The sequence below is a fragment of the Daejeonella sp. genome, from assembly GCF_046590655.1.
Classification (GTDB): Bacteria; Bacteroidota; Bacteroidia; order Sphingobacteriales; family Sphingobacteriaceae; genus Daejeonella.
The window spans coordinates 1-57,025 of the sequence record NZ_JBKJUM010000154.1; the positions used below are offsets into that span (position 1 = coordinate 1).

A 57,025-nucleotide genomic window follows, 5' to 3' on the forward strand; every position below is an offset into this window, starting at 1 on the left:
GAAATAAGTTTCATCACGGATTTTTTCATGCAATTGATAAAAAATATTTTCTGTGTATATTTATTTATAAGCTAAAACGATGATCTCACTTCAAAATCTTTCACTTTCACTGCTCACTATAATCTTCGCTGTGTTTATATGGGAATATAAGCCTGCTAGAGAAGCAAATCAGTATCAGAATTTTCAAGACACTGAAATTAAAGTTTATGGGCCTTATCGCGCTGTTAAACTTCCAATCAACAAAGGAGTTACAATTGGCAATCCAATTCAAATTGCCCTTGGTCCGAAAGGTCTGTTGTATGCAATGAATCAGACCGGTGAGGTCTACACTCTTCATGATTCAGACGCAGATGGATTAGAAGACAGTACAGCCTTATATTGCCATGTTGGCGACTTCGGTTTAAGATCTCCCGCAGGTTTTGCTCATCGTGGCGACATAGTTTACATTGGAACAGCCCAGGAGATCAGGGCGTTCAGGGATTTAAATAACGACGGAAAGGCCGATACCAGCTGGACTTTCTTTAATAAAATACCTAACAGCGAACACCCTTATGAATGGACCAGCGGATTACAATTCGGGCCCGATGGATGGCTATATGCAGCTATTGCTTCCGATTCGTGGAATGCCGGTGCAGCCCCCGATCCCCGGGGAATTCGTGGCAGCATAGTTCGAATCTCCCCGGATGGAAAAACATCTGAAATTGTGGCAAAGGGGATACGATCTGTTCCCGGTATGGACTTTAACACCTATGGTGATTTATTGTTTACCGACAATGAAGGCGGTGGAAATCCAACAGAAGAGTTGAACCGGCTGGAAGTGGGTTCATTTTATGGTCATAACAAGAAGAAATTTCCTTCTGATTCTGGGAGAGTTAAGAAGCCTGATTTTAATTTAATTTCTGAAGTTGCTCCGTCTTCGATCGAGTTTAATAAATCGAATAATGATTTTGGAGGCACTGGGGGTGATCTTTTTGTGTCCTATTACGGACCGGGAGAACGCTGGAATCGCGGAGCTCTTAGCAGAGTTATCGTAACTCGTAAGCCTGATAATACTTACCAATATGTGGAATATACAATAGCCGATATTCCGAAAATCTCTGACCTCGCTTTTGGGAAAAACGGTAGTCTTTATCTATCACTCCATGGTAAAGCAGACTATTGGTATAATGCAGTTTTTAAGGAGCAAGGTGGTTTCTATAAACTTATCTATGACCCTGAGAATAAATCAAAAGGCAATTACACCAGGCCAAAAGAGAGTAAAACGTTTTCCCAAAATACGCTTGAATTGGGAAAACAGCTTTTTGCTGAGTCAGCATGTTTAGGTTGCCATCAGGTAGACGGCAAGACCGAACTATTAGGACCCAATCTGAAAGATGTTTCCAAAAATTTCTCAGGCGCAGAAATTTTGGAGTCGATACAATACCCATCCCGACAAATAAAGCCAAGTATGGGCGGTGTACGTATTACTAAGAAAGACGGGTCTGTTTTGCTGGGCCGTGTCATAAATTCTCAAAACGACCAGTTGGCATTCATGGTAGTGGGCAATCAGATAATCAATGTCAAAAAAAGCGAGATAGAAAAAATGGAGAATGAATCCAAATCACTGATGTACGAGAATTTGCTGTCCGGGATGACTGCAGAAAAGCGAGATGCCTTACTCGATTATCTTATGAGTTTAAGTAAAGATTAGTAAGAGTCCTTCGACTCACTTCGGCACCACCACCCTCTTCAATTTTCCATATTGCGTCATCTGCATCTGTGTGGAATCACCCTGAACAGTAACCGTGAATATATAATTATAATCATCATCATTCAAAGCAGGGATCGGGCGTTTAATACCGAAGGCCTCCACAAGTTCCAGGACGGTATTCGAATGGCCGACGATTACTACGGATCCACCTTTATGCTGACGGAGCACTGTTGCCGCGAGGGCCGCAGGATCAGTCGCATCATAGGTTTGTACTTTGACACCGTGCCCGTAAGCTGTTGGTTCCGCAGTTTGCATGGTACGTTTGAAGGGGGTAGCATAAACGGCAAGTATCCGCTGCGGCAAAAGCAGACTGGCCAGATCTTTGGCCCGGTCCTGCCCGTCAAGTGAAAGCACGGGATCTTTATCCGAAGGGTTCTTTAGATCTTTCTCTGCGTGCCGCACGATCCACACAGTAGTCTGGGCTTGTGTGCTAAAGGCCATAAAAGCAGTCATCACCAACAGGGAAAACATGAAAGTTCGGAGCATTTTCATAGAGTGAGATTTTGATGCAAATTAGGAAAAAACCGGGGATCGGACAAATGGTAATATCCTGCCAGATTGATTGTTAACGGCCTTGCGAAGCGTATAAATAAACGCGGAGGCCGCAGAGGGTTCCGCAGTAGGCAGAGTTTATTTGCACAGCGTTTTGCGCTTGCCCGTAGGAATGTAAGTATTTCTCTGCGCTCTCCTCTGCACTTTCGTCTGCCGCCAGGCAGATATTTTTATATATCAGGAGATTTTACAACCTCCTGATATGACTAATCAATATTATTTATGATCAGGGTATCGTCATAGAATTGAACTTCACCCGTTGTGATATTATGTGTGCCACCAACAATGCCAATGGTACCCGCCTGGATCATTTCCTTCAAAATAGGGCTGCGTTCCATTATTGCGTGTACTGTTCTTTTTACGTTAATGACTGCAACTTTTTCTACAAAATCATCATTGCCTGAATTGCGGTTTTCCAATACTGACTTTTCATCATACACTGCGGGCTGTATTTTGCTCAGCAAAGCGGTGAGGTTACCCATTTCCACGTGGTCGCAGGCACCCTTCACAGCACCACATTTGGTATGGCCAAGCACCACTATAATTTTAGAACCGGCAACTTTGCAGCCAAACTCCATGCTGCCTAATATATCCTCGTTGATGATATTGCCGGCAATTCGCACACTGAAAACATCGCCCAGGCCCTGGTCAAAGATCAACTCGGCTGACGTACGGGAATCTATGCAGCTCAATATAACTGCAAAGGGATGCTGCCCGTCGGATGTTTCGTTGGCCTGCTGCAGCAGGTTACGGTTTGCTTTGAGGTTATTCATGAACCTTTTATTACCTTCTTTTAAAATATCCAGGGCCATTGAAGGTTGGATAGCAGCCTGCATTTCTTTAGTTAATGTCTTCATTTTTGTTGTTTTTTATTTTTGGAATTGATTATAAATAAACCGGTTCAATAAAATTGATTTTCTCCACGTTAATATTCTTTGTTTTGGCATTAATCTCGTAGCTTTTTATAAGTTCAATTACATCATTTGCAACTGATTTGGATTGGGAGAAATCAATAACCACTTTTGAATTGGCAGGGATTGCTTCTAAAGCCATCATAACGCTTGCCTTGTTAAAGAACGAAACTTCCTGTGCCATTTCAATGTGATGGACAGTTATACCATCTTCTGTAGTTACAACATCTTTCATATGATGAGAATTACGATAACTATGACGCAAGGTGTAAAAGATGCCGAAAAGTACACCGATGGTAATTCCCTTTAATAAATCGGTTGCCAATATGCCTGCAACTGTTGCTACAAATGGTACAAACTGCTCCCAGCCCAATTTGTACATCCGCCTAAAGAGCGCAGGCTGGGCTAATTTAAATCCAACTATAATCAATATTGCTGCTAAGCTGGCCAGGGGAATCATATTGAGCAATCCAGCAATAGTCATTGCACTTATCAGGAGGAAAACACCGTGTAATATGGCTGACAATTTTGTTTTGCCACCGAAAGTGATATTGGCCGTACTGCGTACGATAACCTGTGTTATGGGCAGGCCGCCTATTAAACCAGAAAGTATATTTCCCAATCCCTGGGCTTTCAATTCCCTGTTGGTGGGTGTTACTCTTCTATCCGGGTCAAGTTTGTCTGTTGCCTCTACGCATAATAGCGTTTCCAGGCTCGCCACAATGGCTAATACAACTGCCACCTCCCAAACTTTAAAATTTGTAATTGCCGAGAAGTCAGGAAAAGTAAAAAAGGTAAAAAACTCCGTTAAGCTATTCGCAACGGGAAGCCTTACTACCTGGTCTGCGGCCAGGCTGAAATTTAGAGCTCCCGATTGATACAAGTAATTCATCATAATACCCAAAGCAACAACCACAATAGGCCCCTGAATAATCTGAAATATTCTATGCTTTTTAATTAATACCTTATCCCAAAAAATTAATATAGCTATCGCTATAACAGAAATCAATACAGCACCAGTGGTGACCGAATTGAAAGCACTGGCGATTGAAGATAAAGTCGTACCTCCATCAGCCTGAAAATAAGACAAGTCTCCCTCCGGGTCCTGATCATAGCCTAGTGCATGGGGAATTTGCTTTAGGATAATAAGAAGGCCGATACCCGTCAACATTCCTTTAATTACTGCTGAGGGGAAGAAGTAGGCAATAAATCCAGCCTTGGCAAAACCCATAATTAGCTGGAAGATTCCGGCCAGGACAACAGCTAACAAAAAAGCAGGCCATGAACCAATAGCTGCAATGGACGTTAAAACTATAACAGCTAAGCCTGCTGCAGGGCCGCTAACTCCCAGGGGGGAGCCGCTGGCGATTCCCACTACAATGCCCCCGACAATGCCGGCGATAATTCCCGCGAACAAAGGGGCACCTGATGCCAGGGCAATTCCGAGGCAAAGTGGAACTGCCACAAAAAAGACAACTATACTTGCCGGTAGGTCGCTTTTTAATTCCTTAAACATATTTTTTTTATTCATATGCGATCTTTCTTTAATTTAATAAAGCTAAGATAGTACGTATATTGCTAATGATAGTATTACTATGTCATTAAATTGTAAAGCTTTATAGTTAGTATTGTAAAAATCTAACATTAAGATGTTTGTTTGTTGTAGCTAATAAATTAGTAGAAGTACATGGAAATAGAATTGCAGATAAAAATGAACGAGAAGTTATTTCTCAGAAATCCGGAACAAACAGAATTGGGTAAAAAAATTATACGAAACAGTATCCAGTTAATCAACAAAAGCGGGTTTGAATCTTTTACATTTAAAAAACTGGCGGAAGAAATTGGCAGCACAGAAGCAGGCGTTTACCGATACTTTGAAAACAAACACCGCTTGCTGATATACATTACAGCTTGGTACTGGAGCTGGCTTGAATATCGTATTGTTATAAATACCAGCAATATTCAGGATCCGGAAGTAAAACTTAAAAAGGCAATTCAGCTATTGGCCACTACAATCGAAGATGACATCAGAACAAGCTATGTGGATGAAAGTATTCTCCACCAGATAATCATAGCTGAAGGAACGAAAGCGTATTTAACTAAACACGTATCGGAAGACAACAAAGACCAATTATTTAAACCTTATAAAGACCTTTGTGCAAAAATTGGAGATATTATTCTGGAGTGTAATCCTAAATACGCGTATCCTAAATCTTTGTCAAGTACAATCATTGAGATGGCACACTTCCAAAATTTTTTTATGAATAATCTTCCCTCGCTCACTGATTTTGGCAAAACCAAAGATGAGTCAGCGATTGTTTCTTTCCTTGAGGATTTAGTATTTTGCGCGATAAAGAACGATTAGTATATCAAAATTTAAAACATGCCGGGGCTGAAATTCCCAATGACTCATTTTGATTAATAATTATTCAATGAAAACAAATCTCCTTTAATTCTTATTATAAAGGAAATACGAAGGCGTCAATCGTAGCGAGTCATGGTTACCATTGGCGCTAAGGAGCCCTTAACACTGTTTAACAAAGAATGATTTTATTAATTGGTAACATTTTCGGGGCTAGTCAAATACCTTATGAAGAAATAACAAACCTGGAGAAGAACTCGCCCCAGATTATTGTATATGCGATACCAGTTATGGCCTTTTTTACATTTCTTGAAATTGGCTATTCATGGTATGTGCAGAACAAAAATTACAAACTGAAAGAATCAATCGGTTCGGTCCTTGTCGGTTTCGGGAATTTGGGTGTTAATCTTCTTTTCAAAATTGTATTGGTTTATGGAGCGGTCTGGATATACAACCTGGTTCCATGGCGTATGTCTCTAAACTGGTGGACGATCATTCCCTGTTACATCCTTTTCGACTTCCTGAGTTACTGGTCACATCGTGTCTCGCATTTTAACCGCTTCTTCTGGACTACACATGTGATACATCACTCTGCGGAAAATTATAATCTGACAGTATCATTCAGATTGAGCTGGCTGCAAAACTTAAAGGTTATCTTCTTTTTGCCTGTTGCTATTATGGGCTTTCATCCAGTGATCTTTTTCGTTACCAGTCAGGTAGCCGTCCTGTTCCAGTTTTGGGTACACACAGAATATATCCACAAGCTACATCCCGTTATAGAATACATATTTGCAACGCCGTCAAACCACCGGGTTCATCATGGATCGCAGGAGAAATACCTGGACAAGAATTTTGCAGCCACGTTCATAATCTGGGACCGGATTTTCGGAACTTATCATCACGAAGACGAAAAGCCAGATTATGGCTTAACCACAAAAATAGGCGACAGACTCGACCCTATCTATCTCAATTTTCACGAATTTGTCGACCTGGTAAAAGATGTCAGGAAGGCAAAAGGAATTAGGGAAAAGCTGTTTTATGCATTTGCCAGTCCGGCGAAAATCCATCAAAGGAAGACGCGTAATTTCTAAATGACTGACGGCCTTATTTAGACCCGATTACCCATTTCAAAGAGGAGCTTATAAGATAATTCACGATGAAATAGGTTAATATCAAAGTCAAGGTAAAAAACATAATTTGCAGGCCTAACAAGGTCCAGATACTGACAAGATAAAGACTTTCAATATATTTCTTTAACAGAACTGTCAGTTCCAGCACCACTATACTGTTAACCAGATAAATACCATAAACAATCTTTCGCGGACGTAAATTATTGATGATCCTTATCGGGCCAATTTTAAGAAGAAAGAAAAAGAAGATTATAGAAAATATAATATTGGTGAAGCGATTTGATGCATATGGATCTCTCACCCCGTCCAATGAAAGCTTAAAACCTTCATAACATGCTATTGAAAAAAACACAAGCATCAAAGCAATTAGTACATACCACTTGATTTTTTCGACCTGAAGGATTATTTCCTCCCAATGCCTGTGAAACTGAAAGCCAAGCCAAATGAAGAAAGTATAGGCCAGGACCGCTTTTGTGTGAAACGTGTCAATCCAGCTAAAATGAAAATTCACCGCATAAAATGCGGTTATGGAGAATAACAGCAGCCCGAAGAAAACGTTGGAAGAATACTGTTTGAAGTAAATTAATACTACCATTCCTATTAAATAGGTAAGCACAAACCAGTAAGGTCCATATATTACTAATCCGTTTAAAATAACGTAAATGGAAGCTAAAATTGGTGATATACTTGTTGTGACTAACTCCTTAGACAATATCTGATGGAGCATGATCAGCATAACATTCAGGCCAACGATAAATAGCCATGGGGCATATACAACAGGAATGCGTTCATTAAAATACTTTTTAAAAGTATACTCCTGTAATTTTGAATGCATGAGAATACCAGATACAATAAAAAATATTACTGTGCTGATTGCACCCAATTGAATTACGACTGAGTTGATTATAACTTCGATTAAATCATTAGATTTTCGAAGATGCCATGGCGGGAAAAGTGAATGCGACCAAACTATTATAGAAATGGTTATGAAACGAATAGTATCAATTTCATGATAATTCCTTTTACCAGAGATCATAAATTTTCTTTTCCAGTTGAAATTTTGATTGAAATTAGTAGCGACGCTATCATGGTAAAATGACGTTTATTCTAAAAGTAAAGAAATAACTTTTTGTTTTACAGCTTCACTAAATACTTGCGGCGAATGAAAAAAAACTTAATGAAGATATTATTCTGGATTACGGGAGATAAATTTTGTTCCGGATGAAAATTATTAGCCACATAATTAGCTCCAAATATGCCCTGGCCATTATTCGTCTACGTTGTAAGGAACTTAATAATCCAGGCGTTTATGGCTTATTTTTTGCTCTGATATAGCATATCGATAGGCATAACAGGAAATACCTTAAATGAAATCTAACACCTCTACTCTAATTATCAGGTCTAAAGCAATCAGTTTATTAAGTGCAGCAATTATGGCAATAAGCGCATGCGGATCATCCACGAATTCGACAAATAGTTCGGATTCTGTTAGCACAGACACTGCTACCGCACAAAGTGTTGTTAAGCCATCAGGGCCTAAACCCGATTGGGCACCTGGCATAAAACCAGAAATGCAGGCTGTAATTGAGAAACTCGCCAGCTTTAACGATAAACCCATACCAGAGCTTTCTCCCGCTGAAGCTCGAAAAAATCATACCCCTACTGATGCTGTTATGGCTCTTATTGAAGAGAACAATATAACCATTCCTCCTCCTATGGTTGATACTTCTGGCCAGAAGATTCCGGTTTCCGGCGGTAACATACATGCGAGAATCTACACTCCAAAGGGAGAAGGACCTTTTCCGGTGATTGTATATTATCATGGAGGTGGCTTCGTAATTGCGGATCTGGATGTATATGATGCCTCTGCCAGCGCCATTGCCGAACAAGCAAATGCAGTAGTAGTTTCAGTTGCATATCGTATGGGTCCGGAGCATAAATTTCCTACCGCCCACATGGATTCATTCGCGGCATATGAGTGGGTGACTAAAAACGCAGCATCAATCAAAGGGGACCCGGAAAAAATTGCTGTCGCCGGTGAAAGCGCAGGCGGAAATCTTGCTGTTAACATGGCAATAATGGCTCGTGATAAAAGCATCAAGATGCCCCTGCATATTTTAGCGGTTTATCCGATAGCTCAATCGGATATGAACACAGCTTCTTACAAGAAGTATGCAACTGCTAAACCCCTGGATAAACCCATGATGGAGTGGTTTACTAAGCACTATCTGAATAATATATCGGAGGCTAAAGATCCCAAAATATCGCTTGTTAATGCAAAGCTGGATAATCTCCCCCCGGTAACCATAATCACTGCCGAGATCGATCCTTTACAAAGTGACGGCATGATGCTGGCGGATAAACTCAAAGCAGCAGGTGTTACAGTAAATACAAAAAACTACGATGGCGTTACACATGAATTTTTCGGAATGGCTGCTATTGTACCAGAAGCAAAAGATGCTCAGCGCTATGCAGTTGAGCAGTTGAAAAAAGCGTTGCAATAACCAGAGCCTTTTTGGGATTTATCGAATCGTACCAAGGGCGGGCTTTCCTGCGGTTATAGAAGATAATTCGCTTCTTTAAGTAAGATGAAGATAGCTTTATCTATCTTTATTATTTTCACGTTCTGCCTGATCATCAGGCTAAACCGAACGAACATTTAGAATGTCAAAAATTATCACTATCACCCTTAGCCCGGTTGTTGACAAAAGTGCAAGCGTTGACAAATTGATTCCTGAACAGAAGCTTGTCTGTTCCGAGCCAAAGTATGAACCAGGTGGCGGCGGAGTTAATGTATCCAGAGGTCTGAAACGTCTGGGAACACCCTCCATAGCCCTTTTTCCGGCAGGTGGCGCCACTGGCGATTTGCTTCAAGCTCTTTTAAAATTAGAAAAAATCGCTCATGAAGGAATAAGTACAAAAAATTCAACTCGAGAGAATTTTATAGTTGTGGAGACCTCCTCGAACCAGCAATTCCGCTTCGGAATGCCTGGATCCAGGATTTATCCAGCCGAGGAAAAAATGCTACTTAATTCCATTAAACGTTTAGCCGCCACGGCAGATTATATTGTTGCAAGCGGAAGTATCCCACCCGGACCCGGAGCTGATTTTTTTGCTAAGATTTCCCGTATAGCAAAAAAATCCGATACTCGTTTTATTGCAGATACTTCAGGCGAAGCTCTTAAAATAGCCGTTGAGGAGGGTGTTTACCTGCTAAAGCCTAATCTAAAAGAGCTGAGTCAGCTCTCAGGACATGAATATCTTGATGATCAATTGGTGGAGGACGCCGCCCGTAAATTAATCTCTAAAGGAAAATGTGAAGTCGTGGTAGTATCTATGGGAGCCCAGGGAGCTTACCTGGTTTCCGCTAGCATTGCCGGGCAAATACAAGCTCCGTCAGTTAAGAAATTAAGCACAGTTGGGGCTGGCGATTCTATGGTTGCGGGGATGGTCCATGCTTTAAGCAAAGGTAAAGGTCTTCGGGAAATGGTCTGTTTGGGAGTAGCATGTGGTACCGCTGCTACAATGAGGCCCGGAACAGAATTATTTAAAAAAGAAGATGCCGAGAGGCTATTCAGGTGGCTGGCCAATAAGTACAAAATACCCCGTCAAATTTGATCTCGTAAGTATAATATTACGCTAACACCCCGGTTGTTTGTATGTCCCATTTAACTACTTTTACCGATCATTTGACATAAGTTGGCTAATTATAAAAATCTTCACAAGCTATCAGCAGCTGGTTTACTAATAAGTCTGGGGATAATCTATGGGGATATAGGAACCTCACCACTATATGTATTTAAAGCAATTATCGGAGATAGGATAATTACGCCGGATCTAATCCTTGGAGGCTTGTCCTGTATATTCTGGACATTGACCATGCAAACCACCATTAAATATGTGATTATAACTTTGCAGGCGGATAATAGAGGCGAAGGAGGTATTTTTTCACTGTATTCATTAGTAAAACGAAAGGCTAAGTGGCTGGTGATACCCGCCATGATTGGAGGAAGCGCACTGCTGGCTGATGGCATAATTACTCCACCAATAACTGTTTCCTCTGCAATTGAGGGCCTTGCAATCCTTTATCCGGGCCTTCCAACCGTATCAATAGTTATAGTCATTCTAACAATTTTGTTTGGCATCCAGCAGTTTGGCACTTCTATAGTTGGTAAGGCCTTTGGGCCTGTTATGTGGGTCTGGTTTACCATGCTGGCTACCTTAGGCCTATCTTATGTATACCAGTTCCCGGAAATCTTAAAAGCTGTCAACCCATATTATGCCTACCACATTTTATCTTCCAATCCGGATGCATTTCTAATACTTGGCGGAGTATTTTTATGTACTACCGGAGCAGAGGCTCTATATTCAGATCTTGGACACTGTGGCCGGTCTAATATAAGAATCAGCTGGATTTACGTGAAAACTGCGCTCTTACTAAATTATTTTGGCCAGGGCGTATGGTTATGGCAGCAACAGGGACGAGTACTTGATAACAACCCTTTTTACCAACTTATGCCGCAATGGTTCCTGATCTACGGAATTGGTATCGCTACACTGGCAGCAATCATCGCAAGCCAGGCTTTAATTTCTGGCTCTTTCACGTTGATCTCGGAAGCGGTACGACTGAATTTATGGCCAAGAGTCCGGATTAACTACCCCTCAATTCAAAAAGGACAACTATATGTGCCGTCTATGAACTGGATCTTATGGGCAGGATGTGTATTGGTCATGTTAATATTTGAAGAATCTACCCGCATGGAAGCAGCTTACGGCTTATCAATAACAGTTACTATGTTGATGACAACTATACTGGTTGCTATGTTCCTGAAGCGTAAAAAATATCCGACCTATTTAATTGCGATCTTCCTTGCCGTCTATGGAATTATTGAACTCACGTTCTTATACGGTAATCTGGCAAAAATCCTTCATGGCGGCTGGTTCACGCTGTTACTTGGCTCTGTGTTGTTCTCGGTCATGTGGGCATGGGCAAAAGGCCGGAGGATTAAAAATAAATATCTGAAATTTGAGGAGATTGAGAATTATTATCCGATCATTAAAGAATTAAGTGAAGATAGTTCGGTACCCAAGTATTCGTCTCAGCTCATCTATCTTACCAGCGCTAATTTTAAATCGGAAATAGAATCGAAGATCATGTATTCTATTATACAGAAACAGCCTAAAAGGGCCGATGTATATTGGTTACTTCATGTTGATGTCACAGATGAACCTTTTACAAAAGAATATAAGGTCGATTTTCTGATTCCTGAAAAGCTTATACGGATCGATTTTAAACTAGGCTTTAAAGTGGAGCCGCAAATTAATTTATTATTCAGAACGGTTGTTGAAGACCTGGTCAAAAACAAAGAAATCGATATTACCAGCCGCTATGAATCTCTGAAAAAACATAAAATGGTAGGCGATTTCCGTTTTGTAGTTTTGGAAAAGGTTCTGGCCAAATCTAATCAGCTAAATTTAATAGACCGGATTGCAATAGGCTTTCATTCTATTTTGAAATTCCTAAGTATATCAGACGCCAAAAGCTTTGGACTTGATGTAAGTTTTGTTACGATCGAAAGAGTTCCGTTAATTGTAGACGTACCTGTCAAGAACCTCAAAAGAGTGAAATAACATGTTAGATCATATATGTTAATGATTGTAATTAATTGTTAACCACATTTAATATTATTTTAAATGTGATACCGGATACCTGTAAATCCACAGTTTTACATGAAAAACGGGAAGCTTGAATCCATTACCTGATCATGTTCAATATGCATCCCCTCCGGTAAGCCATCGCGCTTTTAAATGCGTTTTCAAAATCTTATACTCCGTTTCGATCATCTTCTCTTGTATTTCCAGGAGCTTGCTTTCACGGGCATTAATCAGAAAAAGTGAACTTTCACCAAGTGAAAATCGCATACTTTCCCCTTCCAGCAATTTTTGATTCGCCTGGAGTGATTGATTTACCAGAGCCAACTGGCTTTGCAAAGTGCTTAGCTCTGCCCTGTTTTGCCTTAATTTTACCTCCAGCTCATTACGAACCAGGCTCTGTTCAATCTGCGTTTCAGTAATTTTAATTTTCGCTTCGGCTAACTCTCCCCTTGCGCTTGCAAATGTTAATGGGAAAGCAACGTTTAGGGAGACTTTGTTATTATTCTGCCAAAAGACAGGATTAAAGTTTCGAAACACACCGGTGCCGGAGTTCAGCAGCCCAAGCTGAAGATCTATTGTCGGGCGAAGGTTTTCAGCCTTTAGCCGCTTATCGATATTAAGGTCCTGAAGTTTAAAGTCATATGCTTTAAGCTTTGGATTGTTGTCAACAGCCTCTACCCGCACTTCCGGCAATCGAACATTATCCTCCTGGGGGATGAAGACAAGCTTATCCGGGTCGAACGGTTCACTTTCCGAACGCCATAAATAAGTGCTGAGCTCATAAAGCGAAGTAAGCTGTTGCAATTTACGATCCTGCAAACTAATAAGGCGTTGCTGAAGCTGCGTTAAGGCTTCGACTGTATCGATGGCCGGCATGTCGCCTCCTAGAAATCCGTCTTTTACACCTTTGAAACGAATTTGTGCAAGTTCCAATGCCTGCTCGTAGAGTTGACTTATTTTATGCCAGCTTTGCCATTCTGCATAGGCATCTCCAGCCTGAAGCATCAAGTCGTTTAATATTCGCAGCTGTTCCGTCTGGGTAGCATCTTTGAAGATCATTGCTTGCTTTAAAGCCGCCCGCCGCTTGTCCATTAACAAACCCTTTCCCAGTGGCAGACTAATTCCCGCATTACTCAGACCTTCGCCGGGGATCTTGTTTTCAGGGTTAAGATTATACCCGGATGCTTCTGCAAAATTACCTTTCAATTCCATTCCAAACCATAACGGAAGCGTTACTTCCTGCGATGAGAATCGATAATAATTAAGTCCGTCAAACAGCTTTTGATCATAATTATAAGAAAGGCCAGGCTCGAAATTTCCCCATGCCTGCCGCATACGCGATTTTGCCCGTTCCTCGACCAGCTGATACTTAATCATTACGGGATGGTTTCTAAGAACCAGTTCTTTAAAATCAACCCATTTCAACGTATCAGCGGCAATAGACCCATAAACCGGACCAGCCATCACTATGAATAAAAAAAAGACGAGGAATCTACTTTTCATATTCTTATTTATCCTCAGCGTTGGTTTTTGCGATATAATAGTCAGGTGGAAAGCCATTCAGTTTCCGCCATAATTCGTAAATTACAGGCACATCAGAAAGTAATGCTATTCCCTTAGCTCCTGAACCATATCTTAATTTTTCCGGCCAAATTTTATCGTCCTTAACGGGCTCTACCCACACCCTGAATTTACCGTTCCGGCTTATAGAGGGGTCAATGGACGATATTTTGCCGCCAAAGGTACCGTAAGAGGATTCAGGCCACCCTGAAAACACGATTGCCGGAAAGCCATCAAATTGGAGGCGTACTTCCTGTCCGCTATTGAGCAATGGGATATCGACCGGATCAACGTAAATTTCAACTGCAGCATCAAAACTCAACGGAACAATTTCGACAAGGGGATCTCCCTCCTTGACAGTTTCGCCAATCCCGGCCTTGCCGGCCCTGATGACCTGTCCAGATTGCGGAGCAGTAATTACATAGAAGTCACGCCTGAGCTTATAATTTGACAGCTGGTTCTGTAGTTTAGCTACCTCGCTCCGTGTAGAAGCGATATCTGATAACGTTGTAAACCGGTCACCCTTTACTTTCAATATCTTCTCAGCGTATTCCTGCTCAATTGCTGAGCGCTCAATCTTTACATTTAACAATTCATTTCGGCTGTTGTAAAACTTATTTTCGGAATTTATTTTTCTGGAAACTGCATCCTGATATCCTTGTTGTCTCTGTTCGAATTCTGTGAGCGACTTCAATCCTGCATTGTAGAGCGTTTGTTGCCGGCTTAATTGCTGGCCCGCGATCTTTAACTGGTTATCAGCAGCCATGAAGCTCATGCTGTCGGACTGAACTATGAGGGTATATTGCTTAATTTTATTTTCCAGTTGCTTCAGCTTAAGCAGCTTCGTATTATCAAGTGCAGCCGACTGAGAGCCGGCGGCATTAACTTTATCCTGATAAAAGTTAATGGAAGCGTCTTTCGAGCTGATCTGCTCACCTACCCTAAGTAATTGAGAAGGATCCAGATACTCTTCTTTTATCTCTGTAATGCGGAGAAGTGTATCCCCTTTTTTAACTACTGCCCCATCTTCTACATGCCATTGAGCAATCTTCCCGGCAATGACACTGTTGATCTGTTGAGGCCGTTGTTCAGGATTCAGCGCAGATATAGTTCCCGTAGTTTGAATATTTTGAGTCCACGGCAAAAAGCAACATATTAGTAATACCAAAATAAGTAGCAAAGCGAACTTCTTTGGCCGGTGCATTCCTCTGGCGGGCTTCACTTTTGCAAAAGATTGAAACCTGTGGAATTTGTCTGCTGATAATTTACCCTCTAAAAACATGTTGAAATTAATTACTTGATGAAAGAATGCTGCCCTTTTCTAAATACACAATTCGATCACAGCGTGCGGCAAAGCCTTCATCATTTGTAACGGCAATCATAGTAAAGTTAACTGACGAGCCCGTAAGGTAATGTATTACCCTTTCCCGTGCAGTTGGTTCTATCCCAGCCCAACCGTCTTCTAATAATAAGAGATCCGGTTTTATAGCCAGACAGCGGACGAGCAGGAGCTTTTGAGCAATGTTATAGGATAATCTCCTACCGTGGGGATCCAGATAGGTTTGATACCCCTTTTGCTGGCTCCGAATATAAGAGCTTAAACCCACTATCTCACAAATGGCATCCAGCTCACCGAAAGTTATCTTTTGGTTTCCAACTGTTAAATTTTCATGAATGGTACCAGTAAACAGCTCTCCATCAGCAAGAAATACCGCTACTTTTTGATGCAGTTGCCGGGTTGAAATTGTTTTTAAAGGCACATCGTTGAACAGAATATTACCTGAGAACCCGGTATAAATTCCGGCCAGCAAACTTAATAACGTCGATTTACCGGAACCTTCTGCCCCCATGAGGCAAATTTTTTCGCCCCGTTGAATATGCAGGTCGATTCCATTGATCACCGGCTTGTTACCTGAATAACCAAATGACAGACTATTCAGTTTAATATCGATACCCATACCATCGGATAAAAACGAGCGCGTGTATAATTCATCTGCTTCATCCTGTGGCTTATCAAGAACCTGGTTTAGTTTTTCCAGGGAGGTTAAAACATCATAAACTACCTCCAGGCTTACAATCATTTTTTCGATGGACGCTAAGATTGTGAGGATAACGATTTCTGCAGCAATGAACTGACCAAGGTTGATCTGTTGCCGGATAAACAGTACAGAACCTATTATGAGCATAGTTGCCGTAATAAGGACCTTAAAAGCAACCAGAATCCGGTATTGGAAAATCAGTACAGAAAAATGGGCCTGCCGGGAATCCAGATATCCCGTCAGAAGTTTGTCTGTTCTATTAAGATGTAATTCATGCCCCTGATTAAACTTGAAAGTTTTGATTGCCCTTGAGATTTCCTCCAGCCAATGCGCTACATGGTATTTGTATTCCGATTCGGCCATACTTGTGTTGAATCCTTTCGAACTTGTAAAATAAAGTATTAGAACAACCACTATTAAAATGACAATGGCGAATATGATAAAGACCGGATGATAAAAACTCAACAGGATTAATCCAAAAAGAATTTGAATGGTTGCAGACGGGAAATCAAGCAGCAGCTTGGATAAGCCTTTCTGCAAGTTAGCCGTGTCGAAAAAGCGATTGACCAGCTCAGGCAGATAGTACTCGTCAATACTCAACAAGCTGATTCTTGGGATACGATAGGTATATGCAAATGTCAGGCGGGTAAATATCCGCTGCTGCATACGCTCTATAATTCGCATTTGATAGATTTGGAATATGCCGTTCAAAAGCACTCCGGATATTACTACACCAATAAGAACAACCAGAGATGTACTCACCGTGCCGCCAAATAACAGATTGATGATGGCCTGAATACCCAGGGGAAGCGATAACAAGATTAAACCATTAATAATGGCATAGAAATAAACGGCGGTGATTTCCTCGCGTTCAAGACTGATCAGCTGATAGAAACGAGTTAATGCGCTTTTGAGAGAATACTTTTCGGTATAGTTCATTTGCTTAATCTGTTAAATTCAACGCTTTGCACTCTTGATTTTGATTTTCATTGTGCTCTGCCCTTCAGGGTGCGATATTTTGAGGTGTATCTGAGCATTAACCGTAACAGATTCTGGGTTGTACTTAAAATATCGCCCCACCTCAAATAACGTCTTCTGAAGCATGATTATCTCCGACGCAGTTTTCCGTATTTCTATCAGCTCACCGGATTCTCCTGCCAAGCGATTCTCATTAGTTTTGATTTGTCGAAGTAACAGTTGTGTGATCAGATCTTCGGCCTCTGAGGCGATAAATTGTACGTTAACTACATCTATGTTCATAAAGCGTTTAACAATTAGAATATCATTTAGTGTACAAAAGTAGATCAAGCTATTCATATATTATTATTTATATTTGTTATGATATATATAATTAATATTTATGAATTATACCCTGCATCAACTTCAGGTTTATCTGAAAATTGTGGAAACGAAAAGCATCACAAAGGCTGCTATAGAGCTTTTTTTAACTCAACCAGCGGTTTCGATTCAATTCAAAAATTTTCAGGGTCAATTTGATATCCCTCTGATTGAGGTTGTTGGGAAACAAGTTTACATTACCGATTTTGGTAATGAAATAGCCGAGATGGCCGAAAGAATTATCCTCGAGGTGTATGCAATTAATTACAAAACCCTCACCTATAAAGGAATTTTATCAGGCAGGCTCAAACTCGCCATAGTTTCCACCGGGAAATATATAATGCCCTATTTTTTGTCGGATTTCCTTCAAAAACACACGAGTATTGAATTAACTATGGATGTAACCAACAAATCTAAAGTGATCGATAGTCTTGAAAAAAACGAGGTGGATTTTGGATTAGTTTCAGTACTTCCGGACGATCTCAATGTTGAAGAGGAAGTGCTTTTGGAAAATCATTTATATTTAGTAGGAAATAAAAAAAGCGACTACAACAAAGGCCCTTATCAGCGATCCATTTTCAATGAGATTTCGATGATATATCGAGAACAAGGATCGGGTACCCGCGCAGTAATGGAAAAATTTTTTGAGACTCGAAAATTGCAGGTGCGAAAAAAACTTGAACTCACTTCCAATGAAGCAGTTAAACAAGCTGTGCTTGCCGGCCTCGGATATTCTATAATGCCCTTAATCGGTATTCATACTGAATTAGAAACGGGCGAATTGAGAGTTATTCCCGTATCAGGACTACCTGTAAAATCTGCATGGAGGCTTATTTGGCGGAAAGGGAAAAAATTTTCGCCCGTTGCCCAGGCTTTTCTAAATGACATTCGGGAAAACAAAACCAGGATTTTAAAAAATAATTTTGAGTGGGTGAATAGATTTTAAAAATCTACTCTCAACCAATGTTCCGTGTATTATCGTTTTCGGTCAATAAATGACCATAGACATTCTATTACGTTCGTCTGCATTATTAAATTTTTGTAATTTGACACAGAGATGGAAGAAGTTAAATTATTGAATGCCATTATAAACACAGCTATCGACGGTATCATTACTATTGATTATAGGGGTAATATTGAATCGATGAACCCTGCAGCTCTCAAAATTTTTGGTTATGCGGATGCTGACGTCTTTGGAAAAAACATATCAGTCTTGATGCCCGAGCCTGACAAAAGTGCACATGATGGTTATTTGCACCGTTATCAGAGCACTGGAGAGAAAAAAATTATCGGTATCGGAAGAGAAGTTCTTGGATTGAAAAAAGATGGGAGCACTTTCCCATTTCGCCTTGCTGTAAGCGAAGTGGAATATGAGAACCGTAAAATCTACACGGGGTTTATTCATGATCTTTCCAAGGAGAAAGCTGCCGAAAACTCACTAAAAGAGTATACAGAAGTACTTGAGGAACGGATCAAAGAGCGAACTTCCATTTTACAAACTCTTGTCAACGAACTGGAAAAAGCAAAAGAGGATGTAAGCTTGTCGCTTGAAAAGGAGAAAGAATTGAACCAACTCAAAACCCGGTTTGTATCTATGGCTTCCCATGAGTTCCGCACGCCGCTAAGTTCTGTCCAGCTTTCCGCGTCTCTGATAGAAAAATATGCGGAAAAGCCCGACATGACCAATATTATCAAACACACCGGTAAAATAAAAAACTCCGTTGGTCAGTTGACGGGGATCCTAAATGATTTTCTTTCTCTTGAAAAGCTTGAAGCAGGTAAAATACGAGCCGAATTTCAGGAATTTGATGTGGTAAAATTTTCGGAAGATATCATTGAAGAGATGCAAATGGTCGCTAAACAAAATCAGATCATTGTTTATCAGCACACGGGCATGTCAAGCGTTATTAATTCAGATGCCGCCTTAATGAAAAATTCGGTGATAAATCTGATATCAAATGCTATTAAATATTCCGGGGAAAATACATTTATAGAATTCAATTCTGAGCTTAGTCAATCGGTATTCACAATAACTGTAAAGGATAATGGAATTGGCATTCCGCAGGAAGAACAGAAAAATCTTTTCGAACCTTTTTTCAGGGCGCACAATATCGGTAACATTCCGGGAACAGGCTTAGGCCTTAACATTGTTAAACGTTATGTGGAACTCATGGGCGGAACAGTAATTTGTAATAGCGCACAGGATAAGGGTACAACTTTTACTTTAACTTTCAAACATTAATGAAAAAACCGGTTATAACAGTATTGATCATTGAAGATAATGACGATATCCGAGGAAGCACAGCAGAAATACTCGAGTTAACAGGGTATGATGTACACGTGGCAGAAAATGGCAGAAAAGGGGTCGAACTGGCTATAACACACTTACCGGATATCATCCTGTGCGATATCATGATGCCTGAGCTTGACGGATATGGAGTGTTATACCTCTTGAGCAAAAATGAGCAGACGGCTGGCATTCCTTTCATATTTATCACCGCAAAAACTGAACGCGGCGATATGCGCAAAGGAATGGAAATGGGTGCCGACGACTATTTAACTAAGCCATTCGACGATATGGAGCTGCTTAATGCGATAGAAACAAGACTTTCAAAAAAAGAAGCTGCGAAAAAATACTCCGGTAACTCGCAATCCTTTGAGTTTTTAATGGACGAAGCCAGAGCTTCAAAATTACTGACTAAGTTTTCGGAGAACAGCCGGCAGCGGACTTACAAGAAAAAACAGTCTGTGTACTCAGAAGGCGACTATTTATCCCATGTGTTCATGATCAAAAGCGGTGGAGTCCGGACCTTTAAGACCTATCAGGATGGACGTGAAATAGCTACGGGTATGTTGGGCCCGGGCGAATTTTTTGGTTATGAATCTATTCTTTTAAACAAATCCTGCAGCGATAATGCAGAAGTGCTGGAAGATACGGCGCTGCACCTGCTCACCAGGGAAGACTTTAACTCGCTGCTATTTAAAAATCCCGGAATATCGAAGAAATTTATCGAATTATTATCAGGCAACGTTCGTGAGAAGCAGGATCAGCTACTAAAACTGGCATACAACTCTGTGCGGAAAAGAGTGGCCGACGCGCTGATCAGTCTTGCTGCAAAATTCTCCGAAAATGAATCGGATATTGCTACCATCAAGATTTCGAGATATGATCTGGCGGCTATGGTTGGTACCGCGAATGAAACAGTTAGCCGAACCTTGTCAGATTTTAAAGACGAAAAACTTATCGAAAAAGAAGCAAGTGTCATTATAATTCTTTCTATCGACAAACTCAGTAAAATAAAGCAATAGTGATGCAGATCATTCTTCTGCCTGACCAGCCTCATAGTAATCCTTAGCGCATCGGCCTAGATTTGTAGTAAATCATTGGGCGATGAAAGCAGTAGCATACAGCATAAAGGCGTGTGAAAAAGAGATTCTTGTACGAGTCAACAATAAGAAACACGATATTACACTCATATCAAACCGGCTAACGCTGGAAACCATTGCCTATGCAGAAGGCAAGGAAGCTGTGCTTGTATTTTCAAGTGACGACCTCTCGGCGCCGGTCATCTGTAAACTGTCTGAAATGGGCGTTAAATACATCTGCACACGTTCAACAGGCACTGACCATATTGATCTTACGGAAGCAGAAAGGCTGGGAATAAAGGTGGCGAACATATCCTCATATTCACCGGAATCGATCGCTGAACACTCTTTAGCGCTCATGCTTGCACTGGTGCGTAATCTAATTCCTTGTCATAACCAGATTATGCATTATGATTTTAGTCTCGACGACCTGGTGGGGACTACAATCCGTAACAAAACCGTTGGCATAGTTGGCTTTGGTGTAACGGGTCAGGCATTAGCAGAAATCCTTTCTGGCTTTGGAGCAAAAGTTTTGGTAAGTGATATTCGTGATGTGTCTGTAAAAGCAGGCAAACTGAAAGCAAAACAGGTTGAGTTCCATGATCTTCTGAGCGAGGCGGATATTATATCATTCCATGTACCCCTTGACGATAGCACGCGCCATATGGTTGATGCAAAATGCATTAGGTCAATGAAGAAAAACGTCATACTCATAAATGTTAGCAGGGGGGCTATTTTCAAATCTCAGGATGTATATAACGCACTCCAGGACGGGTGGATTAGCAAAATAGGTATGGACGTTTACGAATTTGAACATAACGTATTCTTCTTTGACCATAGCCATCAGCCCATAGAAGATAAGCTTTTAAAAGCTTTTATTCAAAACTCGAGGGTTTTACTTACCCCGCATCAGGCTTTTCTGACAAAGGAGGCTTTGCAAATAATTGCCACAAGAACCATTGACCATTTGAACCGTTGGGCAAATTGCAAATGCCGCAATGAAGCATGCCGCAACGTCGCCGAAACCGGTACCTCCGAGCAGTGCAATGGTCCGGCAGACTTAGGCAGCAGCGTTAGCCCGGGTGCTTTACATGGCTCAATAAAATCATGACACCTTCAACCTTGCTGAAAAAGTACAATGTAGCAGCACCCAGATATACAAGCTACCCTACTGTTCCCTATTGGGATAGTCAACAATGGAGCCAGGACCAGTGGTTTCATACTATTAGAAAATCTTACAATGAAAGCAGAAATCACGGTCTCAGTTTATACATTCATCTTCCATTCTGTGAGAACCTGTGCACCTATTGCGGCTGCACAACACGGATTACAAAAAATCATCAGGTTGAAGAGCCATATATCGACGCCGTAATAAAAGAATGGCGGATGTATTATCATGTTTTAGGCGACAAGCCCCGTATCCGTGAAATACATTTGGGCGGAGGAACCCCCACTTTCTTCAGCCCCAAAAATCTCAAGAAGCTAATTAAAGGTATCACGCATGATGCAGTTCTGTTGCCCGATGCCGATTTTTCTTTTGAAGGCCATCCGGCAAATACAACCCGGAGCCATTTGCAGACCTTATATGACTGTGGATTCAGGAGATTAAGCCTCGGTATCCAGGACTTCGATCCTTTGGTGCAGAAGATTATCAATCGGATGCAGAGTGTGGAACAAGTAAAGCAAGTAACTGACGCAGCCCGGCAGATTGGTTACTCTTCGATCAATTATGATCTAATATACGGCCTTCCACTGCAGACTTTAAGCAGTGTAAGCAGCACCATAAAAGAAGTGATAAAACTCATGCCCGAACGCATTGCATACTATAGCTATGCTCACGTTCCCTGGCTTAAACCCGGACAAAGGAGTTTCACCGAAGCAGATCTGCCGGTAGATGAAGAAAAAAGAAGCCTTTATGAACGCGGCAGGACCATGCTCTTTGATGCCGGATACAAAGACATCGGCATGGACCATTTTTCTCTTCCTGGAGATAGTCTCATGAAAGCATCCGAATCTGGCAAACTTCACCGGAACTTTATGGGCTATACGCATCAATACACCAAACTTTCGATCGGTTTGGGTATATCATCTATAAGCGATAGCTGGTACGGTTTTGCCCAAAACGTGAAATCGGTTGAAACCTATCTTCAAAATATTACAGAAGGGATATTCCCCCTGGTAAAGGGGCATATTCTTACCGCCAGAGATCTAATAATCAGAAAAATCATTCTGGATATTATGTGCCTTGGTAAAGCTTGCTTGCCCAAAGATGACCCTCTGACTCTGGACTTCATTGCGAGGCTAAGACCGTTCATTGATGAAGGCCTTGTCCTTCTTAATGATCATCAGATAATTGTTACCGATTTGGGTAAAGCATTCGTACGAAACATTTGCATGTGCTTTGATGAAAAGCTTTTATCCAGCGTGCCTCAAAGCCAGATATTCAGCACTGCCATCTAAACGTTATATTAATACATATGAGCCACACTTTTCACATCCCGGTATTAGGCCTTGGATATTCAATAGATACCCCGCTAAAGGTCGCGCGCTATGGCATATCTTCGGTCGTTTCAATCGTCGATGACGAGTTAGTCGAAAGAATGCGGGAATTTCATACTCCCGCAGATACTGCTTTTGTGAACATCGAAAAAGCGTGTCCCAACTTCCGGAGTTCCAGGATCACAGCATACCTGAATCTGCTCGATCAGATTGTTAACAAACAGCACGAAAGTTTAAAGCATCAGGGTTTTACTGCAAGTGCCGACATCACCAGATACTTTCGGCTATTGCCTGCAAAAGCGACAACGAGAATTAGTTATGAACGTATGTTAACGGAACCCAACCCATATAAAAAGAGTTGTCAGCAAAACAGGCTTAGGTCGCAGATTATAAAAGGAAGAATCGACGTAAATATTATGTCAAAAGTTGATAAGATGAATTATATCAAAGGGGCCCCGGATCACCCGGAACAATTATCAGATGCTCTTGCCGCGTTAAAAGGTTTTGCGGAAAGCAATTTAAACTCTTCATTGATCCTTTCGGCCGGTATGAATACCCGGCTATACACATATTTAGAAGAATTTCCTCAGTTTTTTCCAATCGGGTATCAGCCTTCTAAGAAAAAAATTATTCTTAAGGTTAGCGACTTCCGTTCAGCATTCATCCAGGCCAAATTTCTAGCAAAAAAAGGACTTTGGGTGCATGAATTCCGGATAGAGTCTGGTTTAAACTGCGGGGGGCATGCGTTTGCTACGGAAGGATTCTTGCTGGGGCCTATCCTCGAAGAGTTCAAACAAAAACGGAATGAGATGGCCAGCGAACTTTTTACTGGGTACCGCAGCGCACTTGAAGAAAAAGGTTTTGGTGAAGTCTCTTTACCGCTAACAAGAGTAACCGTTCAGGGCGGTATTGGAACCTACGAAGAAGATGAATTTCTTCAACAATATTACCAGGTTGACGGAACCGGCTGGGGCAGCCCTTTCCTTCTAGTTCCGGAAGCCACAAATGTTGACGATGAAACTTTAAAGCAGCTGGCCAGCGCAGATGAAGGCGATTTTTATATCAGCGGCTCTTCTCCGCTGGGAATCCCCTTCAATAATTTTCGCAGGAGCTCAGGAGAGGCGCAGCGGCTAAAACGTATTGAAGAAGGTCGGCCAGGGAATCCATGTACAAAAAAATACCTGGTATCTAATACCGAGTTCACCACTACTCCTATATGTACGGCGTCGCGTAAATACCAGAACCTGAAGATTAAAGAACTGAACCGAAAAGCTCTCCCTGCTGAAGATTATCAGAAAAGTTTTGATGAAATCACCGAGAAAGTTTGCCTTTGCGAAGGGCTTTGCTCATCTGTTTATATTAAGAACGACATGGTTAAGCCAAAAGAAAACCGGGCGGTGACCATTTGTCCGGGGCCAAATACGGCCTACTTCTCATCTATCTATTCGCTTGACGAAATGGTGAAGCACATCTATGGGAAACTTAACTTGCTCGAAGGAATAAACAGGCCGAATATGTTTATTAACGAGATTAAATTGTACATAAGCTATTTGAAAAAAGACATGGAGAACAGCCTTCGGGATATTACTGACAAAAAAGCGAAACAACTTGAAAAGTTCAGGAACCAGCTGCTCAATGGGATCGAATACTATGAGTCCCTGGTTCCGGAGCTGATCGCTTATCAAAAGAATATCGCTTCAACATTTCAGGCAGACCTTAAGCGTGTTCGCGAACTAACCGAAAGTATGGCTATCCAGCAAGTTCCTTAGGCAAGGGGAAAGGTTGAAGAGAGATCTTAAAAATAATCTATTCAGCCCTGCGTTCTAAAGAGCCGGCGAACAGGATCCCTAACCCCACAACCAGAATTAAAGCTGCCCCGAACAACAGAATTTGCACCTGGGGAATGATTGTGTAAGTTAATGCGCCCACACCCTGAACCATCAGCAGGAGCTCATTTACTATCACCCCTGTAACAAAAATCGACACACCCACGATTACCTTTCGTGAAAGGACGATGAGATTAAGAGAAATGATATATCCAATTATAAAAATAGTCGTCACTCCCAAAAGCACCAGATGCAGATAGCCAATTATTATTGGCCTGAAACCATAAGAAAGCTGGCTTAATTGCGGATGAATTGACCCCGACTGTAATATGAGTTTTATTGTGAATGCTATGGCTGACAAGATAAGAAGCACTCTTCCCGCTTTTGGGAACCGCGTTTGTAACAGCTCTGAGTTTTTTGTAATAACGACCAGCACGAGCACCCAGCCTATCAGCTGCGCAAGCACTGCTAATATCAGCAAAAAGTAAATTTTATCCGCCACAGGGCTCCACAGGATAGATAGAAAATACGCCGGTATACACGCCGCACAAAATAAATAGAAGGCATTATAGAGCTTTTTGGATGAACACCTATCTGCAGGCAGTTGGTCAGTAAGTAAGCCCATGCCAGCAAAGAAAAACCAGCCATTGTACTGAAAATGGAGATAATAATATACTGATGACAGGTACACGTTCTGGTCCGCTTGTGCCGACGTCATCAGATAAGCGAGTGAGAAAGGACCAAGCGCGGAAATAACACTAAATATCAGTGCCCATTTGAACCATAAATGGCTAACCGATTTTACTTTGACCAAGCTAAGGTCTCTCCAGAAGAAAATAGCAAACCAAATAGAAACTACTATAGACAGTGTCGAAAAGGTGATAGAAAAGAAGGCATATCCCTGGATAAAAAAAGCAAACATCATTCCGTACGCAGTAATTAAATTGGCGTTCAGTATCCATCGGTATGTGTTGAGTATGTTTGCCCCAAGCTGCTTGCTTAAATAATAAACTAGCAAAAGCATTAGAGTTTGGCTTATCCAGCCACTGAACGCAAAATGGGAATGGCTGTGCAGGACATTTTTTTGATCGATAATTGGAAGGTAGAAGGCAATTTTGTATCGGAGAATTAGGCCCAGTATTGCTACTAAAAGGAGGTTAAAAAACGATATTTGTAACCATTTGGATAAAGTTTTCATGTCCAAGGCAAAAATAAATATTTACCTTCAATTAGATAGCATAACAATCTTCTCCTTACAAAACACCTTCCCTCTGCTGATTTGAAGTTCCCCTTTATCATGCATGTTTCTCATTGTCCTGATTACGGTTTCTACTCTCAGCCCCGTCATGTCTGCTATTTGTTTACGAGTAAGTTTTAATTTGTCGCAATCCGGGCAAAAACTTCTATTTTCTGTTTTAAGATAATTAATCAAATTAATGATTCGCGTTTCAGGGCAATTGGATGCCATCGATGTGAGCACGGAGTATTTAAAGCGTAATCTGCGGATAAAAAGCTTTGTAAATGCAAATTGAATTTCAGCATTTTCTTTCAACAGATCCAGGAAGTTTGACTTGTAAAGACGGATAAGTAAAGTGTCTGAGTTGGCTACAGCCGATGCAGCATACGGACCGTCATCAAAAAGCGGGAATTCCCCGAATGACTCTCCGTCTTCAACAATATCATGAATACATTCCCTTCCTTGCTCATCGATGTTCATCCACTTCACGCTGCCACTAATAACCTGAAAATAATAAGTGCATTGCTGTCCCTCAAAGAAGATGGTTTCATTAGCCTCAACTTTTTTATAAGTCGCTCCCCATTTCAAGAGTACTTTGATATCAATCATAGTTTGAGCATAAGATACTATCCAAAATTACCTACATGGCCTAAAGGCGAACGTGATCCCTATTACGGAAATAGATGACCTTAATCATTTATGATCGAACGCATAAAATGATGATCGCATGATCTCTAAACTTGTAAGACCAAATCAAACAAAAAACCAAATTAACATGAAAAAACTGATTGCATTAACCATGGTAATTACCTTTGTTACGTTTTTTGCTTCTTGCGGAGGGAATGATAAAACGACAGATGAAACCACTGCAGGCTCGTCGGAAACTACCGCAGAAGCCACGACAGAAAATCCTTCTTATGACCCGAATCGTGGCGAAGGGAAGTTCAGTTCAGTTGATGTGGGACCTCTGGATTCTAAAAAAGCTGAGCTTGGAGACCAGGTATTCCAGGTAAAGTGCAGCAGTTGCCACAAGGTAACGGATGAACGTTTGGTAGGACCAGGATGGGCCGGTGTTACTGAACGCCGTAAACCCGAGTGGATCATGAATTTTATAACCAATCCTGATGTAATGATTGATAAAGACCCTGAACTACAGGCCCAGCTTGAATTGTGTCTGGTCCGGATGCCAAATCAAAACCTTTCTGATGACGACGCACGAAACCTGCTCGAGTTCATGAGAAAAAACGACGGAGCCAAATAAACGCTAATCATAATTAATGTAAGGAAAGCAATTCATGCAGGCACTATAAAAGATGCTTATCGGTATTTCCTTGCCCTTAAATCGAGACTTGAAACAGATTTTATAAACTAACAACAATGAAGATAAACACTAAATATGCTCATGGTATGGCTGCCCTGGCATTATTAGCGGGCCTTAATGCCTGTAAGCCAAAAAATGTAGGCTCCGTTGTAAGCGGAGATGCCGCAGCAAAAGTGTACGTTGCCCCTGGAAAATATGACGAATATTACAACTTCGTTTCCGGAGGTTTTAGCGGTCAGTTGTCTGTATATGGTTTGCCTAGCGGCAGGCTCCTGCGTGTTATCCCGGTATTCTCTGTTGATCCTGAAAAAGGCTGGGGATATTCTGAAGAAACTAAACCGATGCTGAATACCTCTCACGGTGTAGTGCCATGGGACGATCTTCACCATGTGTCTATGTCGCAAACCAACGGCGAAATTGATGGCCGCTGGGTATTTGTCAATGGAAATAATACTCCACGGGTTGCCCGGATAGATCTGAAAACCTTCCGGACGGCAGAAATTCTGGAATTACCGAACAGCGGCGGTAACCACTCATCCCCTTTCATTACAGAAAACTCTGAATACATTGTTGCCGGAACAAGGTTCAGTGTTCCGCCAGACGACAAAAACGGAGACGTTCCGATTAACACCTACAAAGAAAATTTCAAAGGAACAATTAGCTTTATCAGTGTTGATAAGGAAGATGGAAATATGGATGTTGCCTTCCAAATTCAGGGACCCGGCGTAAACTTTGATTTAAGTCATGCGGGAAAGGGAAAATCAGCTGGCTGGTTCTTCTTCAGCACTTATAATACCGAACAGGCGAATACGCTGCTCGAAGTAAACGCGTCGAAACGCGATAAGGATTTCATCATGGCGGTTAACTGGAAGATGGCTGAACAACTTATTAAAGAAGGGAAAGGCCGGAAACAAGCTGTAAAATACGCCAGCAACCGGTTTGATGAAAAAACACATACCGCCACCTCGACAATCAAAAACCAGGTCACTGTACTTGATATGCGCGACTATCCAGGTCTCGTCTACATGATCCCATGTCCGAAGTCTCCGCACGGATGCGATGTTGATCCAACCGGTGAATACATAGTGGGAAGTGGAAAACTGGCTGCTTTGATACCGGTATTCAGTTTCGACAAGATACAAAAAGCGATAGCATCAAAGTCATTCGATGGCGAATACGAGGGTATTCCGGTTATCAAATACGAAGCAGCGCTTTATGGGGAAGTTAAAAAACCTGGCTTAGGGCCTCTACACACCGAATTCGATGACAAAGGCAACGCCTACACCTCCATGTTCGTTTCGAGTGAAGTCGTTAAATGGAATGTAAAAGACCTGAAGGTACTTGACAGGGTTCCCACATATTACTCAGTTGGCCACTTGATGATACCAGGCGGAGACTCAAAAAAACCAACCGGAAAATATCTGGTTGCTTACAATAAAATAACGAAGGATCGCTACCTGCCTACCGGCCCGGAACTGTCCCAAAGTGCTCAATTATATGATATCAGCGGCGATAAAATGCAGCTCATACTGGATTACCCAACGATAGGTGAACCGCACTATGCACAAGCTGTTTCTGCGGATGTTATTAAAAATAACTCCACAAAGTTCTTCAAGATTGAAGAGAACAATCATCCATATGTCACCAAAGGTGAAGGTAATGCGAAAGTGGTACGAGAGGGAAATAAGGTGCACGTTTATATGACCCTGGTACGTTCACACTTAACACCCGACAATATTGAAGGTGTCCGGGTTGGTGATGAAGTATATTTCCACACCACTAACCTCGAACAGGATTGGGATGTACCTCATGGATTTGCTATTAAAGGTGCATTGAACGCAGAACTACTGGTTATGCCTGGTGAAACAACAACTCTGAAGTGGATACCTTTGAAGGCAGGTATGTACCCAATGTACTGCACCGATTTCTGCAGCGCCCTGCATCAGGAAATGTCCGGGTATGTCAGAGTATCCCCGGCAGGTAGTAACGTCCCTATCAGCTTCAGCACTGGTACCAACATGGCGAAGTCGGATACAAAAACCCCCAATTCTGCTAACGGGTCCAAAAAATAAATCTCACTATTGAGACAGGAACCGGGTTCCTGTCTCTTTTCAACATCACCTGTTATGAACAATAAAGTCAGCAATTCCACAAGGTTAATTATGGTGATGTGCGGTATTGGCTTATTAATTGTTTTGTTTACCCCTATCTGGCGGATAGATTTGTCTGCTCCCCAATATCCTGAGGGCTTGTACCTGCTGATATATGCTAATAAGCTGGGTGGCAATGTGGATATAATTAACGGACTTAACCATTACATCGGCATGAAAACACTTCATACTGATGATTTTATGGAATTTAAGGTGTTACCGGGAATCATCATCTTTTTTTCAATTCTATTTATCCTCACAGCGATTATCGCAAAAAGAAAGCTCATGTTTGTCCTCTTTGGTCTGTTCGTAAGCTTTGGTGTGTTAGCAATGGTCGACTTCTGGCGATGGGAGTATGACTATGGTCACAACCTCGATCCCAACGCGGCCATTATAGTGCCGGGCATGGCTTATCAGCCACCCTTAATAGGCTATAAACAGCTTCTAAACTTCGGGGCATATTCCATGCCCGACTTAGGGGGATGGATATTTATAGGCGTGGGCGTAGTTTTACTGATACTGGTAATAAGGGAGTGGAAAGGCAAAAATCCAGCAGTACGAAGAAATAAATCCCTGGTGGCCGCTTCCCTCGCATTGATTCTCATGCTGGGTGCCTGCAACGCCGGACCAGAACCCATGGTTATTGGAAAAGACCAATGTGATTTTTGTAAAATGACCATAAGTGATGCGAGGTTCGGAGCTCAATTGATCACAAAAAAAAACAAGATCTATAAATTTGATGACCCACATTGTGTGACCACATTCTTAAATGAGAAAAAAGTTGAAAAAGAAAACATCGCTTCCGTCTATTTTATAAACTTCAGCAAACCCCATGACCTTATTAACGCAGAGAAAGCATTTTTTCTCCAAAGTCCATCTCTGAGAAGTCCAATGAACGGCAATATTGCTGCTTTCACAAACGCAGACTCACTCGAGGCTACAGTCCGTACACACTATGGGAATACCATAACCTGGGAGGATATGCAAAAATGAGGCACTTGTCATACCTAATACTTCTCCTCATTTTCTCTTCCGCATCTGCTAAAACTATCCCCGTTGGTTCCGGGCGGATCTACAAAACCATAAGTGCAGGAGTTAATGCTGCTGCGGCAGGCGACACGGTGCTCGTCGATCCCGGGCTTTACCGCGAGAAAAACCTGATGATCAGGAAAAACATCGTTCTCAAAGGAATTGGAAAACCAACGCTCGATGGGGAAAATAGGTATGAGATTATTTCCATTGCAGCTAGCGGAGTTACAATTGATGGATTTAAACTGATCCATTCCGGCACCTCGAGCCTTGAAGATCTCAGCGGGATAAAGGTTTATGACAGCGACAACGTGATCATAAAAAACAATGTCCTGGAAGATACATTCTTTGGGATTTATATCCAGAATGGCTCGAAATGTATCATCTCAAATAACCGGTTGACCGGCATAAGCTTATCAGAGCAGCAGAGCGGAAACGGGATCCATTGCTGGAAAGGTGATAGCCTGCAGATCGTTGGCAATATTGTCAGCGGCCATCGCGATGGTATCTATTTTGAATTTGTTAAAAACTCCGTCATCTCTAAGAACACAGCCGCAAAAAACCTCCGGTATGGTTTACACTTTATGTTTTCAAATGATGACAGCTATGTGAATAACGTTTTCCGGAATAACGGCTCGGGAGTTTCAGTAATGTATTCCAAAAAAATAAAAATGGTGGGTAATCATTTCGAAGAAAATTGGGGAGATGCAGCCTATGGAATTTTACTAAAAGAAATATCGGATGGTATAATGCATGGAAATTATTTTACAAGAAACACCAGCGCGATTTACATGGAAGGTGCAAACCGGATTGATATGATAAAGAATACCTTCAAAGACAATGGGTGGGCACTGAAGATCCAGGCAAGCTGCGTCGATGTGGTTCTGGAGCGAAACAATTTTATAGGAAATACTTTTGATGTGGGAACTAACGGATCCCTGGTATTAAACCGTTTTAATAACAACTACTGGGATAAATACGAAGGATATGATTTAAATAAGGACAAGATTGGTGATATCCCCTTTCGCCCGGTAAGCATGTTCTCAATGATCGTTGAGAAGTTTCCATCTGCAATGATACTGTTCAGAACCTTTATAACTACCTTGCTGGATAAGACCGAAAAAATCATCCCAAGCCTAACACCTGAAAATCTCCGGGACAATGAGCCATTAATGAAAAGGGCATTCTAGCTGATTGTTCGAAAAATACGATGATCACCTTTAATAAAATATCTAAGAAGTTCGGCAAGATCAGGGTCTTAAATGAAATAACTACCACTTGCGGTAAAGGTGAATGCATTGCGTTGATTGGCCCTAATGGCTGCGGTAAAACGACACTGATTAAATCCATTTTAGGAATGGTGCTGGCCGATAGCGGCACAATTACTTTTGACGGAAAAAACATCGCAGGTGACTGGGAGTATAGAAATAAGATCGGCTACATGCCTCAAATTGGCCGTTATCCCGATAATATGACTATTGTTCAGATACTCAATATGATGAGGGATATACGTAATAGTAAGGCTCTCGACGAAGACCTGATCCTTGGATTTTCAATAAATAAGCTGCTTGATAAACGAATGAGAACCCTCTCCGGAGGAACAATACAGAAAGTAAGCGCAGCACTGGCTTTTCTGTTTGATCCGGCAGTTCTCATTCTTGACGAACCAACGGCAGGCCTTGATCCGGTAGCGTCAGAACTATTTAAGAAAAAGGTTCTGGCAGAGAAAGAAAAGGGCAAACTGATATTGATCACCTCACATATTTTAAGCGATCTGGATGATCTTGTGAGCAGAGTTATATACATGCAGGATGGAAATCTGATCTTTCATAAAAGCGTCACCGAATTACAGCGCGATACGGGTGAAGAACGATTGGCCAGGTCTATTGCACAGGTAATGTCAATGAATTATGAATAAGATAATCAAATATGTGATTTCAGACATCCTTAGAAATAAGATCGTCATCATTTACACGGTGTTTCTACTGGCCTCTTCCCTAACAGTATTCAGTTTTGAGGATAACAATAGTAAGGGGTTATTAAGTTTACTCAATATCATTCTTCTGGTCGTACCTCTGGTAAGTATAATTTTTTCAACGATTTACATTTATAATTCCGCCGAATTTATTGAATTACTTGTCAGTCAGCCGCTAAAGAGAAAATCTATTTGGCTGAGTATTTTCTCCGGACTGGCCATATCACTTTCCTTATCTTTTTTTATTGGTGCAGGTCTTCCCATTTTGCTGTACCAATCGAATATGATCGGCATGACGATGATATTATCAGGAATAGCACTAAGTGTGATTTTCGTAGCAATAGCTTTGCTCGCTACAGTCTATACAAGAGATAAAGCCAAAGGGATAGGTGCCGCAATTATGCTTTGGCTATACTTTTCACTGCTATTCGATGGTTTTGTGCTATTCCTTTTATTCCAGTTTTCCGATTATCCGCTGGAAAAACCAATGATTGGTATAAGCGCACTTAATCCCATTGATCTGACAAGAATACTGATTCTTCTCCAGCTGGACGTGTCAGCTATGATGGGATATACCGGGGCTATTTTTAAAGACTTTTTTGGCACCTACGCCGGGCTATTATTTTCATGTGCAGTATTGTTGGTATGGGCTATTCTGCCCGTGTGGGGCTCGATGAAAAAGTTTAACTCTAAAGATCTATAGGATCATGAAAAGACATATTGCACTAGTTCCTTTGTCCCGTGAACATCATGGGGGCTTAATCCTGGCCAGGCTGCTTCAAAAGGGTGCACCTCTTTATAAAGGCCTGCCAACAGATTTACAAGGCAAAGCTCAGTACGCAATCCAATTCTACAATGATGATTTAATAGAACACTTCGACCGTGAGGAGAAAATCGTACCGTTGGTCAGCGATGTTGATGTGCAGCTGGACGAACTCCTGACTAATATGGTTGAGGAACATAAAGTACTTCATAAGTTATTCAGAAATCTCATGGATCAAGCTGATCATGCCGACCTTGCATCGCGGCTTGATGTACTGGGAAAAACGCTGGAAGGCCACATCAGGAAAGAAGAACGCCAGCTATTTCCATTGATACAGGAAAAAGTCGTTTCAGAAACGATGGATAAAGTGCAGGAATTATTGTCATAAATTCCAATCAGGCCTGCGGCAATCGCAGGCGTTGCCGTATATTGGTTAACAGCCTGCATTCGCCTCTCAATCCGGCCTATTTGAATATTCAGGGCTCGCCCCTGGTTAGACAATTTATTTACTTTGGAAGTAAAACCCCATCGATAACGTGTATCATTCCATTAGACGCAGGCACAGAAGCAACAATGGTTGCTGTTCCGTTTACCATCGTTTTCCCGTCCTTCCTGGTTATTGTAATATTGCCTCCGTTGACTTGACCTATAATCTGTCCGTCTGTGAGATTTTCAGCTTTAAAAACTCCAAGGGAAACGTGGTATTGTAAAATATCAGCAAGGTCATCTTTCTCTTCTGGCGCGAGCAAACCTTCAACGGTTCCGGCAGGCAGATTGTCAAACGCTGCATTAGTTGGGGCGAATACGGTGAACGGCCCCGCATTGCTTAATGCATTTACAAGTTCGGCAGCCTGGACAGCCTTAACAAGAGTAGTGTGGTCCTCACTGCCAACGGCAACCTGGACAACATTTCGCTGAGAAAGGTCATCCTGAACTCCTGACTGACCGGCTTGACTAACGCCAGCTTCGGTAGTCGCGGGCTCTTCTTTTATATTGTTACAGCTCATTAAAATGTAACTGCAAACGACTAACGATAATGTTAAAATCTTTTTCATGACTGTTTGGGTTTAAGTTTAATTCATATACAAAATATCCATTATTTCTATGCGAAAAAATGATCGAAGTCACTTATCAGCTTTATTTTTAGGGATTTAGGGTTATTATGAATCTTCCGTCTATTCCTCCAGCTGCTGCCGTCCCGCTCTGGAGATATAGTCGGGTGACCAGGCAGGTTGCCAGACCAGTTCAACATTTTTAGAGCTGTCCGGAAAATGTGAATCAAGCATGTTTTCCACCGCACCCACAATCGCAGCACCCATTGGACAACCTGCGGAAGAAAGAGTAATTTCTACCCGGATTTTTTTAAGTTCATCATCAATATCAATGCCATACAGAAGTCCCATATCAACGATATTAATACCAAGTTCAGGATCGATAACCTGACGCAAAACCCCAGCCACCTTTCCCTTAGACATAACCTCTCTCCTAACAAATTCACCACTGCTCATGTTGTTTCGCTTTTAGGTTTGTGAAATAACACTATCATCACATTAAACAGGTATGTGAGGGCGACAATTAAAAAACAGCCTAGCCCGACATCGATTAGTATTGCTGATTTAAAAAACATGCCTGCATAAAATGTCATGGTAAACAGAAGGAATACAGCGAACTGCATTTTCAGCAATCCGTTATTATACAGGTCCGCAGGCATTGGAATAGGATCCTTACCCGCAAGATGCTCGTAATGCCTTATCCAGACTATAAAAGGAAGTGTTTTAAAGGTTTGCCCCAGAACAAGAGCGCTTATCCAACCCATAAAAAGCAAAGAACCGTACAGCGTGGTATAGTTCACTGCCCTGGGATCTGACCGTAGATGATTAGAGACAATTAAAGGAAGAACAAAGATGGCAGTTACGAGCAATAACATCGATAATAAAGTATGCCAGATCGGAAGATCAATTGCTTTTCGCATTCGCGACCGGAAGCAGTCAGCAACAAAAACTAACCAGCATGCAATTCCCGCCAGTGCGATGGCCGCTGCACCATAAGTTTTCATATTGAGTCCCGAAAAATAGGTGTCGACTACAAATAAGGCAAGTCCGCCATTTATCAAATAATAACTCCAGGATAACAATTGGCTTTTTTGGTTACGGGATACCAGGAACATTGGAATGAGTTTTGAACTGACACCCGTTATAAGCATTAAAAACCAGCCCACCAGCCCCATATGCGCATGCAGCTTCAAAAACAGGATATGATCTTGCTGCAAAAACGCGTAACGGAAATTGAACACCATCATCGTTCCCAACAAAGCGGTTACGATCAGCCAGATGCAGGCCGTAATTATAAATTCCTGATGTATATCATTGCGGTTCTGTTTAGCGGTGAGAAAAACGTTTGCACCAAACAAGCTTATGCCAGCTAAGAGTAGCACGCTGCCGCATTGCATGTGAATTCCGGGCTGAAAAGCCCAGAAAGAGTAAACCAGCGCAATAAGTCCGCTTACAAATAATCCTATACTGATCCATCCGGCTTTATGACTGTATAACTCTGTTTCCAGTATTACCGGAAGCAGCTGATAAACTGCCCCAAAGATGATTAGTGTTCCCCAGCCTAAAGCAGCCATGTGAGTCACAGCAAGCAGCTGCGGATGAAAATAATGCCCGGTTAGGTTCCCTGCCGCAAAGAGCAGCATCACCGCAAGACTCACAAAACATATAGCGGCAACCAGATAATGTGCAGCAACAAGTCTGTATAACAGCGGATTTTGTGTACCAACCGAATTCATGACCTCCGTATAAGCATATTTACTTCTCCATTCGCCGAATGCTGGATAAAATACTTAAACCCGCGTTCTGCAAGCTCCGGCAAAAGGTAAACCGGTATTTTTTTATGAAAAACAAAAAGGGCTTCGTCCGGCTCCAGTTTCGAAAGATGGTCCAGAATCGTCATCATCGGCAGCGGCATTGCAAGATGCCGTACATCGATCTTATGAATTTTTTCCGGTGGGAAGGACTTCACCTGCGTATCAAATTCCTGGTCAGAAATCACCGGGTCAGGGATATCAACGGAGGGTTCAGGTATTACAATACTTTTCCCAATTCTAATAAACCATGTGAAAACTGTGTTAATATCAGGTCTTTCAGTCCACGTTTTGAACCCCTGTTTTTCAAGAAGGCTAATCAATGGCAGTGGTTCAAATGTGTTAACGATCTTTAAGCATTCATCGCTTTTCAGCTCTTTGCATTTTTTAAGGATGAGCTTAAGCGGGTCTTCTCCCCCGGCCAACATGGGTCGTACGTCAAGTTCCATAACCTTTAGATCCGTGATAAAGCCTGGAGCACCCATTTTTTTACTGTATGGGGACAAGGGTAGCTCTACAGAACCCTCAATTTCAAACCCTATTGATGCCATCTTATCTAAAAATCCGCTAAGTTCACAACCACCAATCCTGCAAGCATCCACAATACTAACTCTTCTGGCTAAAAGATTCCGAAGGATGGGGTTTCTTAGCTTATTAAAATTAGAATTAAACTCAGCTAGCGCATCTATAGTGGCAGGGTTTTTCTTAATAAGTTCGGAAATTTTAGTCTTCGCGTTGATGACCATTGCATTTATAAATTTTCTATGGTTTAACTTGTTCTTTTTCAAGAGCAATAGCCTTCGGGAAAAGAATATTGTTTTCCAGGTGGACGTGATTAAACAGATCGTTCTCAAACTCCTGTAGTTTTTTGAACAATATAGTGTAAGAAGTACATGCATCTAAAGGCAGCTTATAATCTTTTGTCAAAGCTCGTATTGAGGCCATGTCCTCGCCTGCCTGCTCATGTTCCACCTCCATCATCTGCGTGGGTGTCCGGATGCTATCAAAAATTTCAGAAGAAACTGGAGCATCATCCGTTTTTCCCATTAATCCTTTTATAAACGGAAATACAATATTCTCCTCTTTAAGTACGTGTAAGCTCAGATCCCTGCCGAGCTGATTAAACGTTTCAGCAACTTCTATAAGTTCCGGGTGCTGTGTCCCATGTACCAGTGCAACTTTATTGGCAAGCTCGGTAATAAAAGGAACATTTGTTTTAACGTATTCATGGTGGGTATTAACAATGTAATCCGCAAGAAAGTCTATTTGCCAGTTATCAAAATTATTGCCATTCTGAGACGCCATCATATTAACAGATTCAAGCTCAGCTTTCACCTGGTCGGGATTAAGCCCTTTGGTTTTGCAAACCTCTTCAACCGTTTTCTTTCCGCCGCAGCAAAAGTCTATACCCAGTTTTTTAAACACCTGAGCCTTACGATAATCTTTAACAACGATCTCCCCAATGGTTTCCTGATGTGCTTCTTCGCCAAGCTTTTGAATCCTTACTTTCCAGCAAACAGGACCATTTTCCAGGTAATCCCAGGAGAAAATATTTCCACGTTCACCTAATAACTGGTAATACAGTGGCTTCGGATCGTGATCATTATGTATTATAAATCCCTCAGTGGGTGCTAAGGAATCAAACTTGTCAAAAATCTGAGGGTGTTTAAACCGGGGCTCAATGAGAGTCACATCCAGGATATCTAATGTTTCCATATTCAAGTATTTAATCAATTATATTGTCTGGTACAAAGCACAGAAGATAAAAGCAGATATAATATGATTTGAACCATTTTCACCCGTCCAAATACGTGATCTTCGTTACCTTTCGGACTCATAAATGCCAGATAAAAATGACTTGCATCACTATTTAGAATAAGCAGAATCATTGACAGGACGCGGGTGAAATTTAACCTTTACAGAAATTTATTAAATGAATAGCCCAACGTTAACAGTCGATAAATGCTACCACTGCGGCACCGCAATTCCGGACTATAATTACGCCCTCGACGAAAAACAGTTTTGCTGCATTGGCTGCAAAAGTGTGTACCAGTTGTTATCGTCCACCGACATGTGCAGTTACTACGCCTACAATGATATGCCGGGCCAAAAACAAGTGCAATCCAGCAAACATCTGGAATATCTTGACGAGCCATCCATTATTTCAAAACTGGTGGATTATACAGATAAACAATTTACAACAATTACCTTTTATATTCCAGCCATTCATTGCAGTTCGTGCATCTGGCTGCTGGAGCACCTTCACAAGCTAAACACCGGCGTTATTTATTCCCGTATCGATTTCCTTAAGAAACAGGCTTTGATCAGCTTCCGGCATCAGGACATCTCACTGAGGGGTCTCGTCGAGTTAATGAGTACTGTGGGATATGAGCCCTTAATCAGCCTGCAGGATGTCGTCAAAGAAAAACAGCAATCTGTAAATCATGATCTGATCAAAAAAATTGCAGTAGCAGGCTTTTGCATGGGCAATGTAATGCTGCTGAGTTTCCCTGAATACCTTGGACTCGCTTCTTTCGAGCAGCAATTCCGCTCTTTGTTTGGCTGGCTTAACCTGGCATTTTCTATTCCCGTTACATTCTATTGCGGGCGTGAATTTTTTGTGTCTGCCTGGGGTGCATTAAAACATAAACTGATTAACCTGGACGCACCATTGGCATTGATCATTTCAGTTCTGTTTCTTCGGTCGGCCTTTGAGATCTTAACCCAGTCAGGACCCGGATTTACAGATACCTTAACAGGGCTGGTATTCCTGCTCCTCTGCGGCAGGTGGGTGAAGCAGCGCACCTATTATCACCTGTCATTTAAAAGAGATTACCGATCCTATTTCCCTGTCGCCGTTACTGTCATAAAGAATGCCTCAGAAAAACCAGTCGCTATTGAGGAGCTTACCGTGGGCGACAGGATCCTTATCAGAAATAATGAGATCGTTCCTGCCGACGCTATTTTAATGAAAGGGTACGGTTTAGCCGATTTCAGCTTCGTAACGGGGGAAACAATACCGGTGAAAAAAGTACTTGGCGAGATTGTTTATGCTGGGGGCAGACAGATCGGAGAGGCTATAGAGCTGGAGATAGTAAAGCCTGTATCGCAAAGCTATCTGACTTCGTTATGGAACAACGACACATTTACCGGAAAAAAGGACGAGAATAAAAATTTCAATGACACTATCGCCAAATATTTCACCATCGTAACATTCTCCATTGCTATCGGCGCCACATTATTCTGGCTTATGGCCGATGATCAGGGAAAAGCCTGGAACGCTTTTACGGCAGTCCTGATTGTGGCCTGCCCCTGTGTACTAGCTCTAAGTACGCCGTTCACCTTGTCTGCAGTACTCACAATTTTCGACAAACATTCCTTCTTTTTAAAAAGTACAGATACCGTAGAACGGCTCGCGCGGGTCGATACGATTGTGTTCGATAAAACAGGAACAATAACTTCACCTGAAGTTCCGCAGTTTTCGTTTTCCGGGGAATTGACCGATGAAGAGAAGCTGATCGCAGCATCCCTGGCGCGAAATTCTATGCACCCGCTCAGCCGCGAAATAGTCTATTGGTCCAAAGCAGACAATTACTACCCGGTTACTGCATTCCAGGAGATTCCCGGCGATGGCCTTACCGGAATGATTAATCAGCAGTTTGTGAGAATTGGTATTGGGGTATCTGCCGCTTCCAAAGATGAGCCAGGAAACAGTACCGTGGTCCATCTGGAAATCGGACATCACTACAAAGGATATTTCAGTATAAAACATGCCTGGCGTCCGGATCTGGAAAAAACCTTTATAGAGTTATTCCCGGGTTTCGATATGCATTTACTTTCGGGCGACAACTCCCGCGAGAAAGACAACCTGAGCCGCATTTTTCCCTACCCAAATCAAATGAAATTTCGACAGTCCCCCCACGATAAAATGCTTTACATCAAAAATCTTCAATCCCATTCTGCAAACGTGATGATGATTGGTGACGGCCTGAATGATGCAGGAGCGTTAAACCAAAGCAATGTCGGCGTTGCAGTTAGTGATAACACAAACAATTTCAGCCCTGCCTGCGATGCTATTCTCAATGGCAAATCGCTCAGCAGTTTACCCACTTTTATACGACAAGCGAAAGATGGAGTTAAGACGATCAGGTTTAGTTTCGCTATCTCTGCATCATATAACCTCATCGGAATTTATTTTGCTGTACAGGGTACTCTATCACCCTTAACCGCTGCGGTACTAATGCCTTTAAGCACAATTACTATCCTCACCTTCACCTCACTCGCCACTCGATATTATGCGATGAAAAATAAACTTTCTTAATACCATAAGACATGAATATCCTGTACTTTCTAATTGCCTGCAGCATTTTAATCGCCCTGATCTTTCTCGCCGCCTTTTTCTGGGCAATGAAAGACGGCCAGAACGACGATATGCAGACCCCCGCAATAAGAATGCTCTTCGAAGAGGATAAACCGGAGAAGAGTTAACGGCAAAAGACTTTCCACAAAACGCTGTCATTGCGAGCGAAGTGCGGCAAAAGACTTTCCACAAAGCGTACCCGGTCTGTATATCCGTCCAGCCCAACAACGACCAGCCAACCTGCTACCGGCACGCAAGGCAACCAACTAGTGACGAACATCACACTTTGCCCTAATCTCCATCACTCGCTTATAAATCCCTCATCGATAATTTTACACTCAGAATACAAACCCACTTTTTAAATATGCAGCTCGAAAAATTTCAATACGACAATAAGATTGTCCGAGACTTTGGTATCGCCACCGTAATATGGGGCATCATCGGAATGTCTGTAGGCTTGCTTATCGCTTTCCAGCTTTTTATACCCGAAACAAACCTGGGCAATCAGTACACAACTTTCGGGCGGATCAGGCCCCTCCATACGAATGCCGTCATCTTTGCCTTTGTAGGTAATGGTATCTTCATGGGCGTTTACTATTCCCTGCAGCGATTGCTTAAGGCGCGGATGTTCAGCGATGCGCTGAGTAAAGTTCACTTCTGGGGATGGCAGCTCATCATTGTTGCCGCGGCAATAACGCTACCCCTCGGGCTTACCACTTCGCATGAGTACGCTGAGCTCGAATGGCCCATCGATATTGCAATCACTGTAATCTGGGTGATTTTTGGCGTCAATATGTTTGGCACCATCATCAAACGGCGGGAAAGGCATATGTATGTAGCTATCTGGTTCTACATCGCCACGTTTGTAACCGTTGCTGTCCTCCATATTGTAAACTCCTTTCAGCTTCCTATCTCAGCTTTTAAAAGTTATTATATCTATGCGGGCGTACAGGACGCGCTGGTACAATGGTGGTATGGCCATAATGCTGTAGCATTCTTTTTGACGACTCCTTACCTGGGGATGATGTATTACTTTTTGCCTAAAATGGCTAACCGTCCGGTATATTCCTACAGGTTAAGTATACTCCACTTCTGGTCACTGATCTTTATCTATATCTGGGCCGGTCCTCACCATCTTCTTTATTCTTCCCTTCCGGGATGGGCGCAATCTCTCGGGGTAGCATTTTCCATTATGCTGATCGCACCAAGCTGGGGCGGGATGATTAACGGGCTCCTGACATTACGCGGTGCATGGGATAAAGTGCGCGATGATGCTATTCTGAAGTTCATGGTTGTTGGTATAACCGCTTATGGTATGGCCACGTTCGAGGGCCCTCTGCTTTCTCTAAAACAAGTGAACGGAATCGCACACTTTACCGACTGGATAGTTGCACACGTTCACGTTGGTGCTCTTGGATGGAATGGCTTCCTCACCTTCGCCATTTTGTACTGGCTGGTACCACGACTTTACCAGACAGAAATGTTTTCAAAAAAACTAATAGGCTTCCACTTCTGGATTGGCACACTGGGCATACTCTTTTATGCTATTCCCCTATACCTTGCCGGATTTGCCCAGGGTCTGATGCTGAAAGAATTCACACCCGAAGGCTTGTTAAAGTATCCGGTATTCCTGCAGACTATTGTCGAGATCCTCCCTATGTATATTTTCCGTGCGGTTGGCGGCTTGTTGTACCTTATCGGGGTGATTGTAATGACTTACAACCTGGTGAAAACAATGAAAAAGGGCCAGCTGCTTGCTAATGAACCTGCTGAAGCTGTTTCCCTTGATCCTGTATTTGTACCTCAGCATGGAGAAGACACATGGCACCGTGGACTTGAACGACGCCCGATGGCTTTTATGGTATTATCTATCATCGTAATCCTGATCGGGGGGATGGTCGAAATGATGCCAACTTTTATCATATCTTCGAATGTTCCAACGATTGCGAGTGTGAAACCCTATTCGCCCCTCGAATTGCAGGGCAGGGATATTTATATCCGGGAAGGATGTGTTAACTGCCATTCCCAAATGGTTCGCCCATTCCGGTCAGAGACCGAGCGTTACGGTGATTATAGCAAAGCCGGCGAATTCGTGTATGACCACCCCTTCCTGTGGGGATCTAAACGCACCGGCCCGGATCTTCACCGCATAGGCGGCAAATACTCAGATGCATGGCATTTCAACCATATGCTGGATCCTACAACTATGTCGCCGGGCAGTATTATGCCCCCATACCCATGGCTTATTGATCAAGTACTGGACACCACAACAACCACAAAAAAGATCAGTGCGATGCGGACTTTAGGTGTGCCTTATGCCGACAATTATGAGAAAATAGCCAATAGCGAACTTAACACACAAGCCCAGGCCATAGGCGATAACCTTTTAAAAGAGAATATTAAAGTCAAAAACGATCGCGAGATCATTGCCTTAATCGCTTATATGCAAAGGCTCGGAACGGACATTAAGGTAAAGAAGGAGTGATACGTTGTACGTTCAACGTTGTACGTCTAACGCACCAGAAGTAAAACTTACAACGTAAAACGTACTACCAACTCAGAACTTTAAACTTAAAACTCTTAAACAAATGTTCAAACAATTCATACAAAACTTCATCGACAGCAGGGTATATCTGATATCATCCCTATGGTTGTTTCTTATTTTTTTTATCCTGGTTGCAGTCATGCTTTTCCGCATGAAAAAAAATCACATCGAGTATATGAGCAACTTACCGATCGAAGAAAATGACAACACCGCTGATAACGAACCTGGCAGGTCCGAAGCGGCAGGCCATTAAACCGGAGCAAACATAACGTACGACATGAAGAAGTCACTATTTCTAGCATTAGCATTTATTCTACCAGCAACAGGGATTGCACAGGAAACAACGCCGGTTTCTGTAGCCGGTACATCCAGCACTTTCCATATGGACATCCTGATCGGGGCATTCATGGTAACGGCTTTGTTGATTCTAATGGCGGCGCTGGCCATGTTAAAGGCATTCAAAGTGGTAGCCGAAGAGATGGTTCATCCTAAGCCGTTTGTTGCGCCGGAGGTAATTCATGCGAAAGAGTATGAAGACTCGAAAGAACTGAAAATGTCAGCGCCAGGAATATGGACAAAGCTGCTGGGTCTTAAACCACTATCAGAGGAAAAAAACATCATGTTTGAACACCAGTTTGATGGGATATCTGAACTTGATAACCCCACACCAGCCTGGTTTATGTGGCTTTTCTACGGAACCATTGCATTTGCATTTGCCTATATGATGTATTTCCACGTATTGGATTATGGACTTTTGCAGGATGAGGAATATGAGATCGAAATGGCTGCAGCAAAAGCTGAGCGTGGAGTATTTCTTGCTTCGTCTGCGAATAATATGGACGAAAACTCGGTTCAGGACAGTAAAGAAGCAGATGTTCTTGCTGCAGGCAAGGCTGTGTACACCACCAGCTGCATAGCTTGCCACGGAGATAAAGGTCAGGGCTCAGTGGGACCAAATCTGACGGATCCTTACTGGATCCACGGGGGCAAAATCGGCAGTATATTTAAAACAATAAAATACGGAGTGCCTGAAAAAGGAATGATCGCCTGGGAAAAAACACTGACGCCGAAGCAGATATCAGATCTTTCTAATTATATCCTCTCTCTGCAAAATACTAACCCGCCAAACGGAAAAGCACCCCAGGGCGATAAGGAAGGCTAAACATAGCAACGATGAAAGACGGGATGGTAAACATGACCGGGGCCGGGGCGACCTCAAATAAGAGGATATGGATCTATCCAAAGATTATAATTGGAAATCTATACCGGTACCGGAGCTGGGTAAGTTACATCCTGCTGATCACGTTATTTGCGACTCCATTTATAAAGTTCAATGGAGAGCAATTGGTACTTCTGGATGTTCTGCAAAGGAAGTTCATCATTTTTGGTGTCCACTTTATGCCCCAGGATTTCTACCTGTTCGTGCTTGCCCTCCTTAGCTTCATGGTGTTCATAGTTTTATTCACCGCAGTGTTTGGCAGAGTCTGGTGCGGCTGGGCATGTCCCCAAACTATTTTCATGGAAATGGTTTTCCGCAAAATCGAATATTTCATAGAAGGCGACGCCCGACAACAGAAAGAACTGAATACGGCGGCCATGTCGGGGTTGAAATTCTTCAAAAAGACTGTAAAGCATACGCTGTTTGTTCTGATTTCGTTTTTGATCGCTAATGTCTTTCTTGCGTATTTTATTAGCTCCGATACCCTAATCAAAATTATCACCGAACCTGTAGCAGAGCATGTCTCGGGGTTTCTTTCGATCCTCATCTTCACAGCTGCATTCTATCTTGTTTTCGCCCGCCTCCGTGAGCTGGTGTGTACGGTCATCTGTCCGTATGGCCGCCTGCAGGAGGTGTTGCTAGACCGGAAATCCCTTGTTGTAGCTTACGATTATAGACGCGGGGAGCCACGCGGGCATATCCAGAAAGATACCTTAGAGGTAGCTGGCGACTGTGTTGACTGCGGGTTATGCGTACAGGTTTGCCCGACCGGAATTGATATCCGCCAGGGAACCCAGATGGAATGCATAAACTGTACTGCTTGTATAGATGCCTGTGATATGGTGATGGAAAAAACTCATCGGCCGCTCAGGCTTATCGGATTTAAATCAGAAGAAGATATAAGCGACAGAACCGCGTTCCATTTCAGCAAACGAGTGTACGCCTATGCCCTGGTTCTGGTAGTTCTTTTTACCACTCTTACAACTTTATTGATTACCCGATCCGACATCGGTGCGACAATCCTGCGGGCAAGCGGCACTATATACCAATTGCGGGAAGATGGTACAGTCAGCAATCTATATAATGCCGAGCTTATCAACAAAACATCAGGTCCAATTAATTTCAGCATCAACATGCCGGACAAAGAAACGCGCATTCAATACATCAACCGAATTAATAAAATCAAGAAAGGCGAGAGCGTCGAACTCACATTTTTTCTAATACGCCCTCAGCGTTACACTAACGAATATAAATCGGGGATCACTTTGGGAATAGTTTCCGGCGGCAAGGTTATAAGCAAGGCCAAAACTACTTTCATAGCTCCTCCAAACCTTTAAATATGAACTGGGGAACAAAACTAACAATCGGTATGATGTTATTTATGGGGTTTATTGTCACACTTGTGAGCCTCATGATAAAACCACACAAAGCGGATTCGCTGATCGAAACCGACTATTATGAAAGAGGGCAGGCATATGACCGCGACTATAATGCCATCCATGACGCCAAAGAAGACCAGATGGTGCCTGCTATTAAAACCAGCGAAAAAGACTTAACAATCGTTTTCCCAAATCCTGTTACTTATACCATCATTCTCCGGAATTTGGCTAATGCCGATATGGACCGGACTTTCAAGAGCGATTCCAGCAGTACAGAAGCTATAATTCCCCGTCGGGAATTGAAACAGGGGGCCTGGCTGTTACGTATCGGGTACAAGTCTGGGCTTAAAGAATATCTTTATCAGGATAAGATCAAAATACCATGAGTTATCAGAGTCTGGCTTTTTTCACCGGTTTATTCGGCAGCCTGCACTGCGTGGCGATGTGCGGGCCGCTGGTTATGGCGATTCCATTTCAGGGCAGCGTCTGGTATAGCTTTACGCAAAAAATCATTTATCAGCTGGGCCGGATACTAAGTTACTCTTGTCTGGGTTTCGTAGCCGGATCGATTGGCAGCCTGTTCAACATTCTCGGACTGCAGCAGGCACTGAGCTTTGTAAGCGGCATAATCCTCATAACCATAGCGATGTACCATTTCTCAGGTAAGATCCCGCGTGCCTCAAACAAGTTTTATCAGAAAATCTTCAACCCGCTGGGTAAATTTTTGAGCCGCTGGATGAGTAAGCCTTACGGCGGCCTCTTTGCAGGCGTGCTCCATGGCCTTATTCCATGCGGAATGGTGTATATGGCTATTGCTGGCTCGCTCAATACCGGATCGTCATTTTCAGGAAGTGAATTCATGTTCTATTTCGGCCTTGGTACAACGCCCCTGCTTGTGATGTCCTCCCTGATCCCATTGGTCTTGCAAAAGTTCCGGGCACCGCGGCTGCTGATCCCGGCACTGTTTTTAATCGCCGGCTCCTTTTTAATCATCAGGGCACTAAACCTGCACATCCCACACATATCGTCGCCGGTGATGTCAGACAAAGAAATATCAGTTTGTTAGCACCATGATACCGTCAGGTAATACTCTCCGTATAATGTGCAGCATATTGCTCTTTATTGTATCGCTGAATGCTCTTGTGGCAGGTTACAGATTCATTACCGACCTTACAGGCACTGGTATGGAGCTTTCCGCCGCATATCTCCATAATTCTCCTTTTTCTAACGAAACTGCCCTATCCCCGCCACACCCCGATGTACAGAAATGGCTGCGCATGGATGTATTCGTGTAGTTAACCCTGAACAATTGGTCGGGCTTTTTCTGATTGCTGACGGCATAGCCCAAAAAGTGCCGGCCGTACGTCAGGCTATGAAGCCTTACAAAAGAACAAGGACAACTTTCATTCGCCCGATACCGATTATTATAACCTACCTGAGCGGTGAGGTTCAGAATGGTGAGCTAATTAATTTTCCCGACCTGTACAGCAAAGACCTGTCGCTTTAAAAAGACATGAAACAAGGCCTTAAATAGAACTATATTCAGACAGGAGGTAGACTAAGCCTATACGGGTTCGCAAAAGAAAAGTACGTTTTGCTGATTCGGCTTCATTATTTTCACAGGAATATTGAAAGTATCCTTAATTTTAACCCGCAGCGTTTCCAAAGCATTATGTTCGCCATGAACCAGTATGACCTGCTGCGGCCGGTTTACAAACTTGCTTAACCAGTGCAGAAGTTCAGATTGATCAGCATGGGCCGACAGGCCCGTTATTTCTCTCACCCGGACATGAACAGGATAATAGGCCCCATGGATCTTCAATTCATGATTCCTATTCTGGAGGGCACGACCTCTTGTTCCTTCAGCCTGATAACCCATTAACAGTACAACATTTTTCTGATCACTTACATAGTGTTTCAAGTACTCTAGTACCCGCCCGCCCGTTAACATTCCGCTTGCAGCCAGTATAATCTTGGAACCCTTTCTTTGTATGATTTCTTCAGTTTGCTGAAAATCGCTGTTAATTGTAACACCTTCCTTAATCGAAAGCCAGTCTTGTTTATCCACCTTGAAAAACCCAGCATATTTATCTGATATTTTAGTTGCTTCTGCAGCCATTGGACTGTCCAAAAAGACGGGGATCTGGGACGGTATTTTTTTTTCTTTCTTTAATTTGGTTATCATAAACATTAATTCCTGTGCGCGTCCGACGGCGAAAGTAGGAATCAAAATATTCCCTTTCAATTTGACCGTTTCATTTATAATATCCGACAATTGCTCTGCAGGATCTTCCGTACTGTGGAGTTTATCACCATAGGTAGATTCCATGATGACATAATCCGCAGTTGTGAAATAATCCGGGCTTTCCAAAAGCTGGCTGCTTAGGCGTCCGATATCTCCTGAAAAGACAATCGTATGTCCGTAACACATCATTGACACGGAGCCGGCTCCAAGAATATGGCCGCTCGGTTTGATCATAAAACTAATATGTTCATTAAGGGTAATCAATTCATTAAAAGAGACGGCTTTAAATAGTTCCAGAGAATTTTCAGCATCCTTAACAGTGTATAGCGGCAAGGCCGTACTGTGTTTCGAATAGCGGAACCGGTTAGCCCTTGCGGCGTCCTCTTCCTGAATCTTTGCGCTGTCCAGCATGATCAGCCTTGCAAGGTCACGCGTTGGTTCGCTCGAGTAAATCTTGCCCCTGAAGCCTTTCTTAACGAGCAGCGGAATATATCCGCAATGATCCAAATGAGCGTGGGTTAGTATAAGGACATCGATATCTCCTACCGGGATCGGTAGCTTCTGCCAGTTCTGCTCCCTAAGGGATTTTATTCCCTGGAAAAGCCCGCAGTCGATCAGAACATTTAAGCTGGGGGTGGTCAGAAAATGTTTGGAACCGGTTACAGTTTCCGCCCCGCCAAGAGATTGCAAAATAACAGCATCCATAATACCAAGAATTGATTCCTAAAAATGGATATACCAGTGAGTTTAAAATATGACAGCCGACAATTTTTTATATGATCATGATCACTCTCCAGGTTTTAAAAAATAGAATTAAAAATAAAGATATATGCACTGGATAGCGTTTTGTTAGTTTTTGAAATTAAACCCTGAGGCTTTAGCACCCGTTCTTTTGTTATTAATTACAAAATATTGGCGAGGGCCCAGATAATCATTAGCAGGTGGATCGCAATGCTCAGAACAAACGAATTAAATGTAAACCTGAAGGCTGCACTGCCCATGTTTGCGATTACGTTAATGAAAAACAAAGTCATGCTGATGAATAAAAATGTCGCTGTCGGGCCGTCAAAAGAATAAACTAATAAAAAATTAATGGGAATAAGGATACAGCCATGAAGCATTAGCGATCCCAGCCACCACGCAATGGCGTATGGTTTTTGAGTGTCAACAAATGACAGATATTTATCCCAAATGCCAGGGGAAGCGATCTGATTTGCAGATTGATAATTAAATGCTGCAGGTGTTCTATAAGAGATGTTTTTATCATTTGCCATAGCTTTTGTTTTTATACTACAAAATTGCCCCAAATCACCCAGCAAAGAAATGACCAGCATCACAAAAAATTATGATTGATTACTTGTGCTAGCATCAGTATTGCAGATTCTGACTATTTCAAAGTAAGAAGTTCAGAAGATGTAAAAGTTATTAACAGAGTCGTTTGTGATGATGATCACATTAAATTGAAAGAAGCATCATCCTTTTAAAAGCTTAGTCCTTTTAACTTTAATAACATTAAAGGTGATGACCAAGAGCACTCTACGACTTCTGAAGCTGGCGAAATGTTTGCTGTTGATAATCGCCTTTGCGCTGCCGTCGAAAACAGTTGTTGGCCAGACTTTCAACCTTTCTTGTGCGGACGTATTATTAACGGAATTGCGCGCGAAAAAGTCTGGACGATGAGCACACAAAAAGCAGGTGGAAGTACTGAAATTCTCTACTTAAAAGGTAGGTGTGAGGATGTGCGTTCATACATTACAGCTTGAAAGATTGAACGTTAACATTAAACTGATGAGATATGAAAACAATCCTGGTATTAATCGATTTTTCTAAAAAAGCAGAACGAGCAGCTCTAACAGCCATAGAAATTGCCAGGGCAGCAAAATCCCACGTTCAGTTATACACAGCCTTCCCAGCAGCCCAGGTGTATCCTTCTGAAGTTGGCTTATATCCTATTTATGAGAATTATGAAGAAGAAGAAAAGATAGTCGATGAAAAATTAAAAGCTCTGGCAAATAAATTAATTAAAAAGCTCGGCAAATCAGACCCGCCATTAGTGGGCTGGACAAGCCGGCCGGGCAGCCTTGCAGAAAGCATTGAATCATTACATCCATGGCTTATTGTTATGGGCGGAAAAAGCAAAGATGGTGCGTTCAGCCATTTCATGTTTGGAAGCAATTGCGAGGCAGTAATAGATAATGCGTCCTGCCCGGTACTGGTAATTCCGGAGAAAGCAGAGTTAAAACTCATTAAAAACATCGCTTTTGCTACCGATCTTAATCCCGCCGAGAAAGACGCACTTTCTTTTGTAGAGGACTTTGGGAATTTATGGGATGCCGCCATCACCGTACTGCACGTATCAGATCCCGAGGCTACCCAAGAGAGCAGGGACAACCACCGTTATGATTTTAACGCTGTTATTTCAGGTCGGAAGTATAGGGATATCCATTATGCCGATGTACGGGGAAAAGATGTTGCACAAGCCCTTGCAAGCTATTCAGATTATAAAGCCTTTGATATGATTGCTGTCGCGCACAAAAAGCGCTCCTTTTTTGGCCAGCTCGTTCACAAAAGTATTAGTAAAACCCTTTTGAATTATGAGCATGTCCCTGTTTTAATATTGAATCGAACTTAAGCTTATTGAAGCCAATCCGTTGACGAAAAATATTGTTAGAGAGTATACTTAATATAGAACGTATGAAAAAATACTTATTCCGACCGACTTTTCAGCGAACTCAATAGCCGGTTGAGGTTTAATTGGGCAAGCCAACAAAATGCTGAGCCGACATTTGTGCATGTACTTAAAATATTATGAGCGTCTCGCGGGTCAGATAAGTATTACGAAACCTATGCAACACAAAAGGAGATGTCCTGCAGACTATCCTTTTGAGACAGCCTCCTTCTTCTATTCGGGCAATACTGCAGGTGTTATATATACTTCCCTGTATCCCGCTTCACGAACCTCTGGTGAAAAGCCAGCTCAAGTGCTTCCTGGTGATCCGGATGCGCAACGGAAATCAATGCACTCGCACGTTGTTTGAGGTTTTTGCCAAAGAGGTCCACCATACCAAATTCAGTTACTACCCAATGCACATGTCCCCTGGTGGTAACAACCCCGGCTCCTTCTTTTAAGAACGGCGTTATGCGACTGATGCCTTTGTTAGTTTGTGACGGAATTGCAATGATGGGCTTGCCTCCCTCTGATAATGCTGCACCGTGAATGAAATCCATCTGGCCGCCAATTCCGGAAAACTGGTAGCTTCCAATCGAATCGGCACAAACCTGGCCTGTCAGGTCGATTTCAATCGCACTGTTAACAGCGGTAACCCGGGGGTTTTGCCTGATGATGCTCGTATCATTTACATAGCTGATATCCATTACCCTGACTGAAGGGTTGTCATGTACAAAATCATATAGCCTGCGCGTGCCGGCTAAAAATGCCGTTACCGAAAGACCCACATTCTGGCGCTTCTTGCTATTATTTATTACACCTTTCTGAATCAGGTCAATAACCCCGTCTGAAAACATTTCGGTATGCAGGCCCAGGTTTTTATGATGGCTAAGATTCTGAAGAACCTGATCGGGAATGCTTCCTATCCCCAATTGCAGAGTAGCTCCATCCTCAATTAAGGATGCTACATTATATCCTATTTTTTTAACTACTTCATTTACCTTGGCGGAATAATCCACCTCTGGTAATGGCCATTGCTTCCATACTAATGCCGAGATTCGGCTGATATGAACAAAACCATCACCGTGAGTGCGCGGCATTAAAGGATTTACCTGAGCTATGACCGTTTTGGCAGTATCAACGGCAGCCCGCGCTATATCGACAGAGGTCCCTAATGAACAATACCCATGCACATCAGGTGGTGAAACCTGTATTAAAGCTACGTCAATAGGAAGGATCTCCTTCCGAAAGAGCTGGGGAATCTGGCTTAAAAAAATGGGAACATAGTCCCCATCGTTGCTATTGGCAACGTCACGCGTAGCCTCAGATACGAACAGGGAATTAAAAAAGAATGAGCCACGGTGCTCGGGGCGGTCGAAATTAACATCGCCCAAGGTGGTAATGCTTACCAGCTCCACATCCCGAAGTTCCCGGTAACGTACCTGAAGCGCCTCTACAAGACAAATTGGTGTGGCGGCGCTGCCATGGATGAAAACGCGGTCGCCAGATTGTACCTCCCGTACCGCTTTATCGGCCGTTGTATAATTGAGATTGTCCATTGTTAGTTTATATTTATCGAAAAGTACAAAACCTGGAAGCAGATTCGCCGGATTAGTTGCTCAGTAATTAATTATTGTTTTACAATTTACCTGAGTTCGATTAGTAATTTTTTAAAGTTCATGCATTTGGGCGTCCGGGCGGGCTTTTCGTTACAATCTTTTCGCCCTGAAGAAGGGCAAAAAGCCTGCCTGCCGGACAGGCAGGGATTTTCACTACAATCCCCGCCAACCTTAGTAAGCATCAGAATCCCATTCCGAAGCTGGCGACTCCCGCCAGAGTTTCTTTTTGCAGGGGTTTACTATAATAAACCCAAAGGAAGTTTTAAGAATTCCTTTCCAGAACTTCCTTTTTTATTGTTCCCATATCACTGTTTTTGTATTTCCATAGATATCAAAATAAACCGGTTTTGTGTTGTAGATCACTTTTTTTAACACCTTATATCATTCTCGGCTTATTGGCTCCAGAATACCTTTGACTGAAAAATTAACAAACAATGTTCACTGCCATGAGTAATTTAAATCTTAGCACACGAAAGTACTTTTCCAGGTTTCTCCTCCTTATAACAGTATTAAGCATTCACGCTTTTACTCAAAAAGCTACAGGACAGAGTTCTTACAAAAGCACTGTTGGTTCGCAAATCAAAGTGAATGGAACCTCTAATATACACGATTGGATAATGAGCGCTACGAACTTCAACTGTGAAGGTAGTTTTCTTTTAAAGAACGACCAGTTACAGGATGTTACTGCTCTAAACTTTTCACTTCCTGTTACCAATCTTAAAGGCAAAGAAGACCTGCTGAATAAAAGGGCGCACAAAGCCTTAAAAGCAGAACAGTTTAGCAGAATTACGTTTCAACTAACAAATGCTACTGTTGTAGCACAGCAAAAATCTATTAAGGTAACCGGAAATTTAACCATCGCCGGGGTAACAAAGCGGGTATCCATACAAACTAATTATACGGTTAACGGGGAGGAACTTACCTGCAAAGGTTCCCAAAATATCGATATGAGCGATTTTAACATAAAGGCTCCAACATTTATGATGGGAGCTTTAAAAGTAGCAAATGAGGTCACAATCGATATTCTATTAAAACTAAAGAATTAAAAGCCTGAATCATTAAATCTTACTTATTAAATATAAAAATGAAGATTCAAATTTCTAGTATTCTGAAAAAAGCAGCTCTTACCACAATGCTGGTAAGCCCACTTGCTTTGATGGCACAGTCAGACAAACTGCAAACCGAGGTTGCCAATCTTCGCCCCTACGATAAAATCGGGATAAACGTATTCGAATCACCCAGAGATACTCTTACATCATTTAACAAAGTGAAGGTGCAATTTGGAGCTGGTTTTACTCAGTCTTTCCAGGGATTAAAACACGAAAATACCTCAAGAGGCCTGTATAGAATGTCGCCCGGGTTTAACACAGCAAATGCCAACCTATTTATGGATGTGCAGTTAGCAGACGGTATCCGTTTAAATTTAACCAGTTACCTCTCTTCCCGGCACCATAACGAAACCTGGGTAAAGGGCGGATATATTCAATTCGACAAGCTTCCCTTTAAAGGCCAGATCTGGGAAGATATTATGAAAGTAACCACCATTAAAATCGGTCACATGGAAATTAACTATGGCGATCAGCATTTCCGCAGATCAGACGGCGGAGGAACTATCTATAATCCTTTTGTTGAAAATTATATTATGGATGCCTTCACTACAGAAATTGGCGGAGAAATATTGGTAAGAAAGAATGGATTATTTGGATTGCTGGGTGTTTCAAACGGCATGATAAAAGGGAACATTGATAGCCTGGTTGCTACACCTCAAGATGCTAATATTCGCAAATCTCCGGCCCTTTATTTTAAAGGAGGCTGGGACAAACAACTGAATCACGACATGCGTGTCCGCCTGGCAGTGTCATACTATGGCAACAAAAGTTCTGGAGGCCAGACACTTTACGCAGGTGATCGTACCGGTTCTAATTATTTCATGACTATGGAAAAAATTGGAAGTACTGCGACTGCACAATTTACCTCGGGCCGTGTAAATCCCGGTTTTAGTAAAAAAGTTGAAGCTATACAGCTTAATGGATTTGCTAAAGCATACGGACTTGAATTGTTTGGGACCTTCGAAGTTGCTAAAGGAAGAACTAAAAATGAAACAGCAGATAGAAAAGCCAGTCAGTATGCAATTGATGCTGTTTATAGATTAGGTAAGGCCGAAAATCTATTTGTCGGAGTTCGATATAATTCCCTGGATTACAGACCTGCCAACATAACCGCGGTTGGAGCACTTCCGCCTATAACCTATACTCAGGATGTAAAAGTTAATCGTTTAGCATTTGGTGCTGGATGGTTCTTAACAAAAAATGTATTGTTAAAGGGAGAGTATGTAACTCAAAAATATAATAACCTGCCAGTAGCCGATTACCGTAATGGCGGTAAATTTAACGGATACGTTATCCAGGCAGTTGTTGGATTCTAAACAAAAGTTTCTCAAAAGCAGGCTGAGTTCTTAGCCTGCTTTTTTATGGTATCCAATCAAGCTATGTGCCGCTTCCAGCCTATATTATTATTCTCCATTTTGTTGCTCTCTGCGTTTAACATCCCGATGGGCAAACCCTATTTAACAAGGTGGGTAATCACTAAAGGCTGCTATTTAAAGGTGCTCGGCAGTACTAATGTCAATAAGTTTGGTTGCGTTATTGCAAATTTTTATAAACCAGACACCCTGACTTTTTACAAAGTAACTAACTCTGAGAGTCTGAAAATGACAGGCAGCCTGAAGCTCGATGTACAAAATTTTGATTGCCTTAATCTGGTGATGACCGCAGATCTACGAAAAACTTTAAAAGCTAAAGATTTCCCTCATCTGATTATCAGATTTATTAGCCTAACCAGGTACCCAGATCTTAATGACCAGTCAAATCTCGTGAAAGGGACGGTCACTATTGAACTTGCTGGTATAACAAGGCAGTTTCAAGTTGATTACAGATTTATTTCGGATGAAGCTAAGTCCCTAACATTAATAGGAAACCAGAAAATAAATTTTTCTGATTTCAAAATTATTCCTCCCAGGAAGATAGGAAGCTTGATCCAAACCAATGATGAGCTGGATGTAGAGTTTAAGTTAAAACTGAAGGCCTTAGACTAGCCAGATACCAATGTATGATCTAAATTATTTTTACCAGATGAAGCCCATAATATGGTCTCCGGCTACCACTATTGATTTTTATACCCTAAACTTAAAAGCTATGATCATAGAGAATGAATCAGAATTACAGGAGCTGTAAATTAAACAGACATCATTTGTCCGAACTTGCCTTCTTTGATGAGGAAGTTAAGTTTCTTAGAAACGTAGAAGAATAACGGAGTTTGCTATGTTTTGAAATTATTTAACAGTGGACAACTCAGCAGCCGGTGCGGCGGTGGTGTAAAGCACGCGATTTTTAAATAGCTGGAATTTCTCGGCGTTTATATAGATATCTGACTCAAGCTTGTTGTACAAAAGCATCAATTTATAGTCGATAACCGGATCGACGGTTTTCAGCAGCGAACCTAGCAAGTGCATAAAATCGCCAATCTGTGTTCTTAGACAAGACTGTTTTTCCTCCATTTTTGCCGCGTCTATGAAGCGTTCTGCTACTGTGTCGATTTCATGTCCTATGATTAGAACGTGGCAATTTATCCCTAAAAGCCCCTTTAGAAACATCATTTCATCGTTCTGAAAATCAAGCTCCGAGAGCCATTGTTTGCTTCTCAGGTATAATTCCTGAAGTTCGGCCCCTAGTTCGTCCTTTTCTATGGAAGTTGTCATGATGTTGAAATTATACCCAAATCTCATCCTTAAATCGCGGAAAAATCATGATGCAACGCAGGATATGAAATGATCTTCATCATTAAATACGGGATTGAAATGGAAATGTAAACCAGTAAGTAGTCTACATTTAAGCAACTGAGTTTCTTATTTTACAAAATCAATATATCCGTTAGACGTGCACCTTTTTTGATCCTGATCGCAAGGTTTTAAAAGCCTTTGCGATGCTTAGAAACGCCCCACTAAATTCGCAAATATCATGAAATGCCTAAACGCGTTATTCTATGATTAAAAACAAATAAGAAAATGAAATTTTAGTTCAGCCATGTTTAAAAGTACATTTCACTTCCAATCAAATTGGCTTCATTATTTAGATATGGTAAACTCGGGAAGGTACATAATTTCTCCTCCTTTCATTGCTGATTCATGAGCTAGTATACCTACACATACGATATTAGCTGATTGAATAGCGTTGGGGTATGGTTGGCGGCCTTCCATAAGAGCATTAAGAAATTCATCTACAAGATGCGGATGAGAACCTCCATGACCTGATCCTTGAATAAATGACAGATGCTGATTATCATCTGAATCATAAACACCCGCGCTTGTAAAGTGCTGAATTTCCTTTGGCAATAAATGTGCAAAGTCTGGAATTTCTACCCTTGAAGGAGATTCGCCGGTATGTATAACGCTTTCTTCATTTTCAATAAGAGACCATTCAAATGATTTATTAGAGCCGTATACGTCAAAACTTTCGCGATATTGACGAGCGGTATTAAATAATGAACGAGTAACTTCAGCAGAAAGATCTGAGTTTTTTAATTTAATATGACAAGTTTCTATTGCAAAAGGAGAACCATATTTAGAAATAAGATTCGAATCGATGGTGCCGGAACCAAAGCATGAA

Annotated in this window: 52 protein-coding genes and 1 pseudogene; 33 read left to right on the forward strand and 20 right to left on the reverse strand. The window is 42.0% G+C overall.

Features of this window, described 5'->3' with window-relative positions:
- Positions 1–79 precede the first annotated feature (79 nt).
- Entirely contained in the window at positions 80–1,690 is a 1,611-nt protein-coding gene (locus tag ACLL8Z_RS14075) for a PQQ-dependent sugar dehydrogenase (RefSeq protein WP_411275427.1), read from the forward strand.
- A 15-nt stretch (positions 1,691–1,705) separates the two neighbouring features.
- Here the strand turns inward: ACLL8Z_RS14075 and ACLL8Z_RS14080 are convergent, their stop codons facing one another.
- The 3 genes from ACLL8Z_RS14080 to ACLL8Z_RS14090 form a co-directional block, all read right to left on the reverse strand.
- A complete protein-coding gene (locus ACLL8Z_RS14080; RefSeq protein ID WP_411275428.1) occupies positions 1,706–2,242 on the reverse strand; it encodes a SixA phosphatase family protein in 537 nt (178 codons plus the stop codon).
- Between the two features lie 266 nt (positions 2,243–2,508).
- Complete coding sequence (locus ACLL8Z_RS14085) at positions 2,509–3,159, reverse strand: carbonic anhydrase family protein (protein ID WP_411275429.1); 651 nt, start codon at positions 3,157–3,159, stop codon at positions 2,509–2,511.
- Positions 3,160–3,187: 28 nt separating this feature from the next.
- Positions 3,188–4,744, reverse strand: coding sequence for a SulP family inorganic anion transporter (locus tag ACLL8Z_RS14090; protein WP_411275430.1), 1,557 nt, complete (start codon positions 4,742–4,744; stop codon positions 3,188–3,190).
- 156 nt (positions 4,745–4,900) lie between these two features.
- Between ACLL8Z_RS14090 and ACLL8Z_RS14095 the strand changes: the two genes are divergently transcribed.
- Together ACLL8Z_RS14095 and ACLL8Z_RS14100 are read left to right on the forward strand one after the other, a co-directional pair.
- Positions 4,901–5,578, forward strand: coding sequence for a TetR/AcrR family transcriptional regulator (locus ACLL8Z_RS14095; RefSeq protein WP_411275431.1), 678 nt, complete (start codon positions 4,901–4,903; stop codon positions 5,576–5,578).
- A 179-nt stretch (positions 5,579–5,757) separates the two neighbouring features.
- The gene (locus tag ACLL8Z_RS14100; protein WP_411275432.1) at positions 5,758–6,666 is read left to right on the forward strand and encodes a sterol desaturase family protein; all 909 of its coding nucleotides are present in this window, start codon (positions 5,758–5,760) and stop codon (positions 6,664–6,666) included.
- Between the two features lie 13 nt (positions 6,667–6,679).
- Here the strand turns inward: ACLL8Z_RS14100 and ACLL8Z_RS14105 are convergent, their stop codons facing one another.
- A complete protein-coding gene (locus ACLL8Z_RS14105; protein ID WP_411275433.1) occupies positions 6,680–7,741 on the reverse strand; it encodes an acyltransferase family protein in 1,062 nt (353 codons plus the stop codon).
- A 331-nt stretch (positions 7,742–8,072) separates the two neighbouring features.
- Here ACLL8Z_RS14105 and ACLL8Z_RS14110 point away from each other — a divergent pair, with 331 nt between their 5' ends.
- The 3 genes from ACLL8Z_RS14110 (at position 8,073) to ACLL8Z_RS14120 (ending at position 12,336) form a co-directional block, all read left to right on the forward strand.
- Positions 8,073–9,209, forward strand: a complete 1,137-nt coding sequence (locus tag ACLL8Z_RS14110) for an alpha/beta hydrolase fold domain-containing protein (RefSeq protein ID WP_411275434.1) — start codon at positions 8,073–8,075, stop codon at positions 9,207–9,209.
- Positions 9,210–9,369: 160 nt separating this feature from the next.
- Positions 9,370–10,323, forward strand: a complete 954-nt coding sequence (locus tag ACLL8Z_RS14115; RefSeq protein ID WP_411275435.1) for a 1-phosphofructokinase family hexose kinase — start codon at positions 9,370–9,372, stop codon at positions 10,321–10,323.
- Positions 10,324–10,404: 81 nt separating this feature from the next.
- Positions 10,405–12,336 carry a KUP/HAK/KT family potassium transporter gene (locus ACLL8Z_RS14120; protein WP_411275436.1) on the forward strand — a complete coding sequence of 644 codons (1,932 nt, stop codon included), beginning with the start codon at positions 10,405–10,407 and terminating at the stop codon, positions 12,334–12,336.
- A gap of 138 nt (positions 12,337–12,474) precedes the next feature.
- Here the strand turns inward: ACLL8Z_RS14120 and ACLL8Z_RS14125 are convergent, their stop codons facing one another.
- The 4 genes from ACLL8Z_RS14125 to ACLL8Z_RS14140 form a co-directional block, all read right to left on the reverse strand.
- Complete coding sequence (locus tag ACLL8Z_RS14125; protein WP_411275437.1) at positions 12,475–13,863, reverse strand: TolC family protein; 1,389 nt, start codon at positions 13,861–13,863, stop codon at positions 12,475–12,477.
- A 4-nt stretch (positions 13,864–13,867) separates the two neighbouring features.
- Complete coding sequence (locus ACLL8Z_RS14130; RefSeq protein WP_411275438.1) at positions 13,868–15,064, reverse strand: HlyD family secretion protein; 1,197 nt, start codon at positions 15,062–15,064, stop codon at positions 13,868–13,870.
- Positions 15,065–15,209: 145 nt separating this feature from the next.
- Positions 15,210–16,898, reverse strand: coding sequence for a peptidase domain-containing ABC transporter (locus tag ACLL8Z_RS14135; protein ID WP_411275439.1), 1,689 nt, complete (start codon positions 16,896–16,898; stop codon positions 15,210–15,212).
- Between the two features lie 18 nt (positions 16,899–16,916).
- Positions 16,917–17,276, reverse strand: coding sequence for a hypothetical protein (locus ACLL8Z_RS14140; protein ID WP_411275440.1), 360 nt, complete (start codon positions 17,274–17,276; stop codon positions 16,917–16,919).
- 43 nt (positions 17,277–17,319) lie between these two features.
- Here ACLL8Z_RS14140 and ACLL8Z_RS14145 point away from each other — a divergent pair, with 43 nt between their 5' ends.
- From ACLL8Z_RS14145 to ACLL8Z_RS14170, 6 genes are all read left to right on the forward strand, one after another.
- Complete coding sequence (locus ACLL8Z_RS14145) at positions 17,320–18,243, forward strand: LysR family transcriptional regulator (protein ID WP_411275441.1); 924 nt, start codon at positions 17,320–17,322, stop codon at positions 18,241–18,243.
- Between the two features lie 111 nt (positions 18,244–18,354).
- A complete protein-coding gene (locus tag ACLL8Z_RS14150) occupies positions 18,355–19,539 on the forward strand; it encodes a PAS domain S-box protein (protein WP_411275442.1) in 1,185 nt (394 codons plus the stop codon).
- Positions 19,539–20,606, forward strand: a complete 1,068-nt coding sequence (locus ACLL8Z_RS14155; protein ID WP_411275443.1) for a response regulator — start codon at positions 19,539–19,541, stop codon at positions 20,604–20,606. Before ACLL8Z_RS14150 ends, ACLL8Z_RS14155 begins: the two co-directional genes overlap by 1 nt.
- 82 nt (positions 20,607–20,688) lie before the next feature.
- Positions 20,689–21,774: an NAD(P)-dependent oxidoreductase gene (locus ACLL8Z_RS14160; protein ID WP_411275444.1), complete on the forward strand. Its 1,086-nt coding sequence runs from the start codon at positions 20,689–20,691 to the stop codon at positions 21,772–21,774.
- On the forward strand, positions 21,771–23,123 hold the full coding sequence (hemN, locus tag ACLL8Z_RS14165) for an oxygen-independent coproporphyrinogen III oxidase (RefSeq protein ID WP_411275445.1): 1,353 nt from the start codon (positions 21,771–21,773) through the stop codon (positions 23,121–23,123). Before ACLL8Z_RS14160 ends, hemN begins: the two co-directional genes overlap by 4 nt.
- Positions 23,124–23,140: 17 nt before the next feature.
- The gene (locus ACLL8Z_RS14170; RefSeq protein ID WP_411275446.1) at positions 23,141–24,931 is read left to right on the forward strand and encodes a hypothetical protein; all 1,791 of its coding nucleotides are present in this window, start codon (positions 23,141–23,143) and stop codon (positions 24,929–24,931) included.
- 37 nt (positions 24,932–24,968) lie between these two features.
- Here the strand turns inward: ACLL8Z_RS14170 and ACLL8Z_RS14175 are convergent, their stop codons facing one another.
- Both ACLL8Z_RS14175 and ACLL8Z_RS14180 read right to left on the reverse strand, forming a co-directional pair.
- Positions 24,969–26,186 (reverse strand): hypothetical protein, encoded by a 1,218-nt coding sequence (locus ACLL8Z_RS14175; RefSeq protein ID WP_411275447.1) that lies wholly within the window; start codon positions 26,184–26,186, stop codon positions 24,969–24,971.
- Positions 26,187–26,213: 27 nt separating this feature from the next.
- A complete protein-coding gene (locus ACLL8Z_RS14180; protein WP_411275448.1) occupies positions 26,214–26,834 on the reverse strand; it encodes a Crp/Fnr family transcriptional regulator in 621 nt (206 codons plus the stop codon).
- Between the two features lie 166 nt (positions 26,835–27,000).
- Here ACLL8Z_RS14180 and ACLL8Z_RS14185 point away from each other — a divergent pair, with 166 nt between their 5' ends.
- From ACLL8Z_RS14185 to ACLL8Z_RS14215, 7 genes are all read left to right on the forward strand, one after another.
- A complete protein-coding gene (locus ACLL8Z_RS14185) occupies positions 27,001–27,486 on the forward strand; it encodes a c-type cytochrome (protein WP_411275449.1) in 486 nt (161 codons plus the stop codon).
- 116 nt (positions 27,487–27,602) lie between these two features.
- The gene (gene nosZ, locus ACLL8Z_RS14190) at positions 27,603–29,618 is read left to right on the forward strand and encodes a Sec-dependent nitrous-oxide reductase (protein ID WP_411275450.1); all 2,016 of its coding nucleotides are present in this window, start codon (positions 27,603–27,605) and stop codon (positions 29,616–29,618) included.
- 54 nt (positions 29,619–29,672) lie between these two features.
- Positions 29,673–30,689, forward strand: a complete 1,017-nt coding sequence (locus ACLL8Z_RS14195) for a nitrous oxide reductase accessory protein NosL (RefSeq protein WP_411275451.1) — start codon at positions 29,673–29,675, stop codon at positions 30,687–30,689.
- Positions 30,686–31,915 carry a nitrous oxide reductase family maturation protein NosD gene (locus tag ACLL8Z_RS14200; protein ID WP_411275452.1) on the forward strand — a complete coding sequence of 410 codons (1,230 nt, stop codon included), beginning with the start codon at positions 30,686–30,688 and terminating at the stop codon, positions 31,913–31,915. Before ACLL8Z_RS14195 ends, ACLL8Z_RS14200 begins: the two co-directional genes overlap by 4 nt.
- A 20-nt stretch (positions 31,916–31,935) precedes the next feature.
- Positions 31,936–32,643 carry an ABC transporter ATP-binding protein gene (locus ACLL8Z_RS14205; protein WP_411275453.1) on the forward strand — a complete coding sequence of 236 codons (708 nt, stop codon included), beginning with the start codon at positions 31,936–31,938 and terminating at the stop codon, positions 32,641–32,643.
- The gene (locus ACLL8Z_RS14210) at positions 32,636–33,403 is read left to right on the forward strand and encodes an ABC transporter permease (RefSeq protein ID WP_411275454.1); all 768 of its coding nucleotides are present in this window, start codon (positions 32,636–32,638) and stop codon (positions 33,401–33,403) included. Before ACLL8Z_RS14205 ends, ACLL8Z_RS14210 begins: the two co-directional genes overlap by 8 nt.
- Before the next feature lie 4 nt (positions 33,404–33,407).
- The gene (locus ACLL8Z_RS14215; protein ID WP_411275455.1) at positions 33,408–33,851 is read left to right on the forward strand and encodes a hemerythrin domain-containing protein; all 444 of its coding nucleotides are present in this window, start codon (positions 33,408–33,410) and stop codon (positions 33,849–33,851) included.
- Positions 33,852–33,969: 118 nt separating this feature from the next.
- On the opposite strand, the gene ACLL8Z_RS14220 is transcribed toward ACLL8Z_RS14215, so the two are convergent.
- From ACLL8Z_RS14220 to ric, 5 genes are all read right to left on the reverse strand, one after another.
- Positions 33,970–34,518 (reverse strand): fasciclin domain-containing protein, encoded by a 549-nt coding sequence (locus tag ACLL8Z_RS14220; RefSeq protein WP_411275456.1) that lies wholly within the window; start codon positions 34,516–34,518, stop codon positions 33,970–33,972.
- 120 nt (positions 34,519–34,638) lie between these two features.
- Positions 34,639–34,971: a metal-sulfur cluster assembly factor gene (locus ACLL8Z_RS14225; protein WP_411275457.1), complete on the reverse strand. Its 333-nt coding sequence runs from the start codon at positions 34,969–34,971 to the stop codon at positions 34,639–34,641.
- Complete coding sequence (locus ACLL8Z_RS14230; RefSeq protein WP_411275458.1) at positions 34,968–36,251, reverse strand: hypothetical protein; 1,284 nt, start codon at positions 36,249–36,251, stop codon at positions 34,968–34,970. Before ACLL8Z_RS14230 ends, ACLL8Z_RS14225 begins: the two co-directional genes overlap by 4 nt.
- Complete coding sequence (locus ACLL8Z_RS14235; RefSeq protein WP_411275459.1) at positions 36,248–37,072, reverse strand: DUF2249 domain-containing protein; 825 nt, start codon at positions 37,070–37,072, stop codon at positions 36,248–36,250. Before ACLL8Z_RS14235 ends, ACLL8Z_RS14230 begins: the two co-directional genes overlap by 4 nt.
- Before the next feature lie 16 nt (positions 37,073–37,088).
- On the reverse strand, positions 37,089–38,042 hold the full coding sequence (gene ric / locus ACLL8Z_RS14240) for an iron-sulfur cluster repair di-iron protein (RefSeq protein ID WP_411275460.1): 954 nt from the start codon (positions 38,040–38,042) through the stop codon (positions 37,089–37,091).
- A gap of 217 nt (positions 38,043–38,259) precedes the next feature.
- On the opposite strand from ric, the gene ACLL8Z_RS14245 reads away from it, so the two are divergent.
- The 10 genes from ACLL8Z_RS14245 (at position 38,260) to ACLL8Z_RS14290 (ending at position 47,336) form a co-directional block, all read left to right on the forward strand.
- Positions 38,260–40,647 carry a heavy metal translocating P-type ATPase gene (locus ACLL8Z_RS14245; protein ID WP_411275461.1) on the forward strand — a complete coding sequence of 796 codons (2,388 nt, stop codon included), beginning with the start codon at positions 38,260–38,262 and terminating at the stop codon, positions 40,645–40,647.
- An 11-nt stretch (positions 40,648–40,658) separates the two neighbouring features.
- Complete coding sequence (gene ccoS / locus ACLL8Z_RS14250; RefSeq protein WP_411275462.1) at positions 40,659–40,814, forward strand: cbb3-type cytochrome oxidase assembly protein CcoS; 156 nt, start codon at positions 40,659–40,661, stop codon at positions 40,812–40,814.
- 236 nt (positions 40,815–41,050) lie between these two features.
- Positions 41,051–43,171 carry a cytochrome-c oxidase, cbb3-type subunit I gene (ccoN, locus tag ACLL8Z_RS14255; protein WP_411275463.1) on the forward strand — a complete coding sequence of 707 codons (2,121 nt, stop codon included), beginning with the start codon at positions 41,051–41,053 and terminating at the stop codon, positions 43,169–43,171.
- A 103-nt stretch (positions 43,172–43,274) separates the two neighbouring features.
- Entirely contained in the window at positions 43,275–43,484 is a 210-nt protein-coding gene (locus ACLL8Z_RS14260) for a hypothetical protein (protein WP_411275464.1), read from the forward strand.
- A gap of 24 nt (positions 43,485–43,508) precedes the next feature.
- Positions 43,509–44,393, forward strand: a complete 885-nt coding sequence (locus ACLL8Z_RS14265; RefSeq protein ID WP_411275465.1) for a cbb3-type cytochrome c oxidase N-terminal domain-containing protein — start codon at positions 43,509–43,511, stop codon at positions 44,391–44,393.
- Between the two features lie 11 nt (positions 44,394–44,404).
- On the forward strand, positions 44,405–45,787 hold the full coding sequence (gene ccoG, locus ACLL8Z_RS14270) for a cytochrome c oxidase accessory protein CcoG (protein ID WP_411275466.1): 1,383 nt from the start codon (positions 44,405–44,407) through the stop codon (positions 45,785–45,787).
- Positions 45,788–45,789: 2 nt separating this feature from the next.
- Positions 45,790–46,215, forward strand: coding sequence for a FixH family protein (locus tag ACLL8Z_RS14275; protein ID WP_411275467.1), 426 nt, complete (start codon positions 45,790–45,792; stop codon positions 46,213–46,215).
- Positions 46,212–46,895, forward strand: a complete 684-nt coding sequence (locus ACLL8Z_RS14280) for a sulfite exporter TauE/SafE family protein (RefSeq protein WP_411275468.1) — start codon at positions 46,212–46,214, stop codon at positions 46,893–46,895. Before ACLL8Z_RS14275 ends, ACLL8Z_RS14280 begins: the two co-directional genes overlap by 4 nt.
- 34 nt (positions 46,896–46,929) lie before the next feature.
- A complete protein-coding gene (locus ACLL8Z_RS14285; protein WP_411275469.1) occupies positions 46,930–47,124 on the forward strand; it encodes a hypothetical protein in 195 nt (64 codons plus the stop codon).
- Between the two features lie 14 nt (positions 47,125–47,138).
- Positions 47,139–47,336: a hypothetical protein gene (locus tag ACLL8Z_RS14290; RefSeq protein WP_411275470.1), complete on the forward strand. Its 198-nt coding sequence runs from the start codon at positions 47,139–47,141 to the stop codon at positions 47,334–47,336.
- Between the two features lie 57 nt (positions 47,337–47,393).
- On the opposite strand, the gene ACLL8Z_RS14295 is transcribed toward ACLL8Z_RS14290, so the two are convergent.
- Both ACLL8Z_RS14295 and ACLL8Z_RS14300 read right to left on the reverse strand, forming a co-directional pair.
- Positions 47,394–48,779, reverse strand: coding sequence for an MBL fold metallo-hydrolase RNA specificity domain-containing protein (locus ACLL8Z_RS14295; RefSeq protein WP_411275471.1), 1,386 nt, complete (start codon positions 48,777–48,779; stop codon positions 47,394–47,396).
- A gap of 197 nt (positions 48,780–48,976) precedes the next feature.
- The gene (locus tag ACLL8Z_RS14300) at positions 48,977–49,348 is read right to left on the reverse strand and encodes a hypothetical protein (RefSeq protein ID WP_411275472.1); all 372 of its coding nucleotides are present in this window, start codon (positions 49,346–49,348) and stop codon (positions 48,977–48,979) included.
- Between the two features lie 521 nt (positions 49,349–49,869).
- Between ACLL8Z_RS14300 and ACLL8Z_RS14305 the strand changes: the two genes are divergently transcribed.
- Complete coding sequence (locus tag ACLL8Z_RS14305; protein WP_411275473.1) at positions 49,870–50,706, forward strand: universal stress protein; 837 nt, start codon at positions 49,870–49,872, stop codon at positions 50,704–50,706.
- A 293-nt stretch (positions 50,707–50,999) separates the two neighbouring features.
- Here ACLL8Z_RS14305 and ACLL8Z_RS14310 read toward each other — a convergent pair whose 3' ends face one another.
- Entirely contained in the window at positions 51,000–52,301 is a 1,302-nt protein-coding gene (locus tag ACLL8Z_RS14310; protein WP_411275474.1) for an acetyl-CoA hydrolase/transferase family protein, read from the reverse strand.
- A gap of 506 nt (positions 52,302–52,807) precedes the next feature.
- Here ACLL8Z_RS14310 and ACLL8Z_RS14315 point away from each other — a divergent pair.
- The 3 genes from ACLL8Z_RS14315 to ACLL8Z_RS14325 are packed head-to-tail and all read left to right on the forward strand — an operon-like array spanning position 52,808 to position 55,455.
- Positions 52,808–53,407: a YceI family protein gene (locus ACLL8Z_RS14315; protein ID WP_411275475.1), complete on the forward strand. Its 600-nt coding sequence runs from the start codon at positions 52,808–52,810 to the stop codon at positions 53,405–53,407.
- Positions 53,408–53,445: 38 nt separating this feature from the next.
- Positions 53,446–54,786 carry a hypothetical protein gene (locus ACLL8Z_RS14320; RefSeq protein ID WP_411275476.1) on the forward strand — a complete coding sequence of 447 codons (1,341 nt, stop codon included), beginning with the start codon at positions 53,446–53,448 and terminating at the stop codon, positions 54,784–54,786.
- A 45-nt stretch (positions 54,787–54,831) separates the two neighbouring features.
- Positions 54,832–55,455 carry a YceI family protein gene (locus tag ACLL8Z_RS14325; RefSeq protein ID WP_411275477.1) on the forward strand — a complete coding sequence of 208 codons (624 nt, stop codon included), beginning with the start codon at positions 54,832–54,834 and terminating at the stop codon, positions 55,453–55,455.
- A gap of 237 nt (positions 55,456–55,692) precedes the next feature.
- Here ACLL8Z_RS14325 and ACLL8Z_RS14330 read toward each other — a convergent pair whose 3' ends face one another.
- Both ACLL8Z_RS14330 and ACLL8Z_RS14335 read right to left on the reverse strand, forming a co-directional pair.
- Positions 55,693–56,118 (reverse strand): hypothetical protein, encoded by a 426-nt coding sequence (locus tag ACLL8Z_RS14330; RefSeq protein WP_411275478.1) that lies wholly within the window; start codon positions 56,116–56,118, stop codon positions 55,693–55,695.
- Positions 56,119–56,484: 366 nt separating this feature from the next.
- Positions 56,485–57,025: pseudogene (locus ACLL8Z_RS14335) on the reverse strand (hypothetical protein); the annotation flags it as partial.

Excerpts from the sequence above, each read along its gene's own strand:
- ACLL8Z_RS14170 (WP_411275446.1), top strand. The coding sequence starts at position 23,141 with ATGAGCCACACTTTTCACATCCCGGTATTAGGCCTTGGATATTCAATA.
- ACLL8Z_RS14200 (WP_411275452.1), top strand. The coding sequence starts at position 30,686 with ATGAGGCACTTGTCATACCTAATACTTCTCCTCATTTTCTCTTCCGCA.
- ric (WP_411275460.1), bottom strand. The coding sequence starts at position 38,042 with ATGGAAACATTAGATATCCTGGATGTGACTCTCATTGAGCCCCGGTTT.
- nosZ (WP_411275450.1), top strand. The coding sequence starts at position 27,603 with ATGAAGATAAACACTAAATATGCTCATGGTATGGCTGCCCTGGCATTA.
- ACLL8Z_RS14175 (WP_411275447.1), bottom strand. The coding sequence starts at position 26,186 with ATGAAAACTTTATCCAAATGGTTACAAATATCGTTTTTTAACCTCCTT.
- ACLL8Z_RS14140 (WP_411275440.1), bottom strand. The coding sequence starts at position 17,276 with ATGAATAGCTTGATCTACTTTTGTACACTAAATGATATTCTAATTGTT.
- ACLL8Z_RS14210 (WP_411275454.1), top strand. The coding sequence starts at position 32,636 with ATGAATAAGATAATCAAATATGTGATTTCAGACATCCTTAGAAATAAG.
- ACLL8Z_RS14185 (WP_411275449.1), top strand. The coding sequence starts at position 27,001 with ATGAAAAAACTGATTGCATTAACCATGGTAATTACCTTTGTTACGTTT.
- ACLL8Z_RS14105 (WP_411275433.1), bottom strand. The coding sequence starts at position 7,741 with ATGATCTCTGGTAAAAGGAATTATCATGAAATTGATACTATTCGTTTC.
- ACLL8Z_RS14145 (WP_411275441.1), top strand. The coding sequence starts at position 17,320 with ATGAATTATACCCTGCATCAACTTCAGGTTTATCTGAAAATTGTGGAA.
- ACLL8Z_RS14305 (WP_411275473.1), top strand. The coding sequence starts at position 49,870 with ATGAAAACAATCCTGGTATTAATCGATTTTTCTAAAAAAGCAGAACGA.
- ACLL8Z_RS14320 (WP_411275476.1), top strand. The coding sequence starts at position 53,446 with ATGAAGATTCAAATTTCTAGTATTCTGAAAAAAGCAGCTCTTACCACA.
- ACLL8Z_RS14220 (WP_411275456.1), bottom strand. The coding sequence starts at position 34,518 with ATGAAAAAGATTTTAACATTATCGTTAGTCGTTTGCAGTTACATTTTA.
- ACLL8Z_RS14245 (WP_411275461.1), top strand. The coding sequence starts at position 38,260 with ATGAATAGCCCAACGTTAACAGTCGATAAATGCTACCACTGCGGCACC.
- ACLL8Z_RS14235 (WP_411275459.1), bottom strand. The coding sequence starts at position 37,072 with ATGGTCATCAACGCGAAGACTAAAATTTCCGAACTTATTAAGAAAAAC.
- ACLL8Z_RS14125 (WP_411275437.1), bottom strand. The coding sequence starts at position 13,863 with ATGAAAAGTAGATTCCTCGTCTTTTTTTTATTCATAGTGATGGCTGGT.
- ACLL8Z_RS14085 (WP_411275429.1), bottom strand. The coding sequence starts at position 3,159 with ATGAAGACATTAACTAAAGAAATGCAGGCTGCTATCCAACCTTCAATG.
- ACLL8Z_RS14155 (WP_411275443.1), top strand. The coding sequence starts at position 19,539 with ATGAAAAAACCGGTTATAACAGTATTGATCATTGAAGATAATGACGAT.
- ACLL8Z_RS14260 (WP_411275464.1), top strand. The coding sequence starts at position 43,275 with ATGTTCAAACAATTCATACAAAACTTCATCGACAGCAGGGTATATCTG.
- ACLL8Z_RS14160 (WP_411275444.1), top strand. The coding sequence starts at position 20,689 with ATGAAAGCAGTAGCATACAGCATAAAGGCGTGTGAAAAAGAGATTCTT.
- ACLL8Z_RS14100 (WP_411275432.1), top strand. The coding sequence starts at position 5,758 with ATGATTTTATTAATTGGTAACATTTTCGGGGCTAGTCAAATACCTTAT.
- ACLL8Z_RS14285 (WP_411275469.1), top strand. The coding sequence starts at position 46,930 with ATGTGCAGCATATTGCTCTTTATTGTATCGCTGAATGCTCTTGTGGCA.
- ACLL8Z_RS14315 (WP_411275475.1), top strand. The coding sequence starts at position 52,808 with ATGAGTAATTTAAATCTTAGCACACGAAAGTACTTTTCCAGGTTTCTC.
- ccoN (WP_411275463.1), top strand. The coding sequence starts at position 41,051 with ATGCAGCTCGAAAAATTTCAATACGACAATAAGATTGTCCGAGACTTT.
- ACLL8Z_RS14300 (WP_411275472.1), bottom strand. The coding sequence starts at position 49,348 with ATGGCAAATGATAAAAACATCTCTTATAGAACACCTGCAGCATTTAAT.
- ACLL8Z_RS14310 (WP_411275474.1), bottom strand. The coding sequence starts at position 52,301 with ATGGACAATCTCAATTATACAACGGCCGATAAAGCGGTACGGGAGGTA.
- ACLL8Z_RS14265 (WP_411275465.1), top strand. The coding sequence starts at position 43,509 with ATGAAGAAGTCACTATTTCTAGCATTAGCATTTATTCTACCAGCAACA.
- ACLL8Z_RS14080 (WP_411275428.1), bottom strand. The coding sequence starts at position 2,242 with ATGAAAATGCTCCGAACTTTCATGTTTTCCCTGTTGGTGATGACTGCT.
- ACLL8Z_RS14275 (WP_411275467.1), top strand. The coding sequence starts at position 45,790 with ATGAACTGGGGAACAAAACTAACAATCGGTATGATGTTATTTATGGGG.
- ACLL8Z_RS14205 (WP_411275453.1), top strand. The coding sequence starts at position 31,936 with ATGATCACCTTTAATAAAATATCTAAGAAGTTCGGCAAGATCAGGGTC.
- hemN (WP_411275445.1), top strand. The coding sequence starts at position 21,771 with ATGACACCTTCAACCTTGCTGAAAAAGTACAATGTAGCAGCACCCAGA.
- ACLL8Z_RS14090 (WP_411275430.1), bottom strand. The coding sequence starts at position 4,744 with ATGAATAAAAAAAATATGTTTAAGGAATTAAAAAGCGACCTACCGGCA.
- ACLL8Z_RS14150 (WP_411275442.1), top strand. The coding sequence starts at position 18,355 with ATGGAAGAAGTTAAATTATTGAATGCCATTATAAACACAGCTATCGAC.
- ACLL8Z_RS14115 (WP_411275435.1), top strand. The coding sequence starts at position 9,370 with ATGTCAAAAATTATCACTATCACCCTTAGCCCGGTTGTTGACAAAAGT.
- ACLL8Z_RS14230 (WP_411275458.1), bottom strand. The coding sequence starts at position 36,251 with ATGAATTCGGTTGGTACACAAAATCCGCTGTTATACAGACTTGTTGCT.
- ACLL8Z_RS14195 (WP_411275451.1), top strand. The coding sequence starts at position 29,673 with ATGAACAATAAAGTCAGCAATTCCACAAGGTTAATTATGGTGATGTGC.
- ACLL8Z_RS14215 (WP_411275455.1), top strand. The coding sequence starts at position 33,408 with ATGAAAAGACATATTGCACTAGTTCCTTTGTCCCGTGAACATCATGGG.
- ACLL8Z_RS14225 (WP_411275457.1), bottom strand. The coding sequence starts at position 34,971 with ATGAGCAGTGGTGAATTTGTTAGGAGAGAGGTTATGTCTAAGGGAAAG.
- ACLL8Z_RS14295 (WP_411275471.1), bottom strand. The coding sequence starts at position 48,779 with ATGGATGCTGTTATTTTGCAATCTCTTGGCGGGGCGGAAACTGTAACC.
- ACLL8Z_RS14110 (WP_411275434.1), top strand. The coding sequence starts at position 8,073 with ATGAAATCTAACACCTCTACTCTAATTATCAGGTCTAAAGCAATCAGT.
- ccoS (WP_411275462.1), top strand. The coding sequence starts at position 40,659 with ATGAATATCCTGTACTTTCTAATTGCCTGCAGCATTTTAATCGCCCTG.
- ACLL8Z_RS14075 (WP_411275427.1), top strand. The coding sequence starts at position 80 with ATGATCTCACTTCAAAATCTTTCACTTTCACTGCTCACTATAATCTTC.
- ACLL8Z_RS14095 (WP_411275431.1), top strand. The coding sequence starts at position 4,901 with ATGGAAATAGAATTGCAGATAAAAATGAACGAGAAGTTATTTCTCAGA.
- ACLL8Z_RS14280 (WP_411275468.1), top strand. The coding sequence starts at position 46,212 with ATGAGTTATCAGAGTCTGGCTTTTTTCACCGGTTTATTCGGCAGCCTG.
- ccoG (WP_411275466.1), top strand. The coding sequence starts at position 44,405 with ATGAAAGACGGGATGGTAAACATGACCGGGGCCGGGGCGACCTCAAAT.
- ACLL8Z_RS14135 (WP_411275439.1), bottom strand. The coding sequence starts at position 16,898 with ATGAACTATACCGAAAAGTATTCTCTCAAAAGCGCATTAACTCGTTTC.
- ACLL8Z_RS14330 (WP_411275478.1), bottom strand. The coding sequence starts at position 56,118 with ATGACAACTTCCATAGAAAAGGACGAACTAGGGGCCGAACTTCAGGAA.
- ACLL8Z_RS14325 (WP_411275477.1), top strand. The coding sequence starts at position 54,832 with ATGGTATCCAATCAAGCTATGTGCCGCTTCCAGCCTATATTATTATTC.
- ACLL8Z_RS14180 (WP_411275448.1), bottom strand. The coding sequence starts at position 26,834 with ATGATTGATATCAAAGTACTCTTGAAATGGGGAGCGACTTATAAAAAA.